This window comes from Desulfosporosinus sp. BICA1-9, from assembly GCF_000802135.1.
Map to the genome: position 1 here is coordinate 1 of NZ_JUEE01000172.1, position 57,671 is coordinate 57,671.

The following is a 57,671-nucleotide window of genomic DNA, read 5'->3' on the forward strand; positions in this document are numbered from 1 at the left end:
AAACTATCCAATTTGGCTGTTAATAAATCCAAAATACCCAGCAGTTCGCTATGATATTTGGAGACCTGTGTTAGATGAGATCCAGGACAGAGTATTTAGGGATTTTCAAACCAGGATAGATACTACAAATATTTATATTAGGAGCGCCGTAGTCGATGGCGGAATAGTTCCGAATACCTTAAATTGGTGGGGTAAGGAAGTTGCCAAAGAAATTGAATATTACAGGGCAATTGTTCAAGAACACAAGCCAAAAATGCTGATCTCTTTTGGTGCTTTTCCTTTTGAATTTGCAAGGCGCGTCTTCGAAATTAAACCGGAAAAAGGACCTAAGGCTTGGAGCACTTCTATTTTGAAAAATGAGTTCGAGAAATCTATTGATGACTTTGATATAAATCAAACAAACAGGATTCCCTTACTGCGTCGAGTCATTGCCAGTGATAAATTCATAGAAACCCGTAATATTTTATCTCCGACTGACAGTGAGACTTATTTTCAACACGTTGGGACTAACATTGCGGAAAAGATTATTGAAAACAGGGATCAGCTAGATATTTGGATTAAGTGAATCGAGTACTAACCGTCTGAGGATTACTAATGCTGAAAGCGCAGAGCCCTTAACGAATGAATGGTGGTAACTCACTTTCCGTTAAGCGAAGGAAGTGTTTTTATTGAATAAGATTCTTATCATTGATGATGAAGAGCATCTGTGTTGGGCTCTCGAGAAAGGCCTCCGTCAGGAAGGATATCAGGTGATAACTGCCACCGGGGGGAAAGAAGGCCTAGAACTAATCCAGAATGAAACACCTTCCTTGGTTATTCTTGATCTCAAAATGCCTGAAATGGATGGGTTAGACGTATTGGTTAAGGCTAAAGAGCTTATTCCGAAGCTTCCGGTCATTATGATAACTGCCCATGGGTCAATTGACACTGCCATCGAAGCCATGAAACTGGGGGCAATTGACTATATTACCAAACCATTTGATCTTGATGAGCTCAAGATAGTCGTAAAACAGGCCTTAAAGGTTAGTCGTTTACGGGAAGAAGTTGTTTTTCTACGCTCAGAACTAAACAAAAAACACGGCCGAATTTTAGGCAACAGTTCGGCGATTCAAGAAGTTAATACACTAGTCGAAAGGGTAGCTGACAGTAATGCCACGGTATTAATTACCGGGGAAAGCGGGACAGGCAAAGAGGTTGCGGCGCTGTCGATTCACAACCTAAGCTATCGACGTGAAAAATCCTATGTGCCTATTAACTGTGCTGCACTACCGGAGTCATTACTGGAAAGCGAGTTGTTTGGCCATGAGAAGGGTGCCTTCACAGGTGCTGTGGTTCGAAAAACGGGTCGTTTTGAATTGGCTGATAAAGGAACACTTTTCCTTGACGAGGTCACTGAAATGCCACTGTCTATGCAAGTAAAGCTGCTGCGAGTTCTTCAGGAAAGGCAGTTTGAAAGGGTAGGAGGTACAGAAAGTATCAAAATTGATGTAAGGATTATTGCAGCTACTAATCGAGATCCGATGGATTGTATTAAAAAAGGGACTTTTCGTGAGGATCTCTACTACCGATTAAATGTTTTGCCGATTCACATTCCCCCCTTAAGATTAAGAACTGAAGATATCCCCTTATTGGTGATGCACTTTCTGCAAAAATTTAACCCCTCTCAGGAACAAATGATCTCTCCTGCAGCCTTGGGGTTACTGATGAATTACGAGTGGCCTGGGAATATCCGAGAGTTACAGAACGTGATTGAAAGGTCTGTTATTCTCTCTCAGGGAAATGATATCAAAGTACAGCATTTACCAAAGGAAATACAAAAACTTGAAAACAGTAAAAATGCGGCCGATCGTGGGTTGATTCTTAATTTCCCAGACAAGGGGATCTCCTTTGATGCGGTCGAAAGAGAGCTGATTCTTAAGGCTCTTGAGAAAAGTACTGGGAATCAAACTAAAGCGGCTCAATTGCTAGGCCTTACTCGATCGGCGCTTCTGTATAGGGCACAAAAGTACCAAATCAAGTTGTAGGAAAAACCACGAAATTGGTTACGATTGGCTAATTATTTCAAAGGGAGGTATATCATGAAGGTCACCTCTAAGTGCAGCCAATTAAAAAGATTAAAAGAAACAAGTTAGCATAGAAGTTATCATTCCCTGCAAAGGGTATCATATAAGAAGCAATCAAGAGACAGATAGCATTGGTGGGGCCAGTTGCTAACTGGTTGGAACTACCAAATGATGAAGCGAGAATGGTTAGCACAATACCTGAATATAAGCCGTAAGCGGGGTGAACACCTGCAATCATAGCATAAGCCATGGTTTGTGGTAACGCGACGACTGCAACCGTTAGGGCAGCAATTAGATCAAAGCGAAGGTTATTTCTGTCATAATTGATTAAGGTATCTAAAATCGGGATAAATTTAATGATGCTCATCATTATACCCCCAAACAAATTTTGTTTAACCTATTAGCTAAACTCGATCAAGTTTTAAAGTTTGAGAGGATTTAGTTCGTGAAATATGGTACTTTTAACCGCCTGCAATCCAATGGGGATATTCCACTAATTTGAATCTTTGCCTTGTATAAGGGGAAGATTCCCCCTTGTTTGTTTTCAAACAGCTAGAAGTCGATTGTCTGATTTCAAGCACGAGGGAAAATGGATTGTCAAACGAAGACAGAGAAGAAGGCGTACTTATCAAAGAATTGACGGGAAGCGTCCAATGAACAAGAACAATAAAAGGACCGAGGGCGCCTCGGTCGCTCATAGGCGCCCAGACTTTTTGAACCAGTTGCTTTGGGGTGAAATGATGACATTACGTCAATTTAGCGCTTTGTCTAAGGTTTCTTCATCACAATGCCAGAGCCAATAACCGAAGAAAACCAAGAACCCCCAAATGAATTTCCAAGCACCCATATTTATCGTCCTTTCTCCATTGCAATCTCTTCTAATTGTCGCTTATCAAATCCATATTTTAAGACCATCCTTGTTTTCAATTATCTTTTCGGCAATCTTGATTGCAATATCATGATAGTAATTTTCGATGTCTTCCCAATCTTTAAGGCTCTTAGTTTTCTTCGTTACTCGACAAACTAAAGGAATCCAATTTGTTTGGTTTATATCAAAGTTCGCAATAGATCGTTCAAATTCATCTGCTATGTTACTAGTACTCCAATACTTAGGCCCATTCTCAGGCCTTTGAACGAAGACGCGCCTAACAAACTCATTTGTAATGGTACCGAAAGTAATTAGAAGTTTGGGTTGATGTTCGAGGACACTTTCCCTTAAGAATGCAATTTCTTGAGCTACCTGTGCTTCACTTGAAGCATCAGGAACTCTTCCAATATCGCTAATCGTATTCATTATGAAAATATTTTTACTATTAATTCTGGCATGGAGTTTACGATATACCTGGTCCTGAATCTCATACATTATGAGAGACCAAATATCGTAAATATCAGCAGGATATTTGGGATTAACTAGTAGCCAAATCGGACAAGATCTATCTCCGGATTCTTTATTCATTCTATCAACAAACGTTAAATCATTATTAAGTACTAAGCTGGACAAACAAATCCCACCTTTCGATGCTAAATCCACTTTAAACGTGTAAAGAACGAATGCTTAGTTCCATCAGAATACTATGCGATTGATTTATTGATTTGATATAGACGGAATAATGTTATAATGTTAGTGTTGGTTTACCTTCTACCGTAGAATTGCACTGACTGTTACTGGATCTTGGATTTTTTCCTTGTTTCGAGAGTGGAATTTTCTCATCACTTCCACAATAAGCTTGCTCGTTTCCATCTCATTGTGGATATTGCATGAATCAAACACTTCTTGAACCCATTCGATGAATTGAGTAGTCTTCATAAGAATTACCCCCTCCTTAAATTAAGTTATCTCTCCTATTGTTTAATATGAGACCCATGAAGATGTTGGTTCTTACATTTATGAGATATTGAAGCAATACTTACCTTTATTTTCTGAGTATCACTTATGTAGTTATTTATGCAATTATCATGCCAGCCATTTTACCACTTTTTCTGTTATGCTTTGTATGTTTTCAGACATCTCAATCTGCGGGAAACTAAATTCCTTGAGCCCAGATTTACCATAAGCAACTTTTAAGTCTACAACTTGTGTTCTTTATAACAGGCATTAGGCTTTGTTTGATTTTGAACAACTGGAAATGAATTGCCTGAATTCATGCAGAGGAGGCGTTGGCCTGTTAAGAATTCTGAAAAATAAATCCTTCGCTTCTCAAATAATGATCACTGTTTCTGCCATCTTATTAATCCCCATTCTAGTGATGATGTATGACATCTTTTTTTCTGGTGCCAAAGATGAAATGCTTTTAAAAACAAAGGAAGAGCGCTTGGGTACCATGGTTAACGCCACAGTTCAAGGATTAACAGAAGTTCTGGACCGTGCAAATGTAGAATCCAACACCTCCCTCGCTCTTATGGATACAAGCATAATTGCAAATGCCTTTGATATAATTGCTAAACCATTGGCAGATGCAAACCCTGGAGTACGCCTGGGTCTTTACATTCCTGAAACAAAAGACCTTTTTGTAAATGGTTTTCTCCACCAATACAGGCCTCAAACACCCGAAGAAATCAAAGCGAGAGAGTATCGAATTTTAGACGAAGCTTCCTCAGGTCTAGTCGCTGTTAATGCTACAAAAAAACCACTTTCTCGTATCACCGGGTCACTTGGAAACCAAACCTTTGAATATTTAATGCCGGTAATGCAGCAGGGAAAACTAATTGCTATAGCTTGGGCAGACGAGCAGGTTCATCCGGTCTTTGCCCAGAGTAGGCAATTTAGCCTAATCACTCGATACCTGACGCTTTTTGGACTGATCTTTGGTCTAGGAGCCGCTCTTTATGTCATTCATAACTTGGCCACTGAAGTACAGATGATTAAAAATGGAATCCTGCGTATGCAGGAAGATAGTAACAAGCGGCTACCTGCCATGCCGGGGGAAATCGGAGAAGTCGTCCAAGCCATTAACAATATGGCTGATAACCTAAAGAAAAAGAAACGACTGGAAGAAGAATTAACGCGATCCGAAAGACTCGTAGCGCTTGGTCGCCTCGTTACAGGAGTTGCCCATGAATTAAGAAATCCCTTGGGGATTGTTAAAGCGACTGTCCAGGTTATGGAGGGAGAATTTAAAAATCAAGAGGGGTTGAAGGAATATACTCGGGTTATTTGTGAGCAAATAGATCGAGGCAATAACGTTATTAAAGAGTTGTTGGATTTTGGTCGTCCTAGTAAACCTATCGTTAGTCCCACCGAGATGAATAGTTTATTAGAATCTGTTCTTACCTTTACCTATCCAATGTTACGGCAAAATAAAATTGGGCTGGAGAAAAGGTTTGAATCAAATCTCTCTCTGGTAAACATTGACATGGATCGAATGAAACAGGTCTTTGTTAATTTAATTTTAAATGCTATTCAAGCAATGCATGGTGGCGGTAAACTTATCATCAAATCAATGGCCAAAGAAGAGACCATTGAAGTATATTTTATCGATTCGGGATCCGGCATTGAGGCCAATGATCTTCCTCGGATTTTTGATCCATTTTACACGACAAGAGACGATGGGACTGGTTTAGGTCTGTCCATCAGTTATCAAATTATTCACATGCACATGGGTAAAATTTGGGTTTCTGAAACTTCCCCTAAAGGGACTACAATGGCGGTAAGTATACCTAAATCGAACCTGCATCCATTAAAAGAGAGTTTATTACTTTATTAATCTCAGAGTGAAAAAAATTGCTACGAAGAAAAACTACTTTTTCTTCGTAGCAATTTTTTTGATAATAGTTCTAATTAATTATGAAAGAATTGAAAGGTGATAGTTATAGTCTTTAAATGCCGTGGAGAAGATTCTGAGAAGCAAACACTTAACTGGTAGCACCTTTTTCGTACAGAGAAAGAGCAAAGGATCTAAAATAATGATAATTTCAACTGATATCAGAGAAAAAGTTCTTATAGTGTTTGTTTTGGCAATAGCGTAAATCGATTAAGAGCATATTGAATTGCTATAGACGCAATGCTATCACAATGATAACCTTTACTTGTGAGTATAGTCACATAACAGAAGTGAAAGGAGGTTGCTCTGACTTAATGACTTCCGAGGAAGTTTCTAAGCTTTGTGGCTGTATGGGCCTTTAGTGATTTGAGGGATTACATGGACAAACAAAGTTGGAAAGTGTTCTAGTCACAAAAGATTCTAATAAAAAAAGCAGCCTCGAAAGGCCGCTAAGAAATTTAATCGTAATGATATTATATCACAAATGAAGGAAAAGTGTGTCAAGTGCTAGGTGATTTTTCTTGTAAGGTGGTCGTTAGTGCCCCTTAGAACCGCATAAATAGGCACCTTAAAAAAAGAGAGAGAGGTGTAGAAATATGAGTGGCAACAATACAAAACGAGTTTTCTTTATTTTGCTTGGTATAGCATTGTTTTTCGTATTCTTTTATGCTCCACAATTTGGACCGGCGGTAGATCCCAGCGGTAAAGCCTTTGAGTTAAGTCAACAAGGTAAAGCAGCAATTGGTTTATTCTTTCTAGCCAGTATTTGGTGGGTCTTTGAAGTAACTCCCATCGGGGTTACTAGCCTAATGATTGGTGTTGTTCAAGCCTTATTCCTAATTCGTCCAGCTAAGGAAGCGTTTAGGGATTTTATGGATCCCACGGTTGTATTTATTTTAGGATCTCTACTCATTGGTTTAGCTTTCACTAAAGCCGGAATAACTAAGCGAATCGCTTATAAAATGTTAGATGTGGTGGGTGAAGATACCCGAAAGATTTTATTAGGAGTCTTTATTATTACGGCATTATTAACCCATATTATGGCTCACACTGCCGTAGCGGCTACTATGTTTCCGATTTTAGTGACAATTTTGGCCTTGTATAATGGAGAAAACTCCGATGGCAAACCCACCAAATTTGGTAAGGCTTTGTTCATAGGAATGGCCTACACTGCAGGAGCAGGAAGTATCTGTACCCTCTTAGGTGGGGCACGTAACCCCGCAGCGGTTGGTTTCTATACTCAGTTTACTGGTAAAGAGGTTTCTTTTGTTGACTATTCCATTCACATGGCCCCCTTTGGATGGGCAGCAGTATTTCTTATTTGGGCACTGTTATTGGTCATTTACAAGCCTGAAAAAACTCATATCCCTGGCTTACGTGCTAAGGCGAGATCCGAGTATGCAAAACTTGGACCAGTTAGCAAACAAGAAAAATTTGTTGGGACCGTGGTGTTCTTTGCTTTGGTAATGCTTGTATTACAAGCCATTATCCCAGCTTTAAAGACCATGGACCGTTCAGTTCCTTTGCTGCTAGCAGGAATATTATTCTTCCTCGCCAATGTATTGACGGTTGAGGATCTGGAGAAAAAAATTCCTTGGAACATTATTTTATTATTTTCCGGTGCCATGAGTATTGGCTTCTGCCTATGGCAGACAGGTGCCGCTCAATGGATTGCGATCAAGTGGTTAGGAATGATATCTGGTGCACCCTGGATAGTGTTCTTATTAGCTGTTTGCTTCTTGGTATTGATCATGACGAATTTTATTATGAATGTAGCAGCTATTGCAATTACCTTACCTGTAGCTCTTGTTATGGCTCAGTATTTAGGCGTTAATCCAGAGCTTGTTCTCTATGGTGCCGTAGCAATGGCGGGTATGCCTTTCTTACTGCTGATTGGTGCAGCTCCTAACGCCATGGCCTATGAATCTAAGCAGTTTACGACAGGCGAATTTTTCGTGAGTGGTATTCCTGCAAGCGCACTAATCATGGGCATCTTGGTAATCATGACATTTACCTACTGGCCACTGGTAGGTTTGTCTCCGCTTCTGAAATAGATAAGTATGTATTAAGAGCGACTTAGATAATAGTTAGAATCGAGGGAACGTGTCTCTCAAGAAATAAAAAAAGGCAGCCTCGAAAGGCCGCTAAGAAATTTAATCGTATTTAAATTATATCACAAAATTCTGACTATGAGAAGCCGGCTATCACAACAAATGTTAACAGATTCACGTCAAATGATTTGTTAATTGGGTCGAAGTAACCTAAAACTATGAAGGGTGGGGATTCGTTGGCCGGCTTTTCACGCGATAAATATATCCCTTTAGTAGACAGGGATTCAGGAGATAAAAGCTATCCAATTTGGCTATTAATTAATCCAAAATACCTTGATGTTGTCAATTATATTTGGAAACATGTCTTAGATGAGATACAAGACAAAGTTTATAGGGAAATACATTCCAGAATTGATACAACTAATATTTACATTAGGAGTGTTGTCAGTGATTGTGGAATAGTCCCTAGTTCATTAAATTGGTGGGGAGACGAAGTAGTTACAGAAATTGAGTTGTTAAGGAATTTTATTCTTGAATACAATCCAAAGATGCTGATTTCTATTGGTGGGTTTCCCTTTGAATTCATGAGACGTGTCTTCGAGATCAAGCCAGAAAAAGGACCTAAGTATTGGAGTTCTTCAATTATAAGGAATGAATTTGAAATATCAATTAAGAATTTCGATGTGAACCAAACAAATATGATTCCCTTACTTCGACGAGTGATTGGGAGTGATATGGTCTTAGAAACAGAAAATTATTTGAGTCGCAATGACAGCGAACAGTACTTTCATGATGTAGGAACAAAGCTCGCTGAAAAGATAATTGAAAATAAGGATAGTTTTAAAATATGGGTGAAGGAGAAAAATGATCAAAACAATACTTTTTAAGATTGTGGGGATGGACAATGGAAGTTAAATGTGTGGCTAGTATTGATTTCACTTCTCTCCATGAGTTAAAGGCGTTCATTAGAATAGTGAAAGAAGCCGGTGGAAGCGTTTCACTCAGCGGGGAAATACCAGACGATAGCTCAATATTAGACAATCCAATTCTTATTCCTAATATCGAATCAGACAGTATATCTAGTTCGGAGGTTAAAGATCACGTTACAGAGAAATCGGCTACGTGTACACTACTAGAATCGGTTTCTAATTTCCCAGGGTTGGCTACACGTGCCAAGTAAAAGCGTTTATAGCCGTAGCTATTTGTTTTCGCCTTAGAAATACCGTCCTAGAAAGGATCCTGCTTGCTTTAAGTGGTAAGGATCTCCACCGCAATCCAAGAATCGTTCATAGTGATAAACCCAATCATCAATTTCTGGAACGACTTCTTTCCAGGATCTAATGCCCAAAATCTTGTAATACCAATACATCATTTGAGAGTTAACAAGCTTTGATGAGTTGCAGTACTTCTTTTCAAATTCTAAAAGAAATTCTAAGGATTCATTAGCATTTTCCAACTATTTCACCTTCCCTCTATGCGACGGTTGTCTAGCTCTTTCTTATAACTAGAATTACCATTATATAAATTAATTATAAGCATTTTGTTTTCCTATATACGAGATAAAAATACAATGATAATCTTTAATTAGGATTATTTCAGACAAATAAGAAGTAAGGAGGCTAGATTTTCAAATTAAGGTCCATGAAGAATTAGGGCTTGATATTATTAATAGAAAGCAGACTGAAAAGGTCGCTAAGAAATTTAATCGGTTTTCGTTATGACGCAGAAAAAATTCTTACACTTAACATTTCGCTCCAAGTGAAAGGAGGGTTAATAATGAGAGAAGAATCCCTTAATTATGGGGTCGGGAACACTAGAGGCACGTTTTTAAATGTTGTACCAGTGAATCGACCGGAGGGTGAGCGTAATTTCAAGTTTGAATTATATAATAATAGGGTTCGGGCCAAACGGCCTATAGCAACTCTTACGACAAATGTGGGGACAGTTTTCCTAGAAGGTATGGTCAAACGATCGTTTAAAGCAACTATGGAGATTAGACCGGATGTGCCATTTAGCCAAGAAGAGTTACACGATCTACCAGCTGACGTTGCCACACTGATGATTCGGGAGTTAGGCGGTAACCCCTCAGAAGAACAGTTTATTATTCAAATAACTTGCTCGATCAGGGACGCTTCAGGCGAAAAGAAAAATCATATTGTTTCAGAAACTTGGATGAGCGGTAATATAGATTTTAAGCATTACAATATTTTTTCCAACAGTTCTTTAATCGCATCTTTTGGGTAAGGGCTTAGGCCTCAGAATAGTAGCTAAAGCGCGAAAAACCTTACAGCAGTTAAGTGTTGTACTATTTGAGAAAGGGTATTTGAGATGAATGAAGCAAAGTTTAATGTACTTCTTTACTCGAATGAGTCACAGCATGACTTTTGGGGAGTTGTATACTCCGCTATTTTATTAACGAATATGCCTAACATGCATTTAGACATTGTGCAGCTAAAAGAAAGCAATGACGGCTCAATGGGTGCTAAAAATAGTCTCATTAATTCTTGGCCGATCAGCCCACCCCTGAATTGGATGATAGATATTATGGGGGGGGGCTGATTCGGGCGCTATAAGTAGGTATAATGAAATTCTAAGCAAAACCAATGAAGTTTTTTTATATAGAGCGGAAGACGTTAGTCATCAAGTGATATATTGCAATCCGAGTATTCCCGAGGCGGTAGACGCACTTCTCGAGTATACAAGAAAAAAGTCAATTGCCCTAATAGTTATGAGCACTCGGAGACTTACAACTCTAAAAGACTTAATTTTTGGCAGTTTAGAGCATACCTTACAAAATAGGTCACCAATTCCGGTATTGTCGGTTAAGAATCTACCTCTCGATTTTCCTAATAGTATGAGATCAAAAACGAACCTGAAGGTTATCCGAAAATGACTTGCAAGAGAGAATTTGCTCAACGACTTGGTTACCAAGAAGCCTAAAATTGCCTTAATTTTATAGTATTGAGATTTATTGGAAGTGTTGCATTTGCTACACTTCTTTTTATATCCACTTGACGCCAGCGGCACCCGACCATCACCATTCATGGCCATCGTTTGATGCAGAAGACTTTGTCAGGTAATTATTTTTTTGAATTGGACAAGAAAGTCATTAGATATTTCAATTATCAGGGATTTGTTCTTTATATTCATTAATATGGGGTTTGAGAGATTTTTCCCATTACAAGAGTAACTATCTAGGTAGGAGTAACTGGGCTTGCTTCTATTACAAATAACGCACGATTTTGGCGTCATGACACAAATTAGGGGATTATTCCATAGATATCATTGATTGTGGGGATATGTATTAACTATAGACACCTCTGGAATGCAGTGCTAAGGTTAACTTGTGAAAGGAATTTCTAAAGAAGGAGAGGTGAGCTATTACTTTTGTTTCATATAGGTCCAGATAATGAAGAAAAGGAACCTGTCTATCTTGAAGTGTTTTAAGCAAAAAGTTAAAACTAAATATTGTTCTAAAAATCACAAATCACAAATCACAAATTACAAAAAAGTGGAACGCGTTGGATCAGTTTAGCAATGAAGTTCAAGAGGCGTTCTCAAAAAAAAGCAGTCTGTAAAAGACCGCTAAAAGAATTTGACATTAGTTATTATATCATAAATCTCCGAAAAAGTGAGGTTTTGTAATAACTAAAAGCTCCAATTGAACTAAAGATCAATGGAGGAGGGAAGATGACTATGAAAATTTTATACAACTCTTTAATGGGCGCCGCTAGGGCTCATGCTCAATGGGAGATTGAAACTTCCTTTAATATTATCAAAAACAGGAAGAAATTATTGATACTGTTCATAATGGCCCTGCCCTTGCTTATTCCAGCAATGGCTCATGCTGCAGCTACTCTACCGGCCTTTATCGGTGGTAAAGCTGCCTTCGGACCATCCTATTTTTCACCGGAAACTTTTTACGGCTCCATAGCCGTGGGTGTCATTGCAGGTCTTATTACAGGCTGCATAGGAGCTGGCGGGGGCTTTGTTATCACGCCTGCGCTGATGAGCCTAGGAGTAAAAGGAATATTGGCAGTAGGAACTGACATGTTTCACATCTTTGCTAAGGCAATTATGGGCACCACCTTGCACAAAAAAATGGGTAACGTTCATGCGGGTCTGGCCATTGCCTTTTTGGTTGGTTCTGGACTGGGAGTCACAGGCGGCGGTAAGTTAAATCGCGAATTATACAATTTCAACCCTGTAATGAGCGATTTCGTAATAAGTGCTATATACGTGGTTCTGTTGGGATTCCTGGGATTCTTCGCTATGAGCAAATATTTTGAAAATAGGAAAAATGCGCCTAAGGACGGTGGCGACGCTCACGGAGGCCCAGAGACAATGACATTACTAGGAGTTAAGCTACAATCCATAAACCTTGCTCCTATGATTAAATTTGATGAGCACATGGTCCCCGGCGGAAGAAAGATATCCGGCATCTTTGTAGCAATATGCGGAGCATTGACGGGCTTCTTAGCTTCAATACTAGGTGTTGGCGGCGGTTTCGTTACCTTTCCAATGTTTGTTTATGGTCTCGGGATCTCCACCGCAACCACTGTGGGCACAGATATATTTCAAATTATCTTTACAGCAGGCTACGGTTCCATTGCACAGTACGCTATCTACGGTTATGTATTCTACACCCTAGCCATGGGTATGCTACTGGGTTCGTTATTCGGCATCCAAATAGGCGCTATCACCACCAAGGTGGTCCCCGGTACGCAGATCCAGGCCTTCTATGCCTTGGCCATAATGGCGGGCTTTGTCAACAGACTATTTGCTTTGCCCGAAAAATTGGCAAAAATGGGCTATATCACTATGACTGACTCTACTGGCGCGTTAATCAACTCGATAGGAGTCTGGTTATTCTTCGGCCTAATTTCCATCTTTGCCGTCTGGATTATAGGCACATTTATTGTTAATATACCGAAGCTTCGGGCAGAGTCTGCTGCGGATGATGTTAAGGTTACCAAAGGAGGTGTTACCCAATGAGTGTAGTTCGAAACAAAAAGACTTTTGGCATCGGAGTTGCATTGCTCGTGAGTTTTGTACTAGTCTACGTTGGCATGATGTCTCCCAACTTCGGTAACGGCAGAAATGGTCTGGAATACGCAGACGATATGTTTAACTCTTTGTCAAAAGGCTCGGCCTATTTCATGAAAGACGCTCAAAAAGTTGCTGAAAGTCAAAAGGGAAAAAACATCAACCTCACCGTTAAAGCTTCATCACCCGCAGATGCCGAAAAATGGGGCGAATTATACACTACAGCTGGCGCCACTGTGACTGTTAAAGAATCCTCAGTGACCATCGATGGAGATTTCGGAAAAATCCTAGGCGCCGTCGTAGCTGATAGCGACTTAATGTATCACAATGATAGTAAAACAGTGGAAGCAAAATATGGTTACGATGGCCGTGAAGCAACCTACAACTGGAACAGCTCATTAAAGAAAATTGATGCCGCACTGAAAGCTAAATCGCAGTTTCTAGAAGGATCTGCCTTGCTCAAAGTCCAGCAAAAGGCCCTTGAGCCGGGCTACAATTACTATGGAGTAGAAATAAAGAAGGTAAGTGAGAATAAAGGAAGTCTCATTTTCCTGCTCAGCTTCTACCTTGCATACACGTTATGGTACGGTTTTGGACTCTTCTACCTCTTTGATGGTCTTGGTATTGTCGTTGGAAAATCGAAAAAGAAGGTAGCCTGAAATTGAGAATTGAGACCAAATATCAGTGTTCTTTTGGGGACATTAGTCTCTACTGGAGACTAATGTCTTCTCGCCGGTAAGTGTTGCTTTTGGGATAGCTGCTTCGGCAAAAGTAATCCTCAGCACGATCGTATTGATTAAGAGCGGTGCGCTTCGATGAAAGGAGTATTTGCATGAATGATGCTAAGTTTAACGTACTCCTCTATTTTAATGATTCACAGCAGGCCTTTTATGCGGCTGTTCATACTGCTATACTACTGAAGAATATGCCCAATATGCATTTGACTGTCGTACAGGTGCAAGAAGGCTGTGAAGACTCTAAAATTACAGAATATAGTTGGATCGATACAAAAGACCTAGTAAATTGGGCTTTGGCAAAAAGTAACGGAAAGGGAAATAAATATCGTTGGCCGATAAGCTCAACCTCGAATTGCCTGAAGCATGTTTTTGACAGATCTAATGTCTCCGTTAAAAACAAATATCATGAGATTCTCTCCGATACTAACGGGGTATTTTTAGAGAGAGCAGAGAACGTCAATCATGTTATGATATATTGTAATCCAGGTATTTCTGAGACTTTGGCGGCACTTTATGACTATGCCTCAAAAAACTCTTTTAATTTGATCATTATGGGTACACAGGGACTTACTACATTGAAAGTTTTGCTTTTTGGTTTGTTAATCAATAACTCTCCTATACCCTTGATGTTAATTAAAAAGCTTCCCCAAGTTTTTAATAAGTAATTAGATAAGGTTTTTAAGAAATACCTGTTAAACCGATTTTCATGTTCCATATTTTTCAGCCTTAATCTGTTGATGAGGGGACTGTGAGATGATTAAGAAAGAGTCCGGGGAAAGAAGTAATCCAATTTGGGTATTATTTAATCCAAAACACCCAATAAGCCACGACAATTGGACACCTGTATTAGATGAAATTCAGGATAAAGTATATAGAAAAATAAATACTAGAATTGAAACTTCGAAGATTTATTTAAGAAATGCGGTTAGCGATAGCAGGATTATTCCTAATACTTTAAATTGGTGGGGACCCGAAGTAGCTAGAGAAATCGAGTTGTTCAGGGAAATTGCCTTTGAGTATAAACCAAGAATTCTAGTTTCTTTAGGTGCTTTTTCTTTTGAGTTTTTGAGACGTGTCTATGAGATAACACCTGAAAAAGGGCCTAAGGCTTGGAGTACTTCAAACTTAGGAGATGAATTCGAAAGATCAATGGAGGGCTTTAATATTTATAAAACGAATCTTATTCCCTTACTCCATCGAGTTGGAGCGAATTCAAGTTTTATTGACACGGATAATCATTTTTGCAGAAAAGACGGCAAAAATTACTATCGTTATGTTGGTAGTAAATTAGCTGAAAAGATTATTGAGAATAAGGATCATCTCAATATTTGGATTCAATAAGGCCGGTTTTACTATTTAATCGGTCTTCAAGGGTTACTTGAGGACCGATTGAATTAAAACCAAAGCAAGCAATAAACCAGATAATCAATTTAAGGGGTCCTATGTGTTATAAATCCTTCGTGGTAGACTAAGATTATCTACTATGAAAGGATTTTATTTATGAGACTAACACTTCTACTTTTGCTTATAATGTTCTATGCTCTTATTGTAAATGGATAAAAGATGTAGTCAGGGACCATGGAATTGTTCATAGTCAATGATATAATTGTACTACGACTGTGTTGGGTGATTTCATGTTGACTTGCAAGGAGGTAAGTATGTTAATCATTGATCGATTTGAAGGAGATTGGGCGATTATCGAAACAGAAAATCGTGACACGTTTAATTTGCCACGCATCGTTTTACCACCAGGGATTAAAGAAGGGGATGTTATAAGCATACATGTGGGTATTGACGTAGTAGCGACAAAGGAACGCACAGAAAAATCTAAACACAGGTTAGATAACCTCTTTGATGAGTAGGAATGGAGTTGCTTAATTGTTCTTTCGGAATAGGCGGGTTAGCTTACCGCTGATTATCTTGTCTTTCTTTCTTCTTGCTGGCTGTGGTACAACAGACAAGGCGATGCCACTTGGTACGGCACCCAATCAAACCCTATTACAAGTCCATTTCCTTGATGTTGGTCAAGCGGATAGCATTTTAGTGATTGCTCCAAACGGCCAGACAATTCTTGTGGATGGTGGAAATGCTGATGACGGTCCTGGGATCGTAAGTTATCTGAAATCCCAGGGAATCAAGGAACTTTCAGCCATCGTTGCAACTCACCCACATGAAGACCATATTGGTGGACTAGATACCATCATGCACAGCTTTCCGCCAAAACAGGTTTATATGACAAATGGTACTTCTAATACAAAAACGTATGAGGATTTTATTTCGGCAGTCAATGCCAGCGGTGCTAAAAAAATTAGAGCTAAAGCCAGAGTTAGGCTAGATGTGACAGGCCTATCAGGGGAATTCCTAGCACCTAATAGTGACCAATATGACGATCTCAATAACTACAGTGCGATCTTAAAGATTACCTTTGGGAAAGTTTCCTTCCTATTAACAGGAGATGCTGAAGATATATCGGAGGCAGAAATGTTAAGTCTTGGGCAGAATTTACAGGCTACCGTGTTAAAGGTTGGACACCACGGTAGTACAAGTTCAACAACAAGTACATTTCTAAAAGCTGTTGATCCAAAGTACGCAGTGCTATCCGTTGGAGAAAACAATAGTTATGGGCATCCTGCTCAAGTGACGTTGAATAAACTGGCTAATGCGGGGGTGCAAATGTATAGCACAGATCAAGCGGGTACTATTGTTGCCACTTCGGACGGAGATACCGTAAAGTTAGCTGCTTCCAGCCCGTCGTCAAGCCCCAAAGCCGTACAGCCAGTTCCTGCTATAGCAACTGGTTCGTTAATAATTTCAGCGATTGATTTAAGGGGTGAAGTTGTTACCTTAATAAATAGTAATGAGAGCACGGTTAACCTTACTGGTTGGAAGTTAGTTAGCGAAGAAGGCAATCAAACATTTATTTTCCCATCGGGCACAAAATTACCCGGAGGTGAGACGCTTAAAGTTGTAAGCGGGAAAAATGCCCAAACCCAAGCTGGAACAAATGTCCTTGTTTGGACGGAATCAAATATCTGGAATAATGAGGGTGATCCAGGAATGCTTTACGATGCTCAGGGGCAGTTGGTATCCCGAAAATAGAGTAAAAACTAGCAATAAGGCAGGAAATTTCTGCTTTATTGCTAGTTTAAATTCAGAAGCTATTACTGCTGTTTATATTGGGGTTCTTGCTGTTCAATATATTGCGCTCGTCCCTTCAATTCGTTTAAAGCAGAATCAAAGGTTTGGGCAAGTTGTTCAAAGCTCTTTTTTGCCTGTTGATCTTGAGTTTCTAGGGCAAAGGTCTTCATGGTTGCAGCGGCGTTTTGAACCGTTGCTATCGCTTGTTGCATCTGTGTACCTACTGTCATCGGTAATCACCTCCTTTTTAGAGTATCCCGTTTTTAACCTTTAGGTCTGAAGATGAGTGCCCCCATGAAAGCAAAAATAATTGCCGCTGATATGCCTGCACTGGTAATCTGAAAGATACCAGTCAGGACTCCAATAGGACCGGTAGAATCAAATTCCTTAAGAGCACCCTTGACCAATGAATTTCCGAAACTACTAATCGGTACGGTCGCTCCTGCACCGGCAAATTTAATCAGTGGATCATAAAGCCCCAATCCTCCCAAGACTGCTCCAGTTACGACTAAAGTAACTGTTGTGTGAGCGGGAGTTAGTTTAAGTCCATCTAATAACAATTGTCCAATGACACAAATAGCTCCTCCAATCAAAAATGCCCAGAGAAATTTTTCCATTGTGACAGCTCCTTATAGTTCAATACTTACCGCATGGGCAACCGATGGAATACTTTCTTTCTGCTGGTAAGACATAGGGGATAAGAGGGCACCGGTTGCGATGACCAATAGTTTTTTGATTTCGCCTTTGCGCATCCGATTTAGAAAATGTCCAAACGTTGTCGTTGCAGCACAGGCACACCCACTTCCTCCAGCCAATACGATCGGCTGATCCTTTCTATAGATCAATATACCGCAGTCTGTAAAAATTTCTTCGGGGATGTTCAAACCATGTTTCTTTAATAGGTCACCAGCGATTCTATGTCCTACTCTGCCTAAGTCACCAGTTGCGATAACGTCATAATAAGAAGGGTCTTTATTTAAGTCTCTGAAATGAGCCTCAATAGTATCTACTGCCGCTGGAGCCATGGCCGCCCCCATATTGAAGGGGTCAGAAAGGCCCATATCTATGACTCGACCAATAGTAGCAGAGGTTACTTTCGGACCCTCTCCGTGATCTGCAACCAAGGCAGCACCTGATCCCGTCACGGTCCATTGAGCTGTAGGCGGCTTTTGGGCACCGTATTCCGTGGGATATCGATATTGTTTTTCTGAAGCAGCATTATGACTTGAGACACAAACGAGAGCATTTTTTGCAAATCGACTATCGACAAGTAGGGAAGCCAAAGCCAAACCTTCCATTGAAGTAGAACATGCACCATAAAGACCAAGAAAGGGAACCCCCAGTGTACGAGCAGCGAAACTGCTGGGGACAGTCTGGTTCATGAGATCTCCGGCTAACAAAAACTGGACATCTACTTTTTTCAGATTGGCTTTTTTTATGGCTGTCTCACAAGCTTGCTCCTGAAGTTTCTTTTCCGCTTTTTCAAAGCTATCTTGTCCCAGCCAGAAATCTTCGTGGAGGAGATCAAAATCCTCAGCCAAAGGACCTTGTGCTTCGTGGGGACCGCCCACTGCTGCAGAGGCAATGATTGTGGGCTTGGAATCGAAAACCCATGTTTGATGACCTTGAAGCATTTACATCACACCCAATGCTCTAGAAATTATAACGACCAATGAGACAACAAACGCCGAGAAAACACCATAAACGATAACTGGGCCAGATATTTTAAACATATTACCGCCAACTCCAAGCACATAACCTTCACTTCGGTGGTCAATCGCTGCGGATGCCATGGTATTAGCAAAACCTGTCACTGGAATGATGGTGCCCGCTCCGGCCCATTGGGCAATATGGTCAAAAACACCAAGACCAGTTAGTAACACAGTCAGGATTATCAAAACTGCTACGGTAGGGTTTCCGGCACTTTCTTGGGAAAAATGAAAGTATGTAACAAAGAACATCTGTATACCTTGACCGATTACGCAGATCAGACCTCCTACCAAAAAGGCCTTAAGGCAATTTAAGACAATCGGTCTTTTTGGTTCTCTGGCCTGGGCAAAGGCTTGGTATTCCAGCTGAGTTGGAGTAAGCTTTTTTTTCTTTTTGTTGGACATGTGGCACTAACACCTCTAAATTCATTAATTTAACAAGTAAGGACGCAATTTATCTAAAAGATTCTCAATCTTTTGAGAGTTTTTCAGATACATGCTCTTGGCATTTTTGTTCTCCGTTTGTAGAGAAAACGTTGAGAGATCTGCTTGAACTTTTTGAAGGTTAGCATAGAGTAACTCTTTTACCTTAGGCTTGGGGATTTCAACAGCATCATCAAAAAGGTCTAAGAATAAGTCCCCGGAGGAGTCGACCTGACCCAGAAACACATTTTCCTGGGCAACTCCCATTTTTTCAAGTTCGACCTTAAGCCATTCTTGGTTTAGACCTAAAGAGAAAAGGGGCTCATTAAGGATATTCCCATCCATGATGACTGTTTGGGGTTCAGCCTGAGGTGCTACTTTTTGGCCTAGATCGTGGGCAGTTACCGGTTTCTGATCAGATTTCAGATAAGCATTAATCTCACCGTTCGTCTCCATGACTGCAAACTCTACGTCTGTAAGATTAAAGATGTTCTTGGAACGTAGTTCAGCCAAAAGGTCTTCTCCGGTCATTCTGACTTGGAGAAGGTTTTCCTCCATGATCTTGCCATGCTTAATTAAGACGTTCTCTTTTCCATTGATCAACTGATGAATTACTTCACTCTTAATCGCTAAAAGATCAAGGGCTAAGGGAAGGACAAGCCAGGTTAGCAATACTATAAACCCCGGTACGAGGGCTATGAGGTTTAAGGACATTAAAGTGGTCACGATGGCTAGAACGATATAGCTCATCAAATTAAAAGGTTTTACTTTGCTTATACTCCTTTTTCCTATCAGCCTTACAGAGAACCAAACTAAAAAAAATAATACTAGTGACCTTATAATGAGATAGACCGGTTCCTCCATAGTTTCACACCCTTTTTAATTACCTTTATACTGAGGCTCTTCCAATTCAAGATTTTTTAGTCGATCTTCTAAATCGCTGATAATGTTATCGGCTATTTCTAAGGAATTAGTGTAAACCGATTGAATTTCGTCATCTCTTGTTTGCAGAGTATACATATTTAACGTTCCCCGAACTCCTTTTAAACTTGCTAAGGTTTGTTTTACCTGCGAAGCAACCGTCATTTTCATCAACCTCCATTTGGATGATGTTAGTATAACAAATACCTCCCTTTTTAATGCCTGATAATTGGAGAATTGATCAATATTCCCAAAATAGTTGAGACGAATTGTAATAAGTAAATGAGATTGAAGTGTTGCATGAAGCTTTCAGAAGGGCTAATATCTATATATCTCCTGATATGTACATAGAGAATCTTATAATGCAGCCAAGATCTTAGAAATATTAATAGGGATTAGCTAGACAAAGTTGTAAAAGGTAGAAAGAAGAGGATGAAGGTTAAAGAGAATAGCAAAAGTAGGTATCATGGTTGGAACATAGTCATGGCAGCTTCGATGATAACTCTGTTGACCGTAGGATTTAGGCTGGGGGTTGGCCCTTTTGTCAAACCAATTATAACGGACTTAGGGATGTCTCGAACGGACTTTTCACTGATTGTGGCCATTAGTGCACTAATTTATGGAGTAGGGATGCCATTAGCCGGGTTTCTGTTAAAACGGTATAGCACACGTTTTGTCTTGATAATCGGCGTGGTCATGGTTTGCATCTCTCTTGTATGGACAATTTTGACCACGGTTATTTTGTTGACCGCCAGTGGAATATCTTATCAGTTACCGAACATTACACACCCAATTAGCAAGCAGAAGCACTTTCAAGCATCATGAGATTGTTCAAAAACTGGAGTACAAATGGATACAACCATTTGATACTCCAGTTTTGTAGTACTAGGGAGACAGACACATCTGGCTCGCCGATAGACATATAATGGAATGTATAGAATAAGATGGGATTAAATGCCCTGGTTTTGATGCTAGGAAGTATAAAGCCAATTGATATAATCAGAATGAAACTTTCTGGGAGTATCAGTGCAACTTAGGCTAACGCCCGCGCTTAGAAGGCTTCTCCGCTAAACTAACACGTGCGAAGACAGTGTCTTCGGGCACTAGCCGATTTTCTATACAGCGCTTATGATATGGGAGGTGAATTTCCATGGAAATAGGTATGCTGGCTCTTCTCGGGAAGACGGTTTCGGTCATGGAGAATCTAAAATCTCTTACTATTTCTTCGCTAGAAAGCCGTTCGATTGATGAGTGGCGTTAAACATTAAGAGGTCTTTCTCAGGAACTCGGGAAGGAGGAAGGCTATGATCGAGGTAAAGGAACTGACCAAAGTATATCGCGAAGGGCGAGGAATATGGAACATTAGCTTTCAGGTCGATCAGGGAACAGCGTTTGGATTTCTCGGTCCAAACGGAGCAGGGAAGACCACGACTATCTGCCTATTAATGGGGTTTTTGAGGCCTGATTCTGGACTAGTCACGATCAACGGTTTTGATTGCTGGAAAGAAAAGACGGAAGTGAAGAAGATCGTCTGTTACCTTCCTGGTGAACTTCATTTTATGGAAAACCTAACAGGCCTTGATTTTTTAGATCTTATCGCTGGAATGCACAGTGATTGTCTTCAAATAAAGAAGAACCGAGATCATTTCGTTCGTTCTCTAGACTTAGATTTAAAGATTCCCATCCGGAAGATGTCTAAAGGGATGAAGCAGAAGTTGGGGATTATATCAGCCTTGATGTTGGATGCCAGTGTGCTCATCCTCGATGAACCGACTTCAGGACTAGACCCCTTAATGCAAAAAGTATTTATTGATTTAATCCTCGAGGAAAAGAAAAAGGGGAAGACTTTGTTTATGTCTTCCCACCAATTTGCGGAGATTGAACGCACGTGTGAACAGGTCGGAATTATTCGAGAAGGGAACCTTCTAGCCGTTCAAAGTATTTCTCAACTTAGAGAAGCAGAGTATCAAACCTTCGAAATCGAAGTCGAGAGTGAAGAGGACGCTGAGCTTCTCAAGCAGAGTCAGTTAGAGCTAACCCCTATTCAAGGGAGATGCTTCGTCATCCGTATTGCGGGTGAACTGGATAGACTGTGGTTGGTTCTCGCCCAAGTTCGTGTCAAAGGCTTTAAGCAACGTTCTCTGGAGTTAGAAGAGGCTTTTATGGATTTTTTTCGATAGTCGTCAAAATTTTGGCCGAGAGGCTTAGTGGCAAACTAAGGTGGGGTGACTATGAATAGGGCATTGTTTCGAGCGATGTTTAAGCAGTATCGCAAGAAAGTAGCTGCCATCTCAACTGGTATTATCCTTTATGAAGGACTCTTAACCTGGGTTTACCCTGTGATTGCTAAAAATCCAGCTGTTACGCAGGTCGCAGAGTCTATGCCATCAACGGTCAAGACTGTGTTTGGAATCTCTGAAAATGCCCGGATCGATACCTTCGAGGCCTTTATATCGGGCCAGTTTTTTGCAAGGATCTGGGTAATGCTCATGGCCTTATATGGAATTCAAACGGCAAATGCCGTTCTTGCGAAGATGGTGGATGATGGATCATTGGCTTTTCTTCTCTCTACACCAGTATCGCGAAGTGAGATTCTTGCAACTCAAACTGTCGTTTTAATGAGTACAACCGCGATTCTTGTCGCGGCTACGATCCTTGGCCTATATTTTGGAACATTTTGTTCGAGAATTAAAATAAATTATGCGCGTTATTTTCGATTAGGGCTCTTAGGAGTGGCCTTTTTCTCGCTCATAGAAATCTATAGTCTCTTTTTTTCAGCTTGGTTTGTTGAGGAAGAAAGGGCTTTAGCTTATGCTTCGGGGTTGACGTTGGCCTTTTACGGACTGGATATTGTGGGTGGGCTCAGTAGTAAATTATCCTGGCTCAAAAACTTCTCTCTTTTCCAATGGTTTCAGCTGCAAGAGGTACTAGAGGGGACAATAGATCCTACGTGGACTATTATAGGGCTAAGTGTCGCTTCAGCGCTTCTATGGTACTTGACCAAAAAACTATTTGAAACCCAGGATCTAGCTATTTAGTGATTATAAGATCAATTTGGCGCCAAATAAGAGAGCGGCGAAATATTTGACTCTCTTGTGAGGCGCTCGGCAAAATGGGTTTAATGGGGCAGCTTTTTACGAAGTAAGGTGTAGTACATAACCAGTGCTAAAAGAGTGAAAATAGCTGAGCTGCCATACATGTATACGTAGCCCATTTTTTGTGCTAAGAAGCCGAGAGTAACAGCGCCCAGCCCAATGCCTAAGTCCATTGCCATGGCAAATGTTGCATTGGCTGCGCCTCTGCGTTCGGGTGGCGATAAGGATATAACCAGGGCGTTTAATATTGGATGTACAGTTCCAAATCCAAGACCGTAAACAACACCGACGAGCAGAAACATAGGCATAGAAGTTGCTGTAACCAGCAAAAGCAGAGCGATAGCTATTAATAATATTCCGGGAACTAGAAATTTTCGCGCACCATACCGATCAGCCATTTTCCCGATGATCGGACGGCCAAACAATAATACCAGAGCATAAACCGTAAAAAACATCCCTATGTTTTCAACTCCCCGGTAGTTCGCGTAGGAAGGTAAAAAGCTAATTATTCCTCCATAGGTTAGGGTGATAAAGAACAAAACCAAAGCAGGAGGTAGCGCGGTCTTTTCTAGGATTACACCTTTTACAAGTGGAGCTTTGGCTTGATTTTTACGAGGGGCTTCATAATTGATAAAAAACGAGCCTGCCAATCCAAGCGCGGCGAGAATCGCTGAACCTGTAAATAAGACGGAGTAACTGCTGTACTTGACGAGGTATAACCCTAATGCTGGCCCAAGAGACATGGCGATGGTGGCAGCTATTCCGTAATAACCCATTCCTTCGGCTCGCCTGGAAGCCGGTATTACGTCTGAAGCCATTGTTCCAGTGGCAGTAGTAGATGCACTCCAGCCTACCCCATGAACTACTCTAAGAGCTAGTAAAGTAATGATAGAAAAGGTAAGGTGGTAGGCGAGTGCTGAAACAAGGAAAATCCCAACTCCGATGATGAGTATTGCTTTTCTTCCTTTCCGATCAAGCAAGTTACCAAACCAAGGGCGTACTAAAACAGCGGAGAGCGTAAAAAGAGCGACAATTGTTCCGGCTACGGTCTCATTACCTCCTAGGGTTTGGGCATATAATGGAAGGGTCGGGAGTAGCATGTACATCGATAAAAACATACAAAAGGAGACAACCAGAATTAAAAAGAAAGTCTTGTTCCATATTTGGGCTTCTGGTACGGGATTAGCTTTGAGCATTTGTTATCATCCTCACGTTTCTCTTCTTATTATTTTTTCCGATCATTATTCACTACAGCATTGGCGGCCATTTTTTTCAATAACCCGAGTGCAGTTTCCGCTTCCTTTTCAGATAGACCCGAGGTGATGATATCAGCCCATTCTAAAAGGGTCTCATGAACATACGGCTTTACTTCAAGAGCTTTGTTGGTAAGAAAAACTCTATAGGCCCTTTTATCGACTTTGTCAACTTCCTTTGATTGTATTCTAGTCAATTTTGAAGTCCTGGTCTATAATATCATTAGAAGGAACGCAGTGAAAGAGAGGGTCACAAACTTGGAAATGACTGGAGCAGAGGCTATTATTGAGTCTCTGAACAATGAAAACGTAGACGTAGTGTTTGGCTATCCTGGTGGAGCAGTCTTAACACTTTATGATGCCTTGTTCAAAGCAGAATTTAACCATATTCTAACCAAGCATGAACAGGGAGCGGTCCATGCGGCTGACGGTTATGCCCGAGCGACCGGAAAGGTTGGGGTTGTTATTGCTACTTCCGGGCCAGGGGCTACCAACTTGGTGACCGGGATTGCCACAGCTTACATGGATTCTATTCCGTTAGTGGCTATTACGGGTCAAGTTTCTGTTCCATTGATCGGGAGGGATTCCTTTCAGGAGGCAGATATTCGAGGCATCACGACCCCGATTACGAAACACAACTATTTGGTTAAGCGGGTTGAAGATTTACCAGGGGCTTTAAAAGAAGCTTTTTATATTGCACGTACAGGTAGGCCTGGACCCGTAGTTGTGGATATCGCCAAAGATGTTTTTGCCGCTTCGTTAGACTATCATTACCCTACTGACGTTAAGTTGCGTGGTTATCGTCCAGTCTATGAAGGTAACTTAGAAACGATCGATAAGGTCTTTGAGGAATTAAGAATAGCCAAAAAACCTCTAATCTTCGTAGGGGGTGGTGTCAATCTCTCTGATTCGTCTGAGGAATTAAAGAGTTTGATTGAACAGACTGGGTTTCCGGTGATTTCAACCTTAATGGGTTTAGGTTGCGTTCCTTTTGATCATCCTCAGTTTCTAGGAATGGTTGGCATGCATGGAACTTATGCCGCGAATATGGCGACAACGGAGTGTGATTTGCTCTTAGGAATTGGAGTGCGTTTTGATGATAGAGTCACAGGTCTCCTGGATGAGTTTGCTGCGAAGGCCAAAATTATTCACTTTGATATCGATCCTGCTGAAATCAACAAAAACGTTTTGGCCCATCTACGCGTTATCGGAGACGTGAAATGGTCGATACCTGCCCTAGCTCAACGGGTTAAGCATGTTTCTAAGGAGTTGCAAGAACATGTTCAATCATGGATCGAGAAATGCCTCTTCTGGCAAGAGGAAAAGCCTTTAAGTTATGAACAGGATGCAGATCTTGTCATGCCTCAAGCGGTGGTTGAAAAAGTTAGTCAGTTGACTCAGGGTAACGCAGTGATTGTGACGGATGTTGGACAACACCAGATGTGGGTTGCGCAATACTACGGTTTTAAAAATCCACGCTCTTTGCTTACGTCAGGAGGGTTGGGGACAATGGGCTATGGTCTTCCCGCTGCCCTAGGAGCGCAATGTGGTATGCCGGATAGACCGGTAATTCTCTTTATCGGTGATGGTGGAATGATGATGAATTGCCAGGAATTGGCTGTGACTGCGGAATATAATTTTCCGGTTAAGGTCCTAGTCTTTAATAATCAGTGTTTAGGAATGGTCGCTCAGTGGCAGAGGATGTTTTACGGTGGACGCTATTCTCATACCAGTCTCAAAGGGTCGACGACTGATTTTGTAAAATTAGCTGAGGCAATGGGTGTTAAGGGATTAAGGGTTCATAAACCAGAAGAATTGGGACTGATCTTGGAAGAAGCGATGGCCATTCCCGGTCCAGTGGTGGTTGATATTCGGATACCGGAAGTGTTAGACGTCCTACCCATGGTTCCATCAGGTGCTCGCTTGGATCAGATGATTATAGGGGGTAAAGAGGGATGAAGCATACACTCGCCGTTTTAGTCGAAAACAAACCGGGAGTTTTAACCCATATATCCGGACTGATTAGCCGTCGGGCCTTTAATATTGAAAGTATTGCCGCTGGATACACTGAGGAACCCGATACCACCAGAATCACGATTGTGGTTGAGGGGGATGAAATTGAGCAAGAACAGGTTGTTAATCAGTTGTCAAAATTAGTGGATGTCATCAAAATTAGTGACCTTACGGCCGTAGAGTCGATTCAACGAGAGTTAGCTTTGATTAAGGTCAAAGCCAGTGCTGCTACACGGTCAGATATCATCAATATTGTCGAGATTTTTCGAGCAAGCATTGTCGACGTTAACAGGGAGACGATGGTGATTGAGCTTTCTGGCGATGAAACAAAGATTGATGCTCTATGTCAAGTACTAGCAGAAGATCATGGAATTATTGAAATTGTACGAACGGGAAGGATTGCTCTTTCGCGGGGGCCTGTTCCGGCAAAGAATCAAGGCATTTAATATCAGACAAAAGAGTGGGGCAATGCCCACTCTTTTGTAATTTTGGTCGTCGTTTCGTAGAACTTCGAAGCCCTTTAACTCGTCAAAATTAATTGCGTACGTCTTTCTTAGCTGAGAGAAACGAGTTAATGAGAGTTTCATACCGCTCGTAGGACGGTTTAGATTTCCCAAGCTTGATGATTTTTTGGTACATCATTGGTGCTTGTTCTTCAATGGCTTTTACTTTACCCTGCACAGTTGCAAAAGGTTCCGTAATTTCTTGATACTTAAGACATAATTGTTCGTTTTTCCTTTGTATGATCCAATCTGTGGGTTTAGTTCGAGTAAAGGGTTGTGGTGTAACAGGGGTACCAAACGAAAGATTAACGGTGTTTCCAACTCTTGTGAATCGATCTAAGGAATATCCCGCATTCCATAAACCCGCCACAAAGGCATCACGCATGATTGAATTTTCCAAGGTAATCGTTATATCCATCCTTAGTTCCGAAGGCTCGGAGAATTCACCAAGTTTGAATCCGGTTAACCACCAGTGTTTCCCTGCTCTTGAAAAGAGGACTTTGCCGTTCTTTCTAAGGGTAAACGACATTGGCAAGAGATGATCATTGCTAACGCAATGATAAAAGGAACCCTCAAATAGTCCGAGAATCTTTAAGTTAAGAGCCTCAGTATACACACCTATTTCGCCACCTGTCACCATGTCATATTGACCTTTCCAGAAGGCTATCATCCATTTTTTGTCCCCGTATTCGAAAAAAATTGGTTCACAGTCCATGATCATCCCCAAAGGCGCGGCTGCTTCATCATATAGACGACAGTAGCCGACCTTTCTTTGCCAAGCATCCAGATTAGAATAGAAGATATCTTGGGTTGAATCATAAGAGTAGCCCACGATTTGGATGGTTTTGTCCAATTCATCGTTACCCGTTCCCTGTAATAAGAAGTCAGACATCGTAATCTCCTCCTCAGTACATTTTATGAGATATAGGCATAGTATGGTGCATCAAGGTTGTGACTTTAAGCAAACCTCGATTCTTTAGGAGGGATGGAGGTACAAGGAGGGTACTTATGAACAGAGATGCTCATTTCTATGCTGTTTTAGCGTTTTGTCGAGCCTGTGGGTTTAAGAAAGAAAGTGCTCACATTATCGCCTATGCGTCTCAATTAGTGGATGATGCCAAAATAAATCTGATTTACTTTAAGAAATCAGGTCATAATGTCGAGCATGAGCTTGTTGATAACCGGCTAGCTTTTTTTAATATGGCTACTTGTCATTCTTACTTCCGGATAAAAACCTTTAATTATGAGGCTTTGATCAACAACACGTGTGCTTTTCATTTTGTCCCAGGATGTAAAGGTGAGAACTTTACCCAAAAACTTCGTTGCGGAGAAGAGTCCCCTGTCATTTTAGATATTTTAAGTGATGCTTTTCACGAACGAGACTTAATTAAACTGGGCATTGTTCTACATGCTTACGCGGATACGTTTGCGCACCAAGGGTTCAGTGGCCTGGTGAGCAAAGTTAATGATATTAAGAGTTGTGAGGCTCAATCCAAAGTCTCTTGGGGGTTGATAGACCGTTCTATAAATTTTGTTAAGCAATTAAATCAGGATAGATTCGAGACGTATTTTGACCATTTTAGGCCTGCCTATGGACACTGCCAAGCCATGGACTATCCTGACCTCCCTTACCTGAAATGGTCGTATGACTATGATTATAGTGATGAATTTAATGGTTCTTATGAGAACGTTGAAATTGATAATAAAGAACGCTATCAGCGTGCTTTCCGGAGCATTAAAAGGCATGTGGAACAGTATTTAACACAACATCCTCAATTCTTGGACCAAAATCTAAAGTTTAAGAACTTTGAGCTGCTTATGAATGCACTCACCTTGGAAGGGACGGATCAGCAACGGGAGTCGAATTGGCAAAGACTCATGATTGAACAAGGGTTATTTACTAAGACCGACAGTTGCTTGTTTAGCTATGAAGAGGATCAGTGGTTGAAAGAAGCCTTCAGTAATTATGATCGAAAACGTTTTGATAATCGTACGGTTGAGGGGGTTCAACTGGCAAGTGATTTTAGGAATTCGAACTGGTATGGGTTTTATAGAGCGGTTAAGTGGTATAAGAAAAAATTCTTCCAATACTGTAGTAACTATCGTTTAAGCATTCCAAATTAATGTGTAATCTTTATTATCAATACTCGCAGTTTAGTTAAAATTATTTCTGGACTGATTAATCGCCGGGTTTTAATATTGATAGTATAGCCGCTGAGTACACACATATTATCGCATCATCCTTGAATGTAAGGAAAAAGATATGCTATAGATTCAAGTGAGTGCTTACTCGTTCTATAGCATATCTTTTTTCAATTGTACGGTTAAATAGATGATGAGTTAGGTTTAAAATGGAAGGGAGGTAGAAAGGTTTAGTGATCCGTCAAAACTGACGTAATTCTAGAAGGCTGCTTTATAGAGGCTAATAAAATCTTCAACAAAGCCTTGTCTTGGATTGGTAAAGAAACAGATATCTTTTAAGGCATTCTGAGAGAGTGGTTCAATATCACCTTCCATTAGCCCCATCTCACTTAATTTGCCGGGGATTTCGATTTTGGAACGTAATTTATTAATTGAGTCAATAATTAAGTCAACAGCTTGTGACCTGTTATGGGTAATAATCCCCATGGCTTCACATATTTTCAGGATTCTTTGTTCAGGTATGGAGACGGAATTGAACTCAAACACATAAGGCAGCAAGACAGCGTTATAGCAACCATGGGTTTGATTATAAAATCCACCCAATTGATGTGCCATACAATGCACATAGCCCAGTCCGGCATTATTAAAGGCCATGCCAGCCATAATATTTGCAAACATCATCTTTTCCCTGGCTTCCAGATCATTGCCATTCTCATAGGCCCTCGGAAGATACTCAAAAGCCAGTTTTAGTGCTTCAAGTGCTAAAGAATCTGTGATAGGAGAAGCTTCTGTCGATACATAAGCTTCTATGGCATGGGAAACAACATCAATACCTGAGCTGGCAGTAACTTCTTTGGGCATAGATGTCATAAATATGGGGTCGTTGACTGTAATAAATGGTGTTAGAAAAGGCGAAGAGATCGTCATTTTTACCTTTCTAGAATTATCTGTTATTATGGCAACCATCGTTAATTCGGCTGCCGATCCTGCGGTTGTATTGATAGCAATTTGCGGTATTGCTGGTTTGGTTACTTTATTATATCCTTCATAATCAATGATTGAACCGCCATTCGTAGCTACTGTAGCGATTGCTTTGGCACAGTCATGATTTGTTCCGCCGCCGATGGAAATTATCAATTTGTAGTTTCGTTTAAAGATATTAAGTCCTTTTTTGAGATAAGTCAAACCGTCCTCTACAAAAGAAACCGTAGGGTTTGGATGTAATATTCCGTCAAAAATATCATAGGAGATAAATAAATTCTTTAAGATTTTTTCCACATTTTCAACATATCCAAGACTTATCATGTTTTTATCTGTAACAATCAGGACTTTGCTCAGCTTCCATGACAATAATTCATTAGGAAGGTCTTTGATAGCACCGATACCGATAAGATTTGTTTTTGGCAAAATAAAATTATGTGTGTTTTCCAACTAGTATACCCTCCGTTATTGGTGATGTTACTCAATATGATGTTGGAAATTGTAAGTTACCGCTCTAATTTATTAGATTCTACTCCTCTTGTTTTACTTGTATGAAACTATTCAATTTATAATAACCCCACGTTGCTATTGAAAACCAAACAGCAAAACCAAATAAAGGTAACCAAATCCTACTGGAGGATTTTAAGATACCCAAATCGATGACCATATTATAATACACTGAGGAAAAAAAGATCCCGCCAACAGCGAATATATAATTTAATGGCTTTTGTTTTGGCAAAAAATAAAAATATAATATAAAAAATATTGACCATGTTATATTTGCAAAAATATGTACGCCTATGAATCCAAAAGGTCCGTAATTTATCCAAGAAAATAATCCAGTGACATATCCAAAACTATGCACCAAAACATCTATCATTCCACCAAAAATGATTCCATAAATAGACAAACGTTGGATTTCGTTTCTCGGTACATTCGCTATTACGATTAATGCGAAAATTAATGTAAAGATTGGATAGATAAAGTATTTGGGCATTGTCTCCTATCCCCTTTATATTACTGACTTTGGATTAATTTAGAATATCCGTTATCCACGTTTAATATTCTGTCGATAACTGTATTTGAGTTGAACATATAGTAATAGCTCATTCATAGTGAACTCGTTCAACTAAAGTTGAACGTCGAGACTTCGGTGACATAAGTATCCAGTGACGATAGTGTCCAGTGGACATTATCGCCGAAAGCGCACAACCCTTAACGAATACTATCGCGCTGAAGGATTACTTATGCCGAGGGCGCAGATCCACTGACGAATACTTTCGCAACCTAGGATGGAGTCTACCTCCTTCGCCGCAAAGTGTTTTTTGGGGGAAAGGCGGCTCGGCGATACTCTATCCTACGCCAGTAAGTATTTCTTTTGGGATCACGGCTTCGGCGATACTCTCCACCGGAGACTATCGTCACTGAAGCAGAGTACGGGGTACCACTCCCACTTGTAGAAGTGGGAGTCTCACGATTGGATAAATAACGGCCTATTTACGACAAACAAGGGGAGAATACCCTATGGTTAGGGCTTAATTGTGTTTTTTATCAGAAGGGATATTTTGGGTTTTGCCGAATCATGTGTAATAGAAGTAATAGGAAAAAGGTGGTAGAAAATGTTGCATGCCACTGATGAAATTCTCAGGCCGGTGCCCGAAGTTTCCCTCAGGGAACATTTTTTGAATGTCATGAATTCTTATGTTAAGGCTAAAAGCGAGCCGTTCAACGGACATGCGTTGGGGACGTTAATGAGAAAAACGATTCCAGAGGATCTACAACGCCTACCTTTCATCGATGAACGATACCAAGTTGAGGGTTCTGTAGGTATGCGCAACTGGACGAATATTCCTTGGATTGCGATCATGGACCGCAAAATAATGGAAATAACTAAGCGTGAGGAATATGTTCGTTATCTCTTCTCAGAGAACATGGAGTCGGTGTACTTGACCATTCAGCTTGGAATTACGGAGCCCTTGGATGAAAAAGGTGGGAACGGTGGTAACCAAGGCGCTCAAAACAGGATCCAAGCCTTAAAAAGCATGCTTGCGCGAGAGCCACGCTATGACCGACGTAACATGCCGGACAATGAGGTTCTAATTGAAGATTTAAGTCAAGCAATTAAGAGTTATAAACTGTTTGTAGAAAAAGTTCTAGCAAAGGATTCCCCGGATACGGAGATGTCTGAAGAGAATGTTCAGGGTGACGAGGTCGAGAGTCTTAAACAGATCATTGTTTCTCCCAAGCAGCGGATCGAGGAAATTAAGAAGTATATTCGAAGTAGGGGCTTCTCATACCCGGCGGATAGCATTGAGAACCTGTATTTAGCTCTAAAAACCAAGCCTTTTGTGATTCTAGCTGGTATTTCAGGGACAGGGAAGACTAAGTTGGTAAAGCTTTTTGCCGAGGCAAGTGGTGCTACGGAGGAGAATGGGCAATATTGTCTCATTCCAGTACGGCCAGATTGGAGCGATCCTTCAGATCTGTTGGGTTATACGGATTTAGCGGGAAACTTTCGACCAGCTAAGTTTACGAGATTGTTAGCTCGAGCTTCACAACTGGAAAATAGGGACAAGCCCTATTTCGTCTGTTTGGATGAGCTTAATTTAGCGCGGGTGGAACACTATTTTAGTGATCTCCTCAGCATTATGGAAACCAGACGCTGGAATGAGGTGGGGATCGTGACGGACTCCGTACTATCCCTTGATGATAAAGATGTCGTATTCCAGGAAGAGTATCAGAAGCTGGCCCTACCAGATAATGTCTACCTGATCGGGACGGTAAATATGGATGAGACTACCTACCCCTTTAGTAAGCGGGTATTAGATAGGGCGCAAATGATTGAATTTAGTCAGATTGATCTGGGTCGTTTTCCGGAACGTCGGTTAGATGAGGAAGGGGATAAGCGGTCAGTCGGTTTGGCAAGTGGTCCGATCAACAATTCTTTTTTTCGAAGTGATTATCTTACGCTTCAGGATGCCAATCTCGAAAACGATGTCCTGATTCGCCGGAGTACAGGACGGCTGATCGAGGTTAATCAAATTCTGGAGGGGATCTATGCTCAGGTCGGGTTTCGGGTACGTGACGAAGTCAACTTTTACCTCCTCTATAACGACCGATACGCCCTGATGACTGAAGAGCAAGCTTTTGACCTTCAGCTTTTGCAAAAGATTTTACCACGCTTGCAAGGAAGTAGTTCCTCCGTGAAGAGAGTGCTTATCCAATTAATGTTCTTCGCCTTAGGTGAATCTAAAAATCCTGAGGAAATGATGGAAGATGCGTCAGCTCTTTATCTGCCTTGGCAAGGAAACGGAGTTTTTCTCAAGGCGAAATTTCCCTTGAGTAGTCGTAAATTAGCATATATGTTGCGGAGGTTAGAGGAAGATGGTTTCACCTCATTCTGGCTTTCTTAAAGAAAGGATCAGTTTACGAGTCGAGATAGATCTGCAAGATATTCTTGCTTTAGGCTCTCTAAGAGGTCAATCGGAGGCCTGGATAAAGGTGTTAGAGCATTTAATAGCTACTGTAAACCGTATTCAATCTGGATTATGTCCTCCTTTAAAAAAGGGAAATACCGTTAGGAATGCTGAGCGAGTCAAAAAAGTTGGACCAGAGAGTTTGAAGTTTCTGGCGAAAAAACCACAATATCTGAAAAAGGACCTAAAATCTGGCTTCATTCGGGTTGACACAGATTATTATCGCCCGGCTCTACTGATCGATCCCAAACCTGTAAATGACAATGATACGCTGGAAAATCGATTTATGCGCGGTATTCTTACCAAGATCAGACAAGCAGTATGCCTACAAAAGGGTTCTCTTCGTGAACTGGGGAGGCCCTATGATTCCAACTTACGTAAACGCTTAGAAAATCTGGAGGGGCAAATAGATTGTTGTCTTAAGGCGAATTTTTTGACAGATGTCAGTGAAATACGGCAAATGTCTGTGAATCAGGTTTTGCAGATGCCTCCAAGTTATCAGGATATCTACCGCTGTTATTTAGTCTTAATCAAATGTTAGATTTAAAAAAAGTGCCTTTCACCCTGAAGTTAGTGTGAAAGGCACTTTTTACTATCCCTAATAAATACTGAGCTTTGCTTTTTTCAACTTTCGTTGAACGAGTTCACTTAGACAACTGTCAGCAAGTATGCTCAAGGAATATTATACCATATACCCTGAAGGGAGGGGTAATTTGTGGTATTGAGTGAATCCAAGAAAGTCGAAGAGATGAACTATTTTGAACTGTTAGCATGGCTTGGTATCGGCAGTTCGCATCCGGGAGGCTTTCCGGTGACCCAACAGAATTTAAATGCATTGCAAGTAAAGAAGGAAGACTATGTACTGGACGCTGGGTGTGGGACGGGTCTTACGGTTTGCCATTTGGCTAAAACGGTTGGCTGCAGAATCATGGGAATTGATATTAATCCCCAAATGGTTGAAAAAGCGTGCCAAAGAGCAGAGCAAGAGAGAGTTTCTCATCTCGTAGAATTTAGAGTAGCCGATGTGTATAAGTTGCCGTTTGAGGAGAATTACTTTGATAAGGTCATTGCTGAATCAATCACGGTCTTTTTAGATAAAGTTAGAGTATACCGAGAATTTTATCGAGTGTTAAAGCCTGAGGGAAGCGTGGCAGATCTAGAAATGGCCCTTTTAGGAAAATTACCTCCTAATCTTAAACAGCAGTTGGCAGAGTGCTTTGGATCTGGCACTGACCCGTTGTCCTTCCAAGATTGGCAGGAGGCTTTATCACAAGTCGGATTTTTAGATGTCGAAATCAAAAATCCCCAGCGCTTGAGGAATAATGGTAATGTGATTCTAAACGCGCTGAAAAAGGATTGGATGCTGATCAAAGATCTTACGCATAAAGTCGCTAATCAACCAGGATTAGTGGCTAGATTGAAAAAAAATGCCGAGTTCATGAAACGGAACCAGGGCTACTTCGGTTTTGGTCTTGTCCATGGGCGAAAACCAACTCCCCCACCTCCACCAGAAAAATTAGGTGTTAAAGGTAGGGTTGGGCAGGTATTTAGTAATTTTCTGCGCCTAGTAAGAACATTTTCTTACTAAAATCGTCAAGACGTTGAATGCTTGGCATTGGTCGATGAAGGGTACCCTTAAGGTACCCTTTGCCAACCGGGGAATATTTAGCCTAACGAAGAAATCATTGTAATTTTCAATTATAGGTAATATAATAGATGAGTATCCGGTAATCAACGCAATGAAGCTTTTTTGAGAGATTTTTATCTCAGAGAAAGCTTTTTTTATTACCGGGGCTGGGAGGTGAGCTGGGACCTATATGCCATGTTCATTTTTTAGTAAGCAAGACTCGTACCTATCAACTATAAGAGAAAAGAAGGAGGAGATTTCGAAATGAATTCTAAACGAAGAAGTGCTGTTTTGGTCGCTTTGCTAGTATCCTTTCTACTCGTAATCACAGGCTGCGGCAATAAGCCCACCGCTACACCAGCACCAGCAGAAGTTAAGAAGGAAGAAGTTACGAAGGAAAAATTCAAGGTGGCCTATGTTTATGTTGGACCAGTCGGTGACGCAGGCTGGAGTTATGCTCATGACCAAGGTCGCAAATTCCTGGTTGACAAAATTCCCGATGTTGAAACAACGATTATTGAGTCAGTTCCTGAGGGCGCGGATTCTGAGCGCGTAATTACTCAACTGGCTGAAAAGGGCAATAAAGTCATCTTTACGACCAGTTTTGGTTATATGGATCCCACCATCAATGTAGCTAAGAAATACCCTGATGTAGTGTTTATGCATAACTCAGGTTATAAAACTTCAGAAAATGTAGGTACTTATTTCGGCCGCATCTACCAGGCTCGATATCTAACGGGTATCGTAGCAGGTAAAACCACTAAGAGCAACACCATCGGTTATGTAGCAGCTATGCCGATTCCAGAAGTTATCCGAGGTATCAACGCATTTACTCAGGGGGTACGCTCTGTTAACCCTGCTGCTAAAGTAAAAGTAGTTTGGACAAATACTTGGTATGACCCTGCCATGGAAAAAGATGCTGCCAAGAGCTTATTGACAGCAGGCGCTGATGTCATTGCTCAACACCAAGATACGCCTGGACCTATGCAAGCTGCAGAAGAGGCCGGTAAATTTGGGGTTGGTTATAATATGGATATGTCCAAGATGGCTCCTAAGGCTGTCTTGACCTCTGCAGTTTGGAACTGGGGTCCATACTATGTGAAAACTGTCGAAGCAGTCCGTAATAAAACCTGGAAGAATGATCAATACTGGGGTGCAATGAGCGATGGTATTGTTGACATTGCTCCATTCGGCCCGATGGTAGCTGAAGATACTAAGAAATTAGTGGCTGAAGCGAAAGATCAGATCATGGCTAAAAAGTGGGATGTCTTTACAGGTCCAATCAAGGATCAAAAGGGAGAAGTGAAAGTTCCTGCTGGTCAAGTCATGACGGATAAAGATATGCTTTCCTTTGACTGGTTTGTTGAAGGGGTAGACGGTACAATTCCTAAGTAAACAGCTAAAACTAATATACTCATTATAGGGTAGTTGTGAATTCAGAAATTACGCTTTGAAGTTGCTATAGGTGGCCTCAAAGCGTAATTTCCTACTATAAAAGAGTATTTTAGGTATAATTAGCCGGGAACCCGTGTTTGTGAATTGAATTGAGGGAGACAGACTGTATGAATCAAGCACTAATTCAATTACAGGGAATCGTTAAAAAGTTTCCAGGTGTCCTAGCCAATGATCACGTGGACCTAGATATTAACCCAGGAGAAATCCATGCTATCTTAGGAGAAAATGGGTCTGGGAAAAGCACTCTAATGTCTGTGTTAGCCGGTCTGTATAAACCAGACGGTGGAAAGATCCTAGTAAATGGGGTTGAACAAAAGTTCCGTTCCCCCAGAGATGCTATAGCTTGCGGTATCGGGATGGTTCATCAGCACTTTAAATTGGTAGAGCCCTTTACAGTGGCAGAAAATATTACCTTAGGTGAACAGGGGAGTTCCTTTCTGCTTGCTAACAAAGAACTTAAAGCCAGCATCAATGAGCTTGGGAAAAAATACGGTCTTGAAATCAATTTGAACGCTAAAGTATGGCAGCTGTCCGTGGGGGAAAAACAGCGAGTAGAGATCGTCCGCATGCTCTATCGCGGTTCCAAAGTATTGATATTGGATGAACCTACGGCTGTGCTTACCCCTCAGGAAGCCGCTGAACTCTTTGAAAATCTGCGCAGAATGGCCTCTACAGGATGTGCTGTAGTTGTCATTACTCATAAATTGAATGAAGTTGAGGCCATCGCAGATCGGGTTACCGTGTTGCGCCTTGGAAAGTTAGCTGGTGTACTAGAACAAGGCCAGATCAATGCCAAAGAGATGGTCCGCTTAATGGTTGGCAGGGTTGTGGCCTCGAAGTATGAGCGAGACTCTTCTCCTGTAGGTGAGGTTGTACTAGAACTAGATAAGGTAAAGGCCTTCAATGACATGGGTCTTCCCTGTTTGCGTGAAATGACCCTTTGTGTAAGGGCAGGTGAAATTCTCGGTTTGGCGGGTGTGTCCGGCAACGGACAACGAGAAATGGCGGAAGTCATCGCAGGATTGCGCCGAGTTGAGAGCGGTAAAGTCCTCTTGAACGACCAGGATATCAGCAACCTCTCCCCCCGTAGGATTATTGACCTAGGTGTTGCCTATGTGCCTGAAGATCGCTTAGGGATGGGATTAGTACCGGAGCTAAATGCCTTAGAGAACCTTATTCTGAAGAATTATCATCAGCCTGAGTACTCAGGGCGTTGGTTGTTAAAATCCCAGGCCATAGAGCGTAATGCTGAAACTCTAGTAAAACAGTACCAAGTCAAAATATCCAGCTTGCGTCAGCCTGTCAGGGTACTGTCAGGTGGTAATTTACAAAAGTTGTTATTGGCTAGGGAGATTTCTAGTTCTCCCAAATTGATGGTAGTAATTTACCCGGCACGGGGATTAGATATCGGGGCCACTGAGGCAGTTCATAAATTACTGTTGGAATTAAAGACCCGTAAAACTGCGATCTTGCTGATTTCCGAAGATCTTGAAGAAATATTCAAATTAGCCGATCGGGTTGGGGTAGTGTTTGACGGTCAGCTAACTGGGGACTTTCCTATTGAACAAGCTGACTTGGAAGAAGTGGGACTCTTGATGACAGGTTCCTGCTCGGCCAGAAAGGATGATGGACGATGAACCGGCTCACATTTAAACTAGAAAAACGCTTAACTCCTTCGCCGGTGATGGTTTTTATCATCCCTTTAATATCCGTGCTGTTGGCCCTTTTGTTGGGGGCGATCTTCTTGGTCCTGACCGGGGAAAAACCACTGACCATATATTTGCTGATGTTTGAAGATAGTTTGGGCTCAAAATATGGGCTAACCGAGACCATGGTTAAGGCCATTCCTTTGATGTTGACCTCGTTGGGTGTTTCCTTGGCTTTCAAAATGAAGTTATGGAACATTGGTGCTGAAGGTCAGCTCTACATGGGGGCCATGGGAGCAGCCTGGCTACCATTAACCTTCCCTACTCTGCCTGTTTACCTGATGCTGCCAGGAATGGTTGTCCTCGGGATGATCGCAGGGGGACTGTGGGCTCTTTTGACGGCTATCCCTAGAGCCATTTGGAAAGTTAATGAAATTATTACTACCTTAATGCTAAACTATGTGGCAATCCTATGGGTGGACTATTTGGTCTACGGTCCCTGGAGGGATCCCAAGGGATCAAATTTCCCCATAACCGCACCCTTTGCGGAGGCTGCTAGGTTACCTGGTCTGGGTGATTCCCGCATTCATGCAGGTTTGTTCTTTGCTTTGGCGTTGGCAGTTATCCTAGCCATCGTTTTCAAGTATTCCCGCTGGGGGTACAGCATTAACGTGATTGGTTCAAGTGAGCGAGCAGCGCGTTATGCCGGAATGAATATTAAACGCAATATTTTGTTGGTGATGTTTCTGAGCGGTGCAATTTCAGGGTTAGCAGGTATGGCTGAAGTCAGTGGGATTATTGGTAAGCTGCAACATGGAATCAGCCCGGGGTATGGGTATACTGCCATAATTGTAGCTTGGCTCAGTAAACTTAACCCCTTGGCTATTATTATCGTCTCAGTGTTGTTCGGAGCGTTACAAGTGGGAGGATACGCAGTACAAGTGGAGGGAGTACCTGCCGCTGTAGCGACAATGCTACAAGGCTCGATTCTTTTCTTTGTCCTCGGTGGCGAAGTCCTTACGAACTACAGAGTGAAACTGTTCGGCCAGAAAGGAGAGGAATTGAGTAAATGAACATTCAAGAATTCTTAATCCCTTTATTGGCAGCTGCAGTGATCGCTGGAACACCGATCCTCTATGCTGCCCTGGGCGAACTAATCACTGAACGAGCTGGAATCATCAATCTAGGTGTTGAAGGAATTATGCTGGTGGGTGCGGTATCAGGGTTTATGGCGGCAGTAACCACAGGTAATCCTTGGATTGGTTTGCTGGCTTCCATGCTAGCTGGTGGAGCAGTGGCGCTGATTCACGCTTTTTTAACCATTACCTTACGGGCTAATCAAGTGGTAAGTGGCTTAGCTTTAACAATTTTTGGGACTGGTCTTAGCGGCTATCTTGGTAAAGCTTATATCGGAATACCGGTTGAAAAACCCTTTTCCCCGCTGCCTCTTGGACCTTTGGCAGATATACCGTTCATCGGCCCCATTTTCTTTCAACAGGATGCCTTAGTGTATATCAGCTATGTACTAGTCGTTGTAATATGGTATTACATGTATCACACTAGGCCCGGGCTAAACCTCAGAGCTTTAGGGGAGAATCCGGCGGCTATGGATGCCCTTGGTTTAAACGTCTTTTATTTAAGATATCTCTATGTTGTGGCAGGTGGCACTTTAGGCGGTGTAGGGGGAGCTTACTTATCCCTAGCCTATGCTCCCAGTTGGTTGGAAAACATGACGGCTGGTCGTGGCTGGATCGCGGTAGCTCTGGTTATCTTTGCTCTGTGGAATCCTTGGCGAGCTTTAATGGGTGCCTACCTGTTTGGGGGGATTGATGCCCTTGGTTTCCGTCTTCAAGTCTTGGGCATTGAAATGTCTCCTTTTTTCTTAAAAATGTTACCCTATTTGTTTACCGTCCTAATCTTAGTATTTGTGGTTGCTCGTCACAAAGGACGCTTGTCTACGCCTGGAGCTTTGGGTCTATCTTATGACCGAGAGGAAAGGTAGGGAAAACAGTTTATAATTTGTTTATAATCTGTTTATACAAATTTAAGATTATTAGTTTAGAATATTACTATAAAAGAAAAAATTGCTGAAAAATAAAGAGGTAAAGCCCAGACGTGGGCTTTACCTCTTTATTTTAATCCTATTTAGTAAGTATCTTTCTGGAAGAATCAGATAAACTTTTGAGTCCTAGATTTAACTGACCACCATTAACTATACTAATAACTATTCTAATATAAGTTTGCCTAGGTAGGCTCAATCGCGAGGCAGAGGATTTGTATAATAATTATAAGTCCCTCGGAAGATAGCTGCTGAGACGTTCTTCCGAAATGTTGGGTTTTGTAACCTTGCTTCTTCATAGGGGTTCGAAATAAATGCGGTCTCAATCAAGATGGATGGCATGGTAGTATGTTTCAAAACATAAAATCCTGCTTCTTTAACTCCACGATCAGTAGTTTTGAGGGTGTCGATCAGAGCGGTTTGAACGCTGCTGGCTAGTTGTAAGCTTTCATTTTGCCTAGGGTTATCCCTCGAATAAAACGTTGTGGTGCCTTGAATTGTAGGTATGGTAAACGAATCATTGTGGATGGAGATAAAGAGGTCGGCATTACAGGAGTTGGCTAAAACCATTCGGGCTTGAAGATCTTCAAGTTGAGAATATTTGGTCGCTGGTGATACATCGGTTGTCCGTGTAAGGATTACTTTCGCGCCAGCTTGTTTTAAGATGTCATTCAAAGCTAGTCCAATGGCTAAGGTATTATTCTTTTCGTAAGTTTGGGTAGGACCCTTTGCTCCGAGATCTGGTCCGCCATGGCCAGGATCTAGAAAAATTGTCTTGCCTGATAGGGCATTGGCAGGGATTCCCTGAAACGGATTGACGAGAACTTCTTTAGAAGGATCATAATCAGTGACTTCGTCATCAGTTGCAGGCGGCGGATCAGGCTTGGCCAGTTCTGAGGGCAGAGGTGGGAAGTCCCTGAGGTTACTTTGATAGCTTGAAGAAGCTTTACCCTCAATAATATTTTGCGTATTGAGGCTAATAATGCCTGTCCCTCCTAAAATATAGACAGTTCCATTGACAGTGAAATTAAAGGGTGGAGTTGTGGGAGAAGCTGTAGTAGAAGTTGTCGTAGAAGTTGTCGTAGAAATTGTCTTAGGGGTAGAGCTGACAATGCTCGTGGAGGCAAGCGTCACATAGTCAGCAGAAACCCAGCCTGTTTTTGCTTGGTAAGTTGTTTTATACCATTGACCTTGCTGATCGGTGAGCGCTATCGTCGTATCTTTCGGGATGTTGAGAAGCACTTTTCCTGTCGGGGAGGGGGTTTCTCTGAGGTTTAAGCCCCCGGTCGCGTTGACTATTCCCGTCGATGTGATGCTGACATAGTCAGCGGCAATCCAACCTGTTTTAGATTGATAGGTTGTTTTGTACCATTTATCTTGCTTTTCAGTGAGTTCCACCGTTGTCCCTTCCGGTATCATGGCAAGTATTTTCCCCGTTGAGGAGGGGGTCTCTCTAAGATTTAAAACTCCGGAAGCAGTGATCTTACCTTTGAGGAGTCCTTCTTTACTATCTGTGTTAGAGTCAGAGTCGGGGTTAGGGTCCTTTGCTGGTGGTTCAATTTTCATATGTTCACGCATGATAGTGTATACTGAAGGCGGAATATCCATATGTTCGGTCAATAATAGGGGGGCCTTAAATTTTGCAGCAAGGACTGTACCGGCTACTGCATCTGGAAAGGTGATGCCCGAAGCCATGAAAAGATCCGTGGATTGATAGGTGTCTTTCATAAAGGATATGACCTTGGCATTGGTGTCGTAACGGTCCAGACCGCCCAAACGTGTTTCTATCATAAAGTTATGTTTAGTTAACTGCTCGGAAGGAACCACAACTTCTCCACCAATGACGATCAGGTGCTTAGCTACTGTTTCTTTCAGGTATTCAATCACAGAATTAGGAAAGGTAGTTGAGGTAAGGACGATAGGAACTTGTTGAATGCCAGCATAGGTCGCGGCTGATAAGGCATCGGGAAAATCATCCCCGTTAACAAGGATAAGCGAATCGTTAGCTAGTTTTTTAGCAAGCATAATGGAGGTTTCATAACGATCCAATCCGCCTATGCGTTCCCATTTCAGCCCGGAATTTTCAAGCTCCTTTTCAATGGAAGGTTGCAAGCAAGCTGTCCCCCCAAGAAGAATCACCTTCTCAGGTTTTAATCGTTGCAGCTCTTGGACTACACGCGGGTCAATCGAGTCTCCTTTGGTTAGAAGAATTGGAGCATTTAGGCTAACTGCGAATGGGGTTGCAGCAATAGAGTCGGGGTAGTCGTTGTATTCGCATAAGATAATAGTTTGTGCTGATTGCCAGCCTTTTTGAGATATTTTAAGGGCTGTTTCCACCCTATCTTGTCCAGCTAAACGCTCTGTCTGGTATGCTAAAGGGCTGGCGTAGGTTATAAAAGGCGTGCATAATACGACAGTAAGCGATGCCATGATCGAGAAAAAAAACTTTTTCAGAAGTGTCACCCTTTCAATTATCAAAGTCATGTCGATTATACCATAAAAGCTGATGTTATTTGATGAATTTTTGGGTTTAATTCCTCGAAAGGGACCTTGGTCCTACATAAATGTCAAAAAGAGTAAGAACGCCAACCCTAGTCGCTCTTACTCTTTAAGTTAAGAAAAGCCCGGATATACTTGTTGTGTGCTTGTCTAAACTATGCTGAGGTCTTAAACCTAACAAAGAAGGTCGTTCCCGCAGAACTCGTGTCGATTTCAATCCGAGCGTTATTTCGTTCTGCTATGCTATAACAGGTTCGGGTTGGACGATCAGAAAGATTTAAGCTGGAAAGCCATAAGTTGTTGTGATATTTGAAGGCTTTTTATCTGATTAAGAAACTATTTAGCTGGAAATATTGTTACATCGTCGAAATACACTAATTAATATTACATTGTCCGAAGATTTATGCTTCAGGTCGAAAAATAATCTATTAAAGGTGCCCGTACACTGGCTTCGGCTGGGAAGGCGTGCGGCGATGATGATCGTTCAGCCAAAGATCTGCCTGTTAGATTGGTATGAGCCTGCTTTGAGTAGGCTATTGGTGGACAATGGCAAAGCCCCGAGTCGTATAGTGACTGGGGGCTTTTTCTGTCGTCTTTTTTTGTACTAATCAGAATGTATACTTTCTGGAGCATAATTGCAACTTAGGCGGACGCCTTCGCCAAGGCTGATAGAATGATTAATACGTGCGAAGACAGTGTCTTCGTGGGCGTCAGCCAAGTTTTTTTTATATTTGATGTTTAGGCGGATTAAAGGGCAGCAAATTGAAATATCATGAAAATGATAGATACCTCTACTCATTAAATTAGACGTAGCATTCTTACTATAAGCACATTCCCTTGTTCTCTTGTGCTTTTCTGGCTCCGTGAGTTATCGGAAGTTATAAATTGAGTCAGTGAATGCTTTAGAAATATCTAACGAATACATCATTAGAAATGCTAAAACGGCGATTAGAATAAGATAGGAAATCCCTATTCTTAACCTGAAGCTAGGCTCTACGCTCAGGTATTGGGCAGTTAAGGATTTTTGCCGATACATGGTTATGACTTCATAAACCCCAAAGAACAAGATGATGAGCAGTATATAGGCATGTAGTTTCCAGATGAGAACAATAGCCATAACTAAACCGATCACCCAAATAAAGGGTGAGATTGCCTTGGAAATCCTACCTCCATCTAAGGAACCAAAGGGAAGTAGATTGAAGAGATTTATTAGGGCACTAGTATAGGCTAGCCCTGCCCAATAATGATTATTTGTTATTAAGTAGAACCATAAACAAACAACCGTTATCAACGCTCCAGCTGCTGGGCCCCCTATGGCTACGATCGCCTCTTCTCGAACACTTTTAGGAGCACTCTTCATTTTGATAAATGCCCCAAGAAAAGGAATAAACGTTGGGGTAGAGACATCCAGACCAAGTTTCTTACTCGTCACGTAATGACCCATCTCGTGAACGAAAATGACTCCAACAAAGCCCACTGCAAATAACCAGCCATATATTTGTGCATAAAGAACGACCGTCAATCCCATAGTCAAAAAGGTTCCGGCAAATTTAGAAGCTTTGACTAAGCCAAACAGTAGCTTGGCAATTAAAGCTAGCTTACTAAAATTTAGTAGACCTAGCAAAGCTGTGATAACGATACTCAGGATTGTTTTAGAGCTTCTCTTCTTTGGCTTTTCTACGAGATCGTCAAGGCTTTGATTTTCGTCGTGAAGCATTTAGTCCCCTCACTTTCCAAAGGTAAATTACATAGCTAGTTTATCATGGTTATTCCCTATTCCATAGAGCTATTATTATTGCAACGAACTTAGAATTTGCTGTGACGCGAGAGCCATGAAACGCTCCTGGATTTGTTAAAGAAGAGAGTTGGAAGAGGACAAAGAGTCTGATATGATAGATTATAAGATCAAAGAGGTGCAGAGGAAATTGAGTATTTAAATTATAAATTAAGGTGGTAGGAATATGTTTAAGATTACGGAAGATTGCATCGAAAAGAAAACGCTGACAGAGTACTTTAGCTCAGAGGCCCCAAAAGGGACCGCGGAATTTGAACAGCTTATTCAAAAATTCGAATCTGAACCTCAGTATAAATTCCGCATGCGGGACCATGATCAAGAAGTTTTCTACATTGGTTATTCTGATGATTGTACTCGCAAGAGCGGCTTTGATCCGCTCGATATGTATGGGGAGTACTATGGTTGTATTGACATCCAATATCTTAATGATAAAGGTGAGTATGAGCGGTTGTAGGAAGCCCGTCCCTTCTGGCCAGAGTTTATAATTTCTTAATAAATTGTTTAGAGAAAGTTATAACAATTAGTTTATACTAAATATAGAAACTTACTTAAAATGGGGAGTTGGAAGTTGTCCAATCACAATTTGCTGTCTTTACTACGTTATAAGGGAGGGTTCGTATGGAAGGATTAGATTTTTTGATAACGGCCATTGGGTTTTCTGTTTTAGGTTATGTATTATGCTATATGACCCTTTCAGTTAATCGTAAATCCAAGACACAAAACGCAAACTCGGAAAAACCGTTGCAGACTCGAGAACGAACTGTTCAGCATAGACATAGTGCATGATATTTATCCTCGTTAAGACAGCTATTTTTAGAAGTGGGGGTAGATATCCTACGGGCTACAGTGTTCTTTTAGGGTTAGCCCTTCGGCATTAGTCTCCACAGGAGACTAATGTCTCCTTCGCCGCGAAGTGTTCCTTTTGAGAATAGGCGGCTCGGCGAAACCTATCCTCAGCGCGATCATATTCGTTAAGGGCCATGCGATTCGGCGATACTCTATCCTACGCCGGTAAGCATTTCTTTTGGGATCGCGGCTTCGGCGATACTCTCCACTGGAGACTATCGTCACCGGAAGCTTTCGTCACCTAAGTCTCGATGTTCAGCTTTAGCTGAACGAGTTCACTGGTAGAGTATAAAATAACAAGAGGGCGTAGCAAAACTAAGGTTTCTGTTACGTCCTTTTTTTGTACCATCAGGAAGTACAAACTTGCGTTATATGCTTCCTAAGCATATGCAACTAGGGCTGTCGCCTTCGCCAAGTGACCCTTCTCGCCATCCGTAGCTACAGGAACACTCGGCCATCCATGGCCAGCGCTTCTCCGCTATGCTAACACGTGCGAAGACAGTGTCTTCGGGCACCAGCCAAGTTTTCTTTTAAACGTTTCATTCCAGGACTCTTAGGCAGACGGAGTAGTGCTTACTATTTGAATTGATGAAAGCTAGGCCACTTTAATGTATAATGCTAACAAGGTATTATCAAACTCCGTCAAGACAGCTGCTTTATATTCTTTCATAGGTTGAAGCATAATATAAAGTAAGCTTACTAACTAGGAATATGAGGGATTACAATGTATCCAAGCAATCTAAATTATAAAATGCCTCCGGAATGGACTAGGCATACTCGTACCTTCATTTCATGGCCGATCCAAGCGTCTATGTGTTATCCAGAGGATTATGACGAAGTTTGCCAAGGCTATACCGAAATTATTCAGGCTATTGCGGAATTTGAATCAGTGACGGTTGTGGTGAATGCTGTGGATTTAGCGAGGCTTGCGCGTTTATTTCAGGATGAGCGGATTGAACTTCTTCCTATTGAGCATAACGATGCTTGGCTAAGGGATAATGGGCCTACATTTATTGTCAATGATACTGGGGATGTGGCAGGGGTTAATTGGAAATTTAATGCTTGGGGTGGCAAATATGCACCCTGGGATTTGGACGATCAGGTGGCCACTGAACTATTGAAACATATTGAGTTGAAACGGTTTGATGCCCCCTTGGTTATGGAAGGGGGTTCTCTCCATGTCGATGGAGAAGGGACGTTACTAACCACGCAAGAGTGCCTCTTAAACCCTAATCGGAATCCGGCAATGACCCGAGAACAGATTGAAGCTGAGTTGAAGAACTTTCTCAATATCCAGAAAGTAGTCTGGCTAAAGAATGGATTAGATGGAGACGAGACAGATGGTCATGTGGATAATATTGCATGCTTTGTAGCTCCAGGCAAGATTCTAATACAGATTTGTGACGATCCTGAGGATGAAAATTATGTGATCACCCAAGAAAACATAAGGATCTTAAAGAGTGAAACTGATGCGCTGGGCCGGAAATTCGAAATCATCCCTATCCTGCAACCGCCGAGCTTAATTGATGCAGAGACTGGTAAGCGCTTAACCCTGAGTTATCTAAACTTTTACTTTGTTAACGGGGGAATTATTCTGCCTATTTTCGGTGGGAAAGCAAAAGATACTGATCTGCTAGCCACTCAGGTACTGACAGAACTATTCCCTGAACGACGAATACGCACAGTTAATGGAATGGGGATCATCCGCGAGGGTGGTAATGTGCACTGTACGACTCAACAGATGCCCCGAGGAAGGCGGATTTAAGATGAGAAACATTAAAGTAGCGGCTACTCAGATGGGCTGTATTAATAGCATCGATCAAAACATCGCAAAAGCAGACGCCCTAGTAAGGGAAGCTGCGAATCAGGGTGCACAAATTATCTTGTTACAGGAGCTGTTCGAAACACCGTATTTCTGTCAGAAGGAAAAATCGGATTATTATGCTTATGCGACAGAACTGGAACATAATAAAGCTGTTAGGCATTTTCAAGTTGTGGCAAAAGAGCTTCAAGTGGTTTTACCGATCAGCTTCTATGAAAAGAAAAACTATGCGCGATATAATTCCCTGGCGGTTATTGATGCCAGTGGTGAAGTGCTGGGAAAATATCGCAAGAGTCATATTCCAGCTGGTCCGGGATATGAAGAAAAGTTCTACTTCAACCCAGGGGATACAGGGTTTCAGGTCTGGAATACTCGCTTTGGCAAGATCGGGGTAGGGGTCTGCTGGGATCAATGGTATCCAGAAGCTGCACGATGTATGGCGTTAATGGGGGCTGAGCTGCTTTTTTATCCGACTGCGATCGGCTCGGAGCCTCAAGATGGATCGATCGATTCCAAGGAACATTGGCAAGCTTGTATGTTAGGACATGCTGCAGCTAACCTGATTCCAGTGATTGCCTCGAATCGGGTCGGAGTTGAGGAAGACGAAGAGTCTAAGATCACCTTCTACGGATCCTCCTTTATCGCTGGCCCGCAAGGAAACAAAGTGATAGAGGCTGGTCGTGTGGAAGAAACGGTACTGGTGGCAGAATTTGATCTAGATCTGCTTGAGATACAGCGACTGGAGTGGGGGATCTTCCGGGATCGTCGGCCTGAGCTATACAAAATTATATCTTCGTATGATGGAGAGTTAACGATTAAGGGGACTCGTTAAGTAGGTAGTGGCTTAAATATGTTAAGACTATTTTTTCCTCTTTTCGAAATTGATGGATTTCGAAGTTGGTGGAGATATTGGGTCGGATCGCCTAAAGATGATGAACAGCCCAACTAGGATCAGAGCGATCGGGGCGAGTAATCCGAAATTAATCCAGGTATGTAAGACTTGGAGAAAAAGAATGCCAAAGGAGACAACGGAGACAGTCGATAAGATAAAGACTGGAATCAAAAGTCCCCTAGGTCTACCAGAGAAAAGGTAGAGTTGAAAGAGACCAAAGGCTACCGATAGAGGGTAGATCGGCCAGGTATAGCCGGAAAATTGCCAGTTAGTAAAGATCTCGAAAAAGAAGAGTAAACCAAGGAATGTGAGGATGCCCCCCGGTACTAATAGGCCGGGGTTTCTTGATGTGCTGAAGTAACTCCATTCAAATAGTAAACCTGGGATAAGGATGAAGATGGGCCAAAAGTTCTCCATGCTGAAGAAGTTCCAGTAAAAAAGGTTGTTCGTAAACAGGAAAGTACCAAGAATGACAAACACTAGCCCTAAAATAGTATTACTCTTAGGCATACTACTTACCCCTCCTAAAATATGCGTATTTTTATTCTGGTCAGAAAGTATAACTTTCAGTTGTATACTTTCTGGAAGGTCCTTCTCGCCATCCATGGCTACAGGGACACTCGGTCATCCATGGCCAGCGCATAAGGGCAACTAAGGCTTCCGCCGGCGCCTGCGGGCTTCTCCGCTAAGCTAACACGTGCGAAGACAGTGTCTTCGGGCGCAAGCCAAGTTTTCTTTACTTATTTATAATTCTATCATAAGGACAGCCGCAGAAAACAGAGGTTGATGCTTGTTTATTAAATAATTAGTTTAAGGTTACGCCTAATAGCTACTCGGACTGGAATTAAGAGTAGCTGAAATGGGGTATGCTTTAAAAAGTATAGAATTAGAAACAGAGAAGAATTTGAACAAAGAATTAGTAACAAAGAAAGGAGCGTTGTTTTTTGACGTTTAGCAAATTACCCTACCTAAGTCCGAACCGTCAGGCATTACCTTTGGTTAAGGAATTAATTGCGAGGAGAGAGCTGCTTCGGATCGAGGTTCATCTGCATAACGGGGTTACCGTGATCGACTGCGGTGTGCATGTTCAAGGCGGCTGGGATGCGGGGAGGTTGTTTGCTGCTGTATGCCTCGGAGGGCTTGCTCATGTAAATTTGCATTGGTTAGACTTTAACGGGCTACGCTGGCCTGCGGTTGAAGTGCTTACTGATCATCCAGTCCGGGCTTGTTTGGCGTCTCAATATGCTGGTTGGCCAGTTAAGATAGGTAATTCGGTAGCATTAGGTTCGGGTCCAGGTCGCGCTATTATTCACAAAGGAACTCTGTTCGATACGATGGGTTATGAAGATCATTCTCAGACGGCAATTTTGTGTTTAGAAAGTGAGCTACTACCTTCTGAAGATATAGTCCTACAATTAATTAGAAGAGTTTGATTGTGAGCCAGCGGATCTCTACATTTTAGTAGCTCCTTGCGCATCTCAGGTTGGATCAGTTCAGATAGCGGCACGTGCCCTGGAAACAGGGTTAGCGAAGTTAATGGAACTGGGTTATGACTTGAAAAATATTGAATCCGGCTGGGGTATTTGTCCACTTCCCCCCGTTGCCAGTGACAATCTAATTGCTCTAGGACGCTCAAACGATGCGATTCTCTATGGCTCAACCGTACTTTATAACCTTTGTGACGATGATCTATCTCTTGCCTCCCTCGTGAAGCAGATTCCGTCCAGTTCGTATCGAGAGTATGGCCGATTATTTCTGGAAGTGTATAATGGGAATTTTTACGAGCTCGATCCTTTCATGTTCAGTCCTGCAGAAATATGGTTCTGTAATTCTAAGAGTGGTCGCTCGTTTCATGCTGGAGTCCTGCGTCCGGATCTTCTGAGTAATTCTTTCGAATTATGATATCATAACTTATTAATAGACTCAGTAAATTGACGTCAAGGAATTCATCGTGATATAGTAAATTTATGCTATCAAGGTGACTTTTAGGTCGTGGATTTGATTTTTCGCCTTTATTGTTTAGGGATAGAACTGTATTGTAACCCCAGACGTTGTCTGGGGTTGGTTATTTTACTTAATTTTTTGGCTTTAATAGGTGGTGGGATTTTAAGTAAGTAAGGATTTTTTGTTTTTCACTTGCTTCCACATGAATAAGGTGTTGAGGTTTTTGGGCAATAACTCCAGGCCATTTGGTATAAATGGTTTGGATATATATTTTTCGAGTGATTGGATCAGTATAACTAAGATGAATGATAAGAAACTGTGGCTTGATATCGGTTTGCAGAAAATCAACACTCTTTATGCTAAGGAGCAAACTTGTAGTGGTATCTCTAGGAATATCGTTAACCACAGTGTAATCATCAACAAGAATAGGCTCTTCTAGCAAGCTTTCGTCAAAGACGATAGTTTTACTGGAAAGGTTTGTAGCTGGATGATTTCCTACATTATTAAATTTAAATTCGAAACTAAGCTCGTGGGTTAGATGGATGGAAGGAGATTCTTTGAAGGTGAAATATGGACGTGCTGCTTCGCGCTGGGTCTGCCAGGTGATGACAGAGATAAAGACGGATACTATCGAGACGAAAGCAAAAATTGCTGTGGATATAGTCATAAAGATGCCTGACCAATTGCGTTTTTTTAGGTCCCAAGACATAGCTTCCCCCTATTCGGACGTATCTGTTGACTATATATATTGATCGTTTGTTTAAAAGATTCATCTTGACGGTGGTAAATAATTAGAAACCAAAGTGTATCAAAGGCTACCTGAAGATTTTGTTCGGGACATGATTTTAAAAGCGCCCAGCAAGGATATTATGAATACGCTGGCCAGAAGCGTTTTAGCTTTGTATACCTTTGACGATAATCCGGATGATACTTCCATGAAAAACGTCCTAAAACAGTGTCTAAGGTTGATTGCCTGCTTTCCGTCTTTAGCAGTCTATGGCTATCAAGCCTTCTCTCATTACCATGGAAACCAAAGCTTATATATTCACAGCCCACGCCCTGATTTGAGTATTGCTGAGAACATTCTTTCCATGTTGCGGCCGGATAGTAACTATACCAAGTTAGAGGCGTCACTGCTTGATCTTGCCCTTGTCCTGCACGCTGAACACGGAGGGGGTAACAATTCATCCTTTGTGACCCACGTCGTGACTTCTACAGGTACGGATACCTACTCTGCTATTGCTGCGGCAATTGGAGCACTTAAGGGACCGCGGCATGGAGGGGCGAATATAAAAGTTATCGAGATGTTTGACGATATCAAAGATAAATTGACGGATTGGAAAGATGATGAAGAGATTGAGCGCTATCTTACCCGAATCCTTTCTAAAGATGCTTTTGATCGGTCAGGTTTAATCTACGGAATTGGGCACGCAGTATACTCTGTTTCGGATCCTAGGGCCGTTATTCTCAAGAATTATGCTTGCCAACTTGCCCATGAAAAGGGACTGGAAGATGAATTTGAACTCTATGTAAAGGTTGAGGACATTGCCCCGCGGGTTATTAGTAAGCTAAGTACCATGTACAAAGGGGTAAGTGCCAATGTCGATTTCTTTTCAGGTTTTGTGTACAAAATGCTCAATATTCCTGTGGAAATGTTCACGCCGATTTTTGCAATTTCCAGAATCGTAGGTTGGAGTGCACATCGAATGGAGGAAATTGCCAATGCTGGAAAAATTATTAGACCTGCCTATAAAAGCGTGGCTCCTAAAAGACAATATATTAGAATGAACGAAAGATTGTAAAAAATCGGAAAATACTGTAACGCGGAGCGGAAATTCTCTTCTTTTACTTCTTAGGCGAAGTTTAAGAAGGGAATTTCTTTGTGATGTAGAAATAACGGATAGCACAAAGAAGTAGGATGGTGGAATTATATGGGATTAGCAGCAATCTTTATGACAAGTATGTTAATGGGTTTTTTCGGAGCTATTGTGCCAGGACCTTTGCTTACAGTTACCATCAATGAAAGTCTGAGGCGTGGTGCTAAGGCTGGACCTCAAATTGCTTCCGGCCATGCGCTAGTAGAACTTGCCTTAGTGGTGGCGATTTTCTATGGCTTGGGAACCTATATCACTTGGCCAGTTGTAAAAGGAACGATCGGAATCGTAGGGGGGTTATTCCTTTTTTGGATGGCGTACGGAATTTTGAAAGAGTCCTTTAATTCTGTAGTCCTTGATTTTTCGGGAGAGACAACGGCTAAAGGTCTTCGGCCTTGGGTTTCAGGTATTACTGTAACTGCCTCAAATCCTTATTGGTTTCTGTGGTGGGCGACCGCTGGCGCTGGTTCATTGATGCTTGCTGCAAACTATGGTATTATTGGAGCCATCTGCTTTTATTTAGGACATATTATAGCGGATTATATTTGGTTTACGTTTGTGGCATTCACTGTTGCTAGAGGAAAGAAACTCTTTACGCCTTTGGTGTATCGCTTTGTTTTAGGAGTCTGTGGACTTTTTTTAGTCGGTTTAGCGGGTTATTTTGTTTATTCTGGGGCAGGTTTCTTAATGTCTTTCAGAGCTTAAATCTGTGCACTCGACATTTGTCGTATCCAATCTGTATGACACAAGATGAAAGTTCTAAGAGTTTGTAACTTTTTTCTCATGTAGGAAAAAATAAAGGATTTTGGGCTCATCTGTAGAAATTAATTATTATTATGCAAAGATAATCCATCTTGTTGTTTAGGTCTATATCTAATGGTTTAGAGCCCTTATTAGGCATAAACAGGCAACTGGATCCTATAGAAAGAATGGAGTGGAGATTAAACGTTGAATGATAAGCTTAATACCTCAGGTTCTGTCATAAGATATGGAATAAGACTTAAGTTACTGCTGGGTTTTTTTGTTGTACTCCTACTTACACTACTTGTGGGAGGCGTGGGCTATTACGGTGTCTATAAGATCAATCTGGAAGCGGAAGATCTAGGGGAGCATTGGTTGAAAGCAACAAGTTCCTTGGCAAAAGTTGTTGCTAACACAGAAGACACTCGGCGCTATCTTTTAGCAGGATTTCTGATGCGTGCAGATGAGAAAACGTTTCAAGATAATAAAGCTCAATTCGCAATTATAAAAGTGAAATGGGAGCAAGATTTTGCCGAATATAATAACTATGTAACGACGACTGAGGGAATAGCCAAAAGCGAGGCAATGAGGAAATCGTTTGATGAGTACATAGACGATGCCGAGCAAGTTTGGATGTTAACTCAGTTAGGTCAGGATGTTGAGGCTAGACCCATCTTAACTCAAAAGAGTAAAGAAAGCTTTGACCAACTGCTTAAGGATATGGAAGCTCAGATGGAGTTTATGGTTCAAGGAGGGGTCGAAGCTACCCATCATGCACAGACTACTGAAAACTCTGTAATGAGATTGCTTATTATTTTTGTTACGCTTGCCTTGATTGTTGGAGCAACTTTGGCGATTATGATTGCAAGACATATTAGCCGCCCTCTTGTTTCTGTGACGAAGGTAGCTCAAGCCGTTGCAGCTGGAGACTTGAACATTAAGATGCCGAAGATTAGAAATCATGATGAAATCGGCGTTCTCACTCAAGCTGTCAGTGAGATGGTAGATTCACTTCGAGACGTCATTAGGGAAGTACTAACACAGTCAGAAGGTGTGGCAGCAACCAGTCAAGAATTATCGGCTGCGGCGGAGGAAGCAACTGCTGCCAGTGAACAAATTTCAGATTCTATAGCGCAGCTCGCAGCAGGTGCCACAGATCAAGCCATGTCTGTGAGAAATACTGGTCTGGTCATCGAACAGTTGTCTGAAAGCGCCCAACAGGTAGCGGTCAATGCAGAGGTTGTTAATCAAAGTAGTGGAAAGGCAGCCAAAGCGGCTCAGGTGGGGGCTCTTCAGGCAGAAAATGCAGTCCGCAAAATTGAACAGATCCGTGACGTTTCCCTTCAGACAGCAGAAACCGTTTTTAAATTGGGTGACCAATCCAAAAAGATCGGGCAAATTGTAGATGTCATCAAAGGAATTGCTGATCAGACGAATCTATTGGCGTTAAATGCAGCGATTGAGGCTGCTCGAGCGGGTGAGAATGGGAGAGGCTTTGCAGTGGTTGCTGAAGAGGTCCGGAAGTTGGCGGAACAGTCATCCCTTTCAGCAACTCAGATCGCAAGCTTAATCGGTGATATTCAACAAGAGACAGAACGGGCCGTCGGATTGATGGATAAAGGGAAGGAAGAAGTGGACTCTGGAGTAGAAGCTGTTAATTTGGCGGGAGTATCCTTCCATACTATTGTAGGTGAAATAGATATCGTCGTTGATCAGATTAGGCTGGTAACAGCTGCTGCTCAACAAATGGCCAGTGGTGCTGCTCAAACCGTGAAATCCGTAGAGGGGATTGGGGTCATTGCTGAGCAAAGCTCCGCCAGTGCCGAAGAGATTTCTGCTACGTCAGAGGAACAAGCTGCCACCATGGTTTCGGTGAGTCAATCTGCAGAAGCCTTGGCTAAGCTTGGGGAGAGCCTTAAGAAAGCTGTTGACAAATTTAAAGTGTAGGTTAAGATCACCAATGCCAGCAAAATTATGGTTGGGTAAACCAACAGCGAGGTTTTGATGAACGGCGTTCCAAGACAAGCCGTTGGCTTTTATAATCGACTTTGGGTTGATCTTTTATGTTAATCAAAGTAATGCCCCAGAGCTTTTAGCTTTGGGGCATTTTTTATTTAAAGGAACTTACTTCAGATAAACCCTATTTCAACCGATAATCTTAATTGTAACAGGTAGACAAGATTTACGCGAATTCGACATTTAGAGTGTGCGATAATAGAAATTAATAGAGAGTGGTGAGGGGTTATGGTGTAATATCAACTTGACAGGAGATTTAAATGAACATTCCAGTGATTGTTATGCTCTTGCAAGGAATACCTGAAGGAACTGCAATTACAACTCTTGCTTTTGTAATTTCTGGAATTCCCCTAAAACTTAATAAGATTCTATTGATCGGGACTGCTTTAACCGTTTGCGCGTATGTAGTGAGACTGTTTCCTATTCCTTTTGGGCTTCATACTATCTTATTAATGTTTTTATTATTTATAGTTCTAACTATATTAAGTAAGAGGGATATCGGTCTATCCTTTATGGCAAGTTTATTGAGTTGCTTAGCTCTAATAATATTTGAGACTGCTTGCTTTTCTTTGTTAAAGCCTGTTTTTAGTATAATACCGAAAACTTTATCTACTTACCATGCTGATAGCGTTTAGTGGGAGAGGTTGTGTGATCTATAAAAATTCCATTTATTGCTTTACTATTACAAGGAATACCTGAAGAAACTGCCTTAGTCACTTTAGCTTATGTAATTGCCAAAATACCTTTGAAATGGGAAAGAATTATTTTATTTGGAATTGTTTTAGCATTAATTTCGTATGTAATGAGATTGTTTACCATCCCTTTTGGAATTCATACCATTATACAAATCATGCTATTGTTTTCAGTTTTAACTTGGATTGGCAAGGGGGATTTTAGTTTGTCCCTTATTGCAAGTTTATTGAGTTTTTTAGTTTTAGCAATTGTTGAATTTGTTTGCCTATCCTTGCTAATGCCTGTTTTTGGAGTAACCCCTGAAACGTTATTCTCTAACTTAGTAATAAGGATTGCGATAACAGAACCTCAAGTATTTCTTATGTTTATCTCTGCTTATTTATTAAATAAACTTATACAAAAGAGGCAGTATGAATGAATTTTACTGAAAATATTAGTAATAAACTTACTGAAGTAATAACAAATGAACTAAATTATAACGAAGATAAAAAGGTAATTATTGCATATGCCATAGAAACTGCACTATTATTCGTCTTAGGCTCATTTTTCTTGATGATTTTAGGATATTATTTTAATGCATTAATGCCGACTGTTATTGCTGCCATTTTCGGTGGCTTATTACGAAAAGTATCAGGAGGGGCACATTTTGATTCTCCAGTAAAATGTTTGGCCTTTGGTACTATAGTTTATAGTTCTATAGGAGTTTTTGTAAAAAAATATGTCGAATATGACTTAACTAATGAGTATGTTCTTTTCTTTGTTTTGTTTATTTCTTTATTACTAGTAGCTTTCCTAGCTCCCGTAGACAGTGAATCAAAGCCAATCCATTCTAGTAGTCTAAAATTCAAACTTAAGATTTCATCAATCGTTTTCGTAATTATTTCATTCATAGTAATTTCTTTTGTCGATAATAAATTAGTAAGTGTTAGTGTAGTCTTAGGGGTGGTTTACCAAAGCCTAACCTTGCTACCTATTTTTAATAGAAGAGGAGGTGAGTGTAGACTATGAAAAGGTATTTCTTTGCTACAATTGCGTCCCTACTAATGCTCTTAGCCAGTGCAACCTCCGTTTTTGCGTGTGCTATCTGGGCATATCAACCCAAAACGCCGAAAGCATTGCAAAAGTAATCAGGAATTTAGCAGTCGCGTAAACAGTATCTGGTAGTCAACAATATAAAAGCTGGGTTGGATATCCCAGCTTTTATATTGTTTAAGTATTTATAAGCTTTTTTATTTTAAATATCTTTCGTGGAGGACAATTTGATGGGTTTTAATATTAGAGATATCTTAAAAAAGCAATCTATTATTCAATTGACTTTATTAAAAGTTATATTGAGTATCCTTGTTTTTCTTATCCTATTTATACTTCTCTATGGACAGAATTTTTGGGAGAAACAAACCCTAAAATTTAATTATGATTTATTATTAAGTGCTTTAAATGTACAAACGAGAATACAATCTCAGATTTTAACTGTAGAAGAATTTAAAAAAGATAAAAACTTAACGAAGAATGATAAGGCGTTAAAAATAGAAGGTATTATACAATTTATAATTAATAACAATAAGAATAATGATTATATTATAGGTTACTATGATAATGATTTAGATTTAATAGTTAAAAATCAATATAATAATATTTCATTTGATCAAATTCGTTCTGCAGTATTATCATATGACGAATTTAATAACATATCAAACAGTAATAATGTTAGACTCATTCTACCAATATATGATGAGGGAAAAATAGTTGGCTCTGTTTGGGCCCATGCGCAGAATGCTGATTTAGTATTAATGTCTTTTAATGAATTGAGTGCAATAGTAATATTAGCTTTAAGTTTATCAGCACTAATTATAATTTCAATCAGAAAACATATGAAACAGATTGAATCATATTTAGAAAAATTTTGCAACATTATCATTAATAATGATAGCAAACATGAAAATATTTTAATCAAACTACCAGAATTAAAACCTGTTCTAAATAAAATCACTGGTTACACAAATGATTTAAAACAGATGAACATAACCTTGGAATCATCAAAACTTAACATCATCAAAATTATGGAAGGAATCTCAGACGGTTTTTATGCCTTAGACCGTAACTGGAAGTTTACGTTCGTTAACAAGGAAACAAAAAAGTTCATTAACGGGAATAACACTGAACTAATCGGAAAAAGTATCTGGGAAGTATTCCCGCAGATTAAAGATTCCCTAACATATCGTAAAATGCAAGAAGCGATGTCTCAAAATGAATCGGTTCACTGGGAGGCCGGGGGCTTTGCACATCCTGATCAAAACCATGAATATCATGCTTATCCGTATAAGGAAGGAGTAACAGTTTTTTTTCGTGATGTTACTGAGCTGAAACGGCAACAGCAAGAGCTGGGAAGATTAGAAAGACTCAATCTTATAGGTCAATTAGCAGCGGGGATTAGTCATGAGATTAGAAAT

58 protein-coding genes and 2 pseudogenes (1 of these 60 running past the window's edge) are annotated in these 57,671 nt (G+C 41.1%); 41 read left to right on the forward strand and 19 right to left on the reverse strand.

What is annotated here, in order from left to right:
- Both JL57_RS21545 and JL57_RS21550 read left to right on the forward strand, forming a co-directional pair.
- Positions 1–565: hypothetical protein (locus tag JL57_RS21545; protein WP_034143996.1), on the forward strand; the 565-nt coding region annotated here is incomplete at its 5' end.
- A gap of 103 nt (positions 566–668) precedes the next feature.
- Positions 669–2,024 carry a sigma-54 dependent transcriptional regulator gene (locus tag JL57_RS21550; protein WP_034140220.1) on the forward strand — a complete coding sequence of 452 codons (1,356 nt, stop codon included), beginning with the start codon at positions 669–671 and terminating at the stop codon, positions 2,022–2,024.
- Between the two features lie 76 nt (positions 2,025–2,100).
- Here the strand turns inward: JL57_RS21550 and JL57_RS21555 are convergent.
- The 3 genes and pseudogenes from JL57_RS21555 to JL57_RS35160 all read right to left on the reverse strand — a co-directional run.
- Positions 2,101–2,430, reverse strand: a pseudogene (locus JL57_RS21555) (SulP family inorganic anion transporter); the annotation flags it as partial.
- Between the two features lie 525 nt (positions 2,431–2,955).
- Positions 2,956–3,564, reverse strand: coding sequence for a hypothetical protein (locus tag JL57_RS21560; protein ID WP_034140222.1), 609 nt, complete (start codon positions 3,562–3,564; stop codon positions 2,956–2,958).
- Positions 3,565–3,702: 138 nt separating this feature from the next.
- Entirely contained in the window at positions 3,703–3,870 is a 168-nt protein-coding gene (locus JL57_RS35160) for a hypothetical protein (RefSeq protein WP_291299561.1), read from the reverse strand.
- A gap of 355 nt (positions 3,871–4,225) precedes the next feature.
- Here JL57_RS35160 and JL57_RS21565 point away from each other — a divergent pair, with 355 nt between their 5' ends.
- From JL57_RS21565 to JL57_RS21580, 4 genes are all read left to right on the forward strand, one after another.
- Positions 4,226–5,767: an ATP-binding protein gene (locus tag JL57_RS21565; protein ID WP_034144040.1), complete on the forward strand. Its 1,542-nt coding sequence runs from the start codon at positions 4,226–4,228 to the stop codon at positions 5,765–5,767.
- Positions 5,768–6,420: 653 nt separating this feature from the next.
- Positions 6,421–7,878, forward strand: coding sequence for an SLC13 family permease (locus tag JL57_RS21570; RefSeq protein ID WP_034143997.1), 1,458 nt, complete (start codon positions 6,421–6,423; stop codon positions 7,876–7,878).
- A gap of 233 nt (positions 7,879–8,111) precedes the next feature.
- Positions 8,112–8,762: a hypothetical protein gene (locus JL57_RS21575; protein WP_291300388.1), complete on the forward strand. Its 651-nt coding sequence runs from the start codon at positions 8,112–8,114 to the stop codon at positions 8,760–8,762.
- A gap of 17 nt (positions 8,763–8,779) precedes the next feature.
- Positions 8,780–9,055, forward strand: coding sequence for a hypothetical protein (locus JL57_RS21580; RefSeq protein ID WP_034143999.1), 276 nt, complete (start codon positions 8,780–8,782; stop codon positions 9,053–9,055).
- 33 nt (positions 9,056–9,088) lie between these two features.
- On the opposite strand, the gene JL57_RS21585 is transcribed toward JL57_RS21580, so the two are convergent.
- Positions 9,089–9,331: a hypothetical protein gene (locus JL57_RS21585; protein ID WP_034144000.1), complete on the reverse strand. Its 243-nt coding sequence runs from the start codon at positions 9,329–9,331 to the stop codon at positions 9,089–9,091.
- Between the two features lie 320 nt (positions 9,332–9,651).
- Here JL57_RS21585 and JL57_RS21590 point away from each other — a divergent pair, with 320 nt between their 5' ends.
- The 9 genes from JL57_RS21590 (at position 9,652) to JL57_RS21625 (ending at position 16,757) form a co-directional block, all read left to right on the forward strand.
- Positions 9,652–10,119 (forward strand): hypothetical protein, encoded by a 468-nt coding sequence (locus tag JL57_RS21590; RefSeq protein ID WP_034144001.1) that lies wholly within the window; start codon positions 9,652–9,654, stop codon positions 10,117–10,119.
- Positions 10,120–10,203: 84 nt separating this feature from the next.
- On the forward strand, positions 10,204–10,434 hold the full coding sequence (locus JL57_RS35165) for a hypothetical protein (protein WP_291300389.1): 231 nt from the start codon (positions 10,204–10,206) through the stop codon (positions 10,432–10,434).
- 169 nt (positions 10,435–10,603) lie between these two features.
- Positions 10,604–10,768, forward strand: a complete 165-nt coding sequence (locus JL57_RS35170; protein ID WP_291300397.1) for a hypothetical protein — start codon at positions 10,604–10,606, stop codon at positions 10,766–10,768.
- A gap of 803 nt (positions 10,769–11,571) precedes the next feature.
- Positions 11,572–12,870, forward strand: coding sequence for a sulfite exporter TauE/SafE family protein (locus tag JL57_RS21600; RefSeq protein WP_034144002.1), 1,299 nt, complete (start codon positions 11,572–11,574; stop codon positions 12,868–12,870).
- On the forward strand, positions 12,867–13,580 hold the full coding sequence (locus JL57_RS21605; protein WP_034144003.1) for a hypothetical protein: 714 nt from the start codon (positions 12,867–12,869) through the stop codon (positions 13,578–13,580). The genes JL57_RS21600 and JL57_RS21605 overlap by 4 nt, the downstream gene beginning before the upstream one ends.
- Before the next feature lie 173 nt (positions 13,581–13,753).
- Positions 13,754–14,323 (forward strand): universal stress protein, encoded by a 570-nt coding sequence (locus JL57_RS21610; protein ID WP_034144004.1) that lies wholly within the window; start codon positions 13,754–13,756, stop codon positions 14,321–14,323.
- Between the two features lie 88 nt (positions 14,324–14,411).
- A complete protein-coding gene (locus tag JL57_RS21615; protein WP_034144005.1) occupies positions 14,412–14,999 on the forward strand; it encodes a hypothetical protein in 588 nt (195 codons plus the stop codon).
- Between the two features lie 317 nt (positions 15,000–15,316).
- Positions 15,317–15,520, forward strand: coding sequence for a DUF3006 domain-containing protein (locus tag JL57_RS21620; RefSeq protein ID WP_034144006.1), 204 nt, complete (start codon positions 15,317–15,319; stop codon positions 15,518–15,520).
- 16 nt (positions 15,521–15,536) lie between these two features.
- The gene (locus JL57_RS21625; protein WP_034144007.1) at positions 15,537–16,757 is read left to right on the forward strand and encodes an MBL fold metallo-hydrolase; all 1,221 of its coding nucleotides are present in this window, start codon (positions 15,537–15,539) and stop codon (positions 16,755–16,757) included.
- A 62-nt stretch (positions 16,758–16,819) separates the two neighbouring features.
- Here JL57_RS21625 and JL57_RS21630 read toward each other — a convergent pair whose 3' ends face one another.
- Genes JL57_RS21630 through JL57_RS21655 form a run of 6 tightly spaced genes read right to left on the reverse strand, consistent with a single transcriptional unit; the run spans position 16,820 to position 20,014 of the window.
- Positions 16,820–17,026: a DUF1657 domain-containing protein gene (locus JL57_RS21630; protein ID WP_034144008.1), complete on the reverse strand. Its 207-nt coding sequence runs from the start codon at positions 17,024–17,026 to the stop codon at positions 16,820–16,822.
- 33 nt (positions 17,027–17,059) lie between these two features.
- On the reverse strand, positions 17,060–17,413 hold the full coding sequence (spoVAE, locus tag JL57_RS21635) for a stage V sporulation protein AE (RefSeq protein ID WP_034144009.1): 354 nt from the start codon (positions 17,411–17,413) through the stop codon (positions 17,060–17,062).
- Between the two features lie 12 nt (positions 17,414–17,425).
- On the reverse strand, positions 17,426–18,430 hold the full coding sequence (gene spoVAD, locus JL57_RS21640) for a stage V sporulation protein AD (protein ID WP_034144010.1): 1,005 nt from the start codon (positions 18,428–18,430) through the stop codon (positions 17,426–17,428).
- Positions 18,431–18,910 carry a stage V sporulation protein AC gene (gene spoVAC / locus JL57_RS21645; RefSeq protein ID WP_034144011.1) on the reverse strand — a complete coding sequence of 160 codons (480 nt, stop codon included), beginning with the start codon at positions 18,908–18,910 and terminating at the stop codon, positions 18,431–18,433. It lies immediately after the preceding gene.
- A gap of 24 nt (positions 18,911–18,934) precedes the next feature.
- A complete protein-coding gene (locus tag JL57_RS21650) occupies positions 18,935–19,792 on the reverse strand; it encodes a DUF421 domain-containing protein (protein WP_034144012.1) in 858 nt (285 codons plus the stop codon).
- A 15-nt stretch (positions 19,793–19,807) separates the two neighbouring features.
- Complete coding sequence (locus JL57_RS21655; RefSeq protein ID WP_034144013.1) at positions 19,808–20,014, reverse strand: DUF1657 domain-containing protein; 207 nt, start codon at positions 20,012–20,014, stop codon at positions 19,808–19,810.
- 267 nt (positions 20,015–20,281) lie between these two features.
- On the opposite strand from JL57_RS21655, the gene JL57_RS21660 reads away from it, so the two are divergent.
- The 3 genes from JL57_RS21660 to JL57_RS21670 all read left to right on the forward strand — a co-directional run bounded on the left by JL57_RS21660 (position 20,282) and on the right by JL57_RS21670 (position 22,887).
- Positions 20,282–20,674, forward strand: a complete 393-nt coding sequence (locus JL57_RS21660) for an MFS transporter (protein WP_034144014.1) — start codon at positions 20,282–20,284, stop codon at positions 20,672–20,674.
- 479 nt (positions 20,675–21,153) lie between these two features.
- Complete coding sequence (locus JL57_RS21665; RefSeq protein WP_034144015.1) at positions 21,154–22,029, forward strand: ABC transporter ATP-binding protein; 876 nt, start codon at positions 21,154–21,156, stop codon at positions 22,027–22,029.
- A 51-nt stretch (positions 22,030–22,080) separates the two neighbouring features.
- Positions 22,081–22,887, forward strand: coding sequence for an ABC transporter permease subunit (locus JL57_RS21670; RefSeq protein ID WP_034144016.1), 807 nt, complete (start codon positions 22,081–22,083; stop codon positions 22,885–22,887).
- An 80-nt stretch (positions 22,888–22,967) separates the two neighbouring features.
- On the opposite strand, the gene JL57_RS21675 is transcribed toward JL57_RS21670, so the two are convergent.
- Entirely contained in the window at positions 22,968–24,140 is a 1,173-nt protein-coding gene (locus tag JL57_RS21675; protein WP_034144017.1) for an MFS transporter, read from the reverse strand.
- Between the two features lie 29 nt (positions 24,141–24,169).
- Complete coding sequence (locus tag JL57_RS21680) at positions 24,170–24,394, reverse strand: hypothetical protein (RefSeq protein ID WP_291300390.1); 225 nt, start codon at positions 24,392–24,394, stop codon at positions 24,170–24,172.
- 61 nt (positions 24,395–24,455) lie between these two features.
- Here JL57_RS21680 and ilvB point away from each other — a divergent pair, with 61 nt between their 5' ends.
- Both ilvB and ilvN read left to right on the forward strand, forming a co-directional pair.
- The gene (ilvB, locus tag JL57_RS21685; protein ID WP_034144042.1) at positions 24,456–26,156 is read left to right on the forward strand and encodes a biosynthetic-type acetolactate synthase large subunit; all 1,701 of its coding nucleotides are present in this window, start codon (positions 24,456–24,458) and stop codon (positions 26,154–26,156) included.
- Complete coding sequence (ilvN, locus tag JL57_RS21690; protein ID WP_034144018.1) at positions 26,153–26,656, forward strand: acetolactate synthase small subunit; 504 nt, start codon at positions 26,153–26,155, stop codon at positions 26,654–26,656. The genes ilvB and ilvN overlap by 4 nt, the downstream gene beginning before the upstream one ends.
- An 88-nt stretch (positions 26,657–26,744) precedes the next feature.
- Here ilvN and JL57_RS21695 read toward each other — a convergent pair whose 3' ends face one another.
- Entirely contained in the window at positions 26,745–27,605 is an 861-nt protein-coding gene (locus JL57_RS21695) for a DUF4474 domain-containing protein (protein WP_034144019.1), read from the reverse strand.
- A 116-nt stretch (positions 27,606–27,721) separates the two neighbouring features.
- On the opposite strand from JL57_RS21695, the gene JL57_RS21700 reads away from it, so the two are divergent.
- Entirely contained in the window at positions 27,722–28,837 is a 1,116-nt protein-coding gene (locus tag JL57_RS21700; protein WP_034144020.1) for a DUF6765 family protein, read from the forward strand.
- 276 nt (positions 28,838–29,113) lie between these two features.
- On the opposite strand, the gene JL57_RS21705 is transcribed toward JL57_RS21700, so the two are convergent.
- A complete protein-coding gene (locus JL57_RS21705) occupies positions 29,114–30,286 on the reverse strand; it encodes an iron-containing alcohol dehydrogenase (RefSeq protein WP_034144021.1) in 1,173 nt (390 codons plus the stop codon).
- Positions 30,287–30,365: 79 nt separating this feature from the next.
- Positions 30,366–30,833, reverse strand: coding sequence for a hypothetical protein (locus JL57_RS21710; RefSeq protein ID WP_034144022.1), 468 nt, complete (start codon positions 30,831–30,833; stop codon positions 30,366–30,368).
- 622 nt (positions 30,834–31,455) lie between these two features.
- On the opposite strand from JL57_RS21710, the gene JL57_RS21715 reads away from it, so the two are divergent.
- From JL57_RS21715 to JL57_RS21745, 7 genes are all read left to right on the forward strand, one after another.
- The gene (locus JL57_RS21715) at positions 31,456–33,249 is read left to right on the forward strand and encodes an McrB family protein (protein WP_291300391.1); all 1,794 of its coding nucleotides are present in this window, start codon (positions 31,456–31,458) and stop codon (positions 33,247–33,249) included.
- Entirely contained in the window at positions 33,221–33,853 is a 633-nt protein-coding gene (locus tag JL57_RS21720) for a DUF2357 domain-containing protein (protein ID WP_034144023.1), read from the forward strand. The genes JL57_RS21715 and JL57_RS21720 overlap by 29 nt, the downstream gene beginning before the upstream one ends.
- Before the next feature lie 207 nt (positions 33,854–34,060).
- Positions 34,061–34,900: a class I SAM-dependent methyltransferase gene (locus JL57_RS21725; RefSeq protein WP_291300398.1), complete on the forward strand. Its 840-nt coding sequence runs from the start codon at positions 34,061–34,063 to the stop codon at positions 34,898–34,900.
- A gap of 303 nt (positions 34,901–35,203) precedes the next feature.
- Positions 35,204–36,334: a BMP family ABC transporter substrate-binding protein gene (locus tag JL57_RS21730; protein WP_034144024.1), complete on the forward strand. Its 1,131-nt coding sequence runs from the start codon at positions 35,204–35,206 to the stop codon at positions 36,332–36,334.
- A 167-nt stretch (positions 36,335–36,501) separates the two neighbouring features.
- The gene (locus JL57_RS21735) at positions 36,502–38,031 is read left to right on the forward strand and encodes an ABC transporter ATP-binding protein (RefSeq protein ID WP_034144025.1); all 1,530 of its coding nucleotides are present in this window, start codon (positions 36,502–36,504) and stop codon (positions 38,029–38,031) included.
- The gene (locus tag JL57_RS21740; protein ID WP_034144026.1) at positions 38,028–39,113 is read left to right on the forward strand and encodes an ABC transporter permease; all 1,086 of its coding nucleotides are present in this window, start codon (positions 38,028–38,030) and stop codon (positions 39,111–39,113) included. Before JL57_RS21735 ends, JL57_RS21740 begins: the two co-directional genes overlap by 4 nt.
- Positions 39,110–40,042 carry an ABC transporter permease gene (locus tag JL57_RS21745; RefSeq protein ID WP_034144027.1) on the forward strand — a complete coding sequence of 311 codons (933 nt, stop codon included), beginning with the start codon at positions 39,110–39,112 and terminating at the stop codon, positions 40,040–40,042. The genes JL57_RS21740 and JL57_RS21745 overlap by 4 nt, the downstream gene beginning before the upstream one ends.
- A 252-nt stretch (positions 40,043–40,294) precedes the next feature.
- On the opposite strand, the gene JL57_RS21750 is transcribed toward JL57_RS21745, so the two are convergent.
- Both JL57_RS21750 and JL57_RS21755 read right to left on the reverse strand, forming a co-directional pair.
- A complete protein-coding gene (locus tag JL57_RS21750; protein WP_291300392.1) occupies positions 40,295–42,583 on the reverse strand; it encodes a cell wall-binding repeat-containing protein in 2,289 nt (762 codons plus the stop codon).
- A gap of 883 nt (positions 42,584–43,466) precedes the next feature.
- Positions 43,467–44,315: a site-2 protease family protein gene (locus tag JL57_RS21755; protein ID WP_034144028.1), complete on the reverse strand. Its 849-nt coding sequence runs from the start codon at positions 44,313–44,315 to the stop codon at positions 43,467–43,469.
- A 244-nt stretch (positions 44,316–44,559) separates the two neighbouring features.
- Between JL57_RS21755 and JL57_RS21760 the strand changes: the two genes are divergently transcribed.
- The 3 genes from JL57_RS21760 to aguB all read left to right on the forward strand — a co-directional run bounded on the left by JL57_RS21760 (position 44,560) and on the right by aguB (position 47,893).
- Positions 44,560–44,847, forward strand: a complete 288-nt coding sequence (locus tag JL57_RS21760) for a hypothetical protein (RefSeq protein WP_034144029.1) — start codon at positions 44,560–44,562, stop codon at positions 44,845–44,847.
- Between the two features lie 1,116 nt (positions 44,848–45,963).
- Entirely contained in the window at positions 45,964–47,004 is a 1,041-nt protein-coding gene (locus tag JL57_RS21765) for an agmatine deiminase family protein (protein ID WP_034144030.1), read from the forward strand.
- Between the two features lies 1 nt (position 47,005).
- Positions 47,006–47,893: an N-carbamoylputrescine amidase gene (gene aguB / locus JL57_RS21770; RefSeq protein ID WP_034144031.1), complete on the forward strand. Its 888-nt coding sequence runs from the start codon at positions 47,006–47,008 to the stop codon at positions 47,891–47,893.
- Between the two features lie 27 nt (positions 47,894–47,920).
- Here aguB and JL57_RS21775 read toward each other — a convergent pair whose 3' ends face one another.
- The gene (locus JL57_RS21775; protein WP_045691748.1) at positions 47,921–48,463 is read right to left on the reverse strand and encodes a hypothetical protein; all 543 of its coding nucleotides are present in this window, start codon (positions 48,461–48,463) and stop codon (positions 47,921–47,923) included.
- 434 nt (positions 48,464–48,897) lie between these two features.
- Here JL57_RS21775 and JL57_RS35175 point away from each other — a divergent pair, with 434 nt between their 5' ends.
- Positions 48,898–49,386 carry a methenyltetrahydromethanopterin cyclohydrolase gene (locus JL57_RS35175; RefSeq protein ID WP_291300393.1) on the forward strand — a complete coding sequence of 163 codons (489 nt, stop codon included), beginning with the start codon at positions 48,898–48,900 and terminating at the stop codon, positions 49,384–49,386.
- Between the two features lie 22 nt (positions 49,387–49,408).
- The gene (locus JL57_RS35180; RefSeq protein ID WP_291300399.1) at positions 49,409–49,855 is read left to right on the forward strand and encodes a methenyltetrahydromethanopterin cyclohydrolase; all 447 of its coding nucleotides are present in this window, start codon (positions 49,409–49,411) and stop codon (positions 49,853–49,855) included.
- Between the two features lie 172 nt (positions 49,856–50,027).
- Here the strand turns inward: JL57_RS35180 and JL57_RS21785 are convergent, their stop codons facing one another.
- Complete coding sequence (locus JL57_RS21785) at positions 50,028–50,606, reverse strand: hypothetical protein (protein ID WP_034144032.1); 579 nt, start codon at positions 50,604–50,606, stop codon at positions 50,028–50,030.
- A 94-nt stretch (positions 50,607–50,700) separates the two neighbouring features.
- Between JL57_RS21785 and JL57_RS21790 the strand changes: the two are divergent.
- The 8 genes and pseudogenes from JL57_RS21790 to JL57_RS21820 all read left to right on the forward strand — a co-directional run.
- Positions 50,701–51,699 (forward strand): annotated as a pseudogene (locus tag JL57_RS21790) (citrate synthase); the annotation flags it as partial.
- 129 nt (positions 51,700–51,828) lie between these two features.
- Entirely contained in the window at positions 51,829–52,476 is a 648-nt protein-coding gene (locus JL57_RS21795) for a LysE family transporter (RefSeq protein WP_034144033.1), read from the forward strand.
- 243 nt (positions 52,477–52,719) lie between these two features.
- A complete protein-coding gene (locus JL57_RS21800; RefSeq protein WP_034144034.1) occupies positions 52,720–54,459 on the forward strand; it encodes a methyl-accepting chemotaxis protein in 1,740 nt (579 codons plus the stop codon).
- 329 nt (positions 54,460–54,788) lie between these two features.
- Complete coding sequence (locus JL57_RS21805) at positions 54,789–55,163, forward strand: hypothetical protein (protein ID WP_291300394.1); 375 nt, start codon at positions 54,789–54,791, stop codon at positions 55,161–55,163.
- A gap of 263 nt (positions 55,164–55,426) precedes the next feature.
- A complete protein-coding gene (locus JL57_RS35185; protein WP_291300395.1) occupies positions 55,427–55,639 on the forward strand; it encodes a hypothetical protein in 213 nt (70 codons plus the stop codon).
- The gene (locus JL57_RS21815) at positions 55,636–56,229 is read left to right on the forward strand and encodes an accessory gene regulator ArgB-like protein (protein ID WP_034144036.1); all 594 of its coding nucleotides are present in this window, start codon (positions 55,636–55,638) and stop codon (positions 56,227–56,229) included. The genes JL57_RS35185 and JL57_RS21815 overlap by 4 nt, the downstream gene beginning before the upstream one ends.
- The gene (locus tag JL57_RS35190; protein ID WP_291300396.1) at positions 56,226–56,348 is read left to right on the forward strand and encodes a cyclic lactone autoinducer peptide; all 123 of its coding nucleotides are present in this window, start codon (positions 56,226–56,228) and stop codon (positions 56,346–56,348) included. Before JL57_RS21815 ends, JL57_RS35190 begins: the two co-directional genes overlap by 4 nt.
- Positions 56,349–56,483: 135 nt before the next feature.
- Positions 56,484–57,671 carry the 5' portion of a nitrogen regulation protein NR(II) gene (locus tag JL57_RS21820; RefSeq protein ID WP_034144037.1) on the forward strand. Its footprint extends 606 nt past the window's final position, so the window shows 1,188 of its 1,794 coding nt (coding positions 1–1,188); it begins with the start codon at positions 56,484–56,486; the stop codon falls past the right edge of the window.

Bases quoted from the DNA above. Each gene is read 5' to 3' on its own strand.
- JL57_RS21700 (WP_034144020.1), top strand. From the start codon at position 27,722: ATGAACAGAGATGCTCATTTCTATGCTGTTTTAGCGTTTTGTCGAGCC.
- JL57_RS21755 (WP_034144028.1), bottom strand. From the start codon at position 44,315: ATGCTTCACGACGAAAATCAAAGCCTTGACGATCTCGTAGAAAAGCCA.
- JL57_RS21675 (WP_034144017.1), bottom strand. From the start codon at position 24,140: ATGCTCAAAGCTAATCCCGTACCAGAAGCCCAAATATGGAACAAGACT.
- JL57_RS21740 (WP_034144026.1), top strand. From the start codon at position 38,028: ATGAACCGGCTCACATTTAAACTAGAAAAACGCTTAACTCCTTCGCCG.
- JL57_RS21655 (WP_034144013.1), bottom strand. From the start codon at position 20,014: ATGACGGTTGCTTCGCAGGTAAAACAAACCTTAGCAAGTTTAAAAGGA.
- JL57_RS35170 (WP_291300397.1), top strand. From the start codon at position 10,604: ATGAGCACTCGGAGACTTACAACTCTAAAAGACTTAATTTTTGGCAGT.
- JL57_RS21620 (WP_034144006.1), top strand. From the start codon at position 15,317: ATGTTAATCATTGATCGATTTGAAGGAGATTGGGCGATTATCGAAACA.
- JL57_RS21615 (WP_034144005.1), top strand. From the start codon at position 14,412: ATGATTAAGAAAGAGTCCGGGGAAAGAAGTAATCCAATTTGGGTATTA.
- spoVAD (WP_034144010.1), bottom strand. From the start codon at position 18,430: ATGCTTCAAGGTCATCAAACATGGGTTTTCGATTCCAAGCCCACAATC.
- JL57_RS21745 (WP_034144027.1), top strand. From the start codon at position 39,110: ATGAACATTCAAGAATTCTTAATCCCTTTATTGGCAGCTGCAGTGATC.
- JL57_RS21610 (WP_034144004.1), top strand. From the start codon at position 13,754: ATGAATGATGCTAAGTTTAACGTACTCCTCTATTTTAATGATTCACAG.
- JL57_RS21795 (WP_034144033.1), top strand. From the start codon at position 51,829: ATGGGATTAGCAGCAATCTTTATGACAAGTATGTTAATGGGTTTTTTC.
- ilvN (WP_034144018.1), top strand. From the start codon at position 26,153: ATGAAGCATACACTCGCCGTTTTAGTCGAAAACAAACCGGGAGTTTTA.
- JL57_RS21775 (WP_045691748.1), bottom strand. From the start codon at position 48,463: ATGCCTAAGAGTAATACTATTTTAGGGCTAGTGTTTGTCATTCTTGGT.
- JL57_RS21725 (WP_291300398.1), top strand. From the start codon at position 34,061: ATGAACTATTTTGAACTGTTAGCATGGCTTGGTATCGGCAGTTCGCAT.
- JL57_RS21730 (WP_034144024.1), top strand. From the start codon at position 35,204: ATGAATTCTAAACGAAGAAGTGCTGTTTTGGTCGCTTTGCTAGTATCC.
- JL57_RS21715 (WP_291300391.1), top strand. From the start codon at position 31,456: ATGTTGCATGCCACTGATGAAATTCTCAGGCCGGTGCCCGAAGTTTCC.
- JL57_RS21580 (WP_034143999.1), top strand. From the start codon at position 8,780: ATGGAAGTTAAATGTGTGGCTAGTATTGATTTCACTTCTCTCCATGAG.
- JL57_RS21710 (WP_034144022.1), bottom strand. From the start codon at position 30,833: ATGCCCAAATACTTTATCTATCCAATCTTTACATTAATTTTCGCATTA.
- JL57_RS21765 (WP_034144030.1), top strand. From the start codon at position 45,964: ATGTATCCAAGCAATCTAAATTATAAAATGCCTCCGGAATGGACTAGG.
- JL57_RS21660 (WP_034144014.1), top strand. From the start codon at position 20,282: ATGAAGGTTAAAGAGAATAGCAAAAGTAGGTATCATGGTTGGAACATA.
- JL57_RS21720 (WP_034144023.1), top strand. From the start codon at position 33,221: ATGGTTTCACCTCATTCTGGCTTTCTTAAAGAAAGGATCAGTTTACGA.
- JL57_RS21630 (WP_034144008.1), bottom strand. From the start codon at position 17,026: ATGACAGTAGGTACACAGATGCAACAAGCGATAGCAACGGTTCAAAAC.
- JL57_RS21695 (WP_034144019.1), bottom strand. From the start codon at position 27,605: ATGTCTGACTTCTTATTACAGGGAACGGGTAACGATGAATTGGACAAA.
- JL57_RS35190 (WP_291300396.1), top strand. From the start codon at position 56,226: ATGAAAAGGTATTTCTTTGCTACAATTGCGTCCCTACTAATGCTCTTA.
- spoVAE (WP_034144009.1), bottom strand. From the start codon at position 17,413: ATGGAAAAATTTCTCTGGGCATTTTTGATTGGAGGAGCTATTTGTGTC.
- JL57_RS21605 (WP_034144003.1), top strand. From the start codon at position 12,867: ATGAGTGTAGTTCGAAACAAAAAGACTTTTGGCATCGGAGTTGCATTG.
- JL57_RS21590 (WP_034144001.1), top strand. From the start codon at position 9,652: ATGAGAGAAGAATCCCTTAATTATGGGGTCGGGAACACTAGAGGCACG.
- spoVAC (WP_034144011.1), bottom strand. From the start codon at position 18,910: ATGTCCAACAAAAAGAAAAAAAAGCTTACTCCAACTCAGCTGGAATAC.
- JL57_RS21805 (WP_291300394.1), top strand. From the start codon at position 54,789: ATGAACATTCCAGTGATTGTTATGCTCTTGCAAGGAATACCTGAAGGA.
- JL57_RS21670 (WP_034144016.1), top strand. From the start codon at position 22,081: ATGAATAGGGCATTGTTTCGAGCGATGTTTAAGCAGTATCGCAAGAAA.
- JL57_RS21650 (WP_034144012.1), bottom strand. From the start codon at position 19,792: ATGGAGGAACCGGTCTATCTCATTATAAGGTCACTAGTATTATTTTTT.
- JL57_RS21600 (WP_034144002.1), top strand. From the start codon at position 11,572: ATGAAAATTTTATACAACTCTTTAATGGGCGCCGCTAGGGCTCATGCT.
- aguB (WP_034144031.1), top strand. From the start codon at position 47,006: ATGAGAAACATTAAAGTAGCGGCTACTCAGATGGGCTGTATTAATAGC.
- JL57_RS21815 (WP_034144036.1), top strand. From the start codon at position 55,636: ATGAATTTTACTGAAAATATTAGTAATAAACTTACTGAAGTAATAACA.
- JL57_RS35165 (WP_291300389.1), top strand. From the start codon at position 10,204: ATGAATGAAGCAAAGTTTAATGTACTTCTTTACTCGAATGAGTCACAG.
- JL57_RS21665 (WP_034144015.1), top strand. From the start codon at position 21,154: ATGATCGAGGTAAAGGAACTGACCAAAGTATATCGCGAAGGGCGAGGA.
- JL57_RS21785 (WP_034144032.1), bottom strand. From the start codon at position 50,606: ATGTCTTGGGACCTAAAAAAACGCAATTGGTCAGGCATCTTTATGACT.
- JL57_RS21750 (WP_291300392.1), bottom strand. From the start codon at position 42,583: ATGACTTTGATAATTGAAAGGGTGACACTTCTGAAAAAGTTTTTTTTC.
- JL57_RS21570 (WP_034143997.1), top strand. From the start codon at position 6,421: ATGAGTGGCAACAATACAAAACGAGTTTTCTTTATTTTGCTTGGTATA.
- JL57_RS35160 (WP_291299561.1), bottom strand. From the start codon at position 3,870: ATGAAGACTACTCAATTCATCGAATGGGTTCAAGAAGTGTTTGATTCA.
- JL57_RS21735 (WP_034144025.1), top strand. From the start codon at position 36,502: ATGAATCAAGCACTAATTCAATTACAGGGAATCGTTAAAAAGTTTCCA.
- JL57_RS21760 (WP_034144029.1), top strand. From the start codon at position 44,560: ATGTTTAAGATTACGGAAGATTGCATCGAAAAGAAAACGCTGACAGAG.